The 56,592-nt window shown below is 71.6% G+C and carries 50 protein-coding genes, 1 tRNA gene and 2 pseudogenes (1 of these 53 only partly in view); 33 read left to right on the top strand and 20 right to left on the bottom strand.

What is annotated here, in order from left to right; genetic code table 11:
• From ACZ5WC_RS00965 to lgt, 8 genes are all read left to right on the top strand, one after another.
• Window positions 1-112, top strand: the final stretch of a protein-coding gene (locus ACZ5WC_RS00965) for an HGxxPAAW family protein (RefSeq protein ID WP_311119152.1). The gene continues 140 nt to the left of window position 1, outside the view; only the last 112 of its 252 coding nucleotides appear in the window; its start codon lies beyond the left edge, outside the window; it ends in the stop codon at window positions 110-112.
• A gap of 101 nt (window positions 113-213) precedes the next feature.
• On the top strand, window positions 214-807 hold the full coding sequence (locus tag ACZ5WC_RS00960) for a DUF2752 domain-containing protein (RefSeq protein ID WP_468538716.1): 594 nt from the start codon (window positions 214-216) through the stop codon (window positions 805-807).
• 115 nt (window positions 808-922) lie between these two features.
• A complete protein-coding gene (trpC, locus tag ACZ5WC_RS00955) occupies window positions 923-1,732 on the top strand; it encodes an indole-3-glycerol phosphate synthase TrpC (RefSeq protein ID WP_096632082.1) in 810 nt (269 codons plus the stop codon).
• 18 nt (window positions 1,733-1,750) lie between these two features.
• Window positions 1,751-2,020, top strand: a complete 270-nt coding sequence (trpM, locus tag ACZ5WC_RS00950) for a tryptophan biosynthesis modulator TrpM (RefSeq protein ID WP_468538715.1) — start codon at window positions 1,751-1,753, stop codon at window positions 2,018-2,020.
• A 127-nt stretch (window positions 2,021-2,147) separates the two neighbouring features.
• Window positions 2,148-3,434 carry a tryptophan synthase subunit beta gene (gene trpB, locus ACZ5WC_RS00945; RefSeq protein WP_468538713.1) on the top strand — a complete coding sequence of 429 codons (1,287 nt, stop codon included), beginning with the start codon at window positions 2,148-2,150 and terminating at the stop codon, window positions 3,432-3,434.
• Complete coding sequence (gene trpA / locus ACZ5WC_RS00940; protein WP_468538711.1) at window positions 3,431-4,243, top strand: tryptophan synthase subunit alpha; 813 nt, start codon at window positions 3,431-3,433, stop codon at window positions 4,241-4,243. Before trpB ends, trpA begins: the two co-directional genes overlap by 4 nt.
• A gap of 75 nt (window positions 4,244-4,318) precedes the next feature.
• Window positions 4,319-5,146, top strand: a complete 828-nt coding sequence (locus tag ACZ5WC_RS00935) for a DsbA family protein (RefSeq protein ID WP_468538709.1) — start codon at window positions 4,319-4,321, stop codon at window positions 5,144-5,146.
• A gap of 129 nt (window positions 5,147-5,275) precedes the next feature.
• The gene (gene lgt / locus ACZ5WC_RS00930) at window positions 5,276-6,241 is read left to right on the top strand and encodes a prolipoprotein diacylglyceryl transferase (RefSeq protein WP_468538708.1); all 966 of its coding nucleotides are present in this window, start codon (window positions 5,276-5,278) and stop codon (window positions 6,239-6,241) included.
• A 100-nt stretch (window positions 6,242-6,341) separates the two neighbouring features.
• On the opposite strand, the pseudogene ACZ5WC_RS00925 reads toward lgt, so the two are convergent.
• Window positions 6,342-6,802: pseudogene (locus ACZ5WC_RS00925) on the bottom strand (ADP-ribosylglycohydrolase family protein); the annotation flags it as partial.
• Window positions 6,803-6,904: 102 nt separating this feature from the next.
• On the opposite strand from ACZ5WC_RS00925, the gene ACZ5WC_RS00920 reads away from it, so the two are divergent.
• The 3 genes from ACZ5WC_RS00920 (at window position 6,905) to ACZ5WC_RS00910 (ending at window position 14,079) form a co-directional block, all read left to right on the top strand.
• On the top strand, window positions 6,905-7,636 hold the full coding sequence (locus ACZ5WC_RS00920; protein ID WP_468538706.1) for a VIT1/CCC1 transporter family protein: 732 nt from the start codon (window positions 6,905-6,907) through the stop codon (window positions 7,634-7,636).
• Between the two features lie 430 nt (window positions 7,637-8,066).
• On the top strand, window positions 8,067-12,626 hold the full coding sequence (gene gltB, locus ACZ5WC_RS00915) for a glutamate synthase large subunit (RefSeq protein WP_468538704.1): 4,560 nt from the start codon (window positions 8,067-8,069) through the stop codon (window positions 12,624-12,626).
• Window positions 12,619-14,079 carry a glutamate synthase subunit beta gene (locus ACZ5WC_RS00910; RefSeq protein WP_468538702.1) on the top strand — a complete coding sequence of 487 codons (1,461 nt, stop codon included), beginning with the start codon at window positions 12,619-12,621 and terminating at the stop codon, window positions 14,077-14,079. Before gltB ends, ACZ5WC_RS00910 begins: the two co-directional genes overlap by 8 nt.
• Window positions 14,080-14,234: 155 nt before the next feature.
• Here ACZ5WC_RS00910 and ACZ5WC_RS00905 read toward each other — a convergent pair whose 3' ends face one another.
• Window positions 14,235-15,146: a rhomboid family intramembrane serine protease gene (locus ACZ5WC_RS00905; RefSeq protein WP_468538700.1), complete on the bottom strand. Its 912-nt coding sequence runs from the start codon at window positions 15,144-15,146 to the stop codon at window positions 14,235-14,237.
• A gap of 143 nt (window positions 15,147-15,289) precedes the next feature.
• Here ACZ5WC_RS00905 and ACZ5WC_RS00900 point away from each other — a divergent pair, with 143 nt between their 5' ends.
• From ACZ5WC_RS00900 to ACZ5WC_RS00890, 3 genes are read left to right on the top strand one after another with little or no spacing between them, the layout of a single operon-like run.
• Window positions 15,290-16,039 carry a vWA domain-containing protein gene (locus ACZ5WC_RS00900; protein ID WP_468538699.1) on the top strand — a complete coding sequence of 250 codons (750 nt, stop codon included), beginning with the start codon at window positions 15,290-15,292 and terminating at the stop codon, window positions 16,037-16,039.
• Window positions 16,036-16,602 (top strand): HutD/Ves family protein, encoded by a 567-nt coding sequence (locus ACZ5WC_RS00895; protein WP_468538697.1) that lies wholly within the window; start codon window positions 16,036-16,038, stop codon window positions 16,600-16,602. Before ACZ5WC_RS00900 ends, ACZ5WC_RS00895 begins: the two co-directional genes overlap by 4 nt.
• Before the next feature lie 55 nt (window positions 16,603-16,657).
• On the top strand, window positions 16,658-17,149 hold the full coding sequence (locus ACZ5WC_RS00890; protein WP_468538696.1) for a pyridoxamine 5'-phosphate oxidase family protein: 492 nt from the start codon (window positions 16,658-16,660) through the stop codon (window positions 17,147-17,149).
• Here the strand turns inward: ACZ5WC_RS00890 and ACZ5WC_RS00885 are convergent.
• Window positions 17,097-18,176 (bottom strand): acyl-CoA dehydrogenase family protein, encoded by a 1,080-nt coding sequence (locus ACZ5WC_RS00885; protein ID WP_468538695.1) that lies wholly within the window; start codon window positions 18,174-18,176, stop codon window positions 17,097-17,099. The genes ACZ5WC_RS00890 and ACZ5WC_RS00885 overlap by 53 nt on opposite strands.
• The gene (locus ACZ5WC_RS00880; RefSeq protein WP_468538694.1) at window positions 18,176-19,321 is read right to left on the bottom strand and encodes an acyl-CoA dehydrogenase family protein; all 1,146 of its coding nucleotides are present in this window, start codon (window positions 19,319-19,321) and stop codon (window positions 18,176-18,178) included. The genes ACZ5WC_RS00885 and ACZ5WC_RS00880 overlap by 1 nt, the downstream gene beginning before the upstream one ends.
• 104 nt (window positions 19,322-19,425) lie before the next feature.
• Here ACZ5WC_RS00880 and ACZ5WC_RS00875 point away from each other — a divergent pair, with 104 nt between their 5' ends.
• From ACZ5WC_RS00875 to ACZ5WC_RS00855, 5 genes are all read left to right on the top strand, one after another.
• Window positions 19,426-20,208 (top strand): SDR family oxidoreductase, encoded by a 783-nt coding sequence (locus ACZ5WC_RS00875; protein WP_468538692.1) that lies wholly within the window; start codon window positions 19,426-19,428, stop codon window positions 20,206-20,208.
• Window positions 20,209-20,238: 30 nt separating this feature from the next.
• Window positions 20,239-20,850 (top strand): TetR/AcrR family transcriptional regulator, encoded by a 612-nt coding sequence (locus tag ACZ5WC_RS00870; RefSeq protein WP_468538691.1) that lies wholly within the window; start codon window positions 20,239-20,241, stop codon window positions 20,848-20,850.
• Between the two features lie 41 nt (window positions 20,851-20,891).
• Window positions 20,892-22,049, top strand: coding sequence for an acetyl-CoA C-acetyltransferase (locus ACZ5WC_RS00865; protein WP_468538690.1), 1,158 nt, complete (start codon window positions 20,892-20,894; stop codon window positions 22,047-22,049).
• A 213-nt stretch (window positions 22,050-22,262) separates the two neighbouring features.
• On the top strand, window positions 22,263-22,466 hold the full coding sequence (locus tag ACZ5WC_RS00860) for a cold-shock protein (protein ID WP_003969786.1): 204 nt from the start codon (window positions 22,263-22,265) through the stop codon (window positions 22,464-22,466).
• Between the two features lie 185 nt (window positions 22,467-22,651).
• Window positions 22,652-24,292, top strand: a complete 1,641-nt coding sequence (locus tag ACZ5WC_RS00855; protein WP_468538688.1) for a DEAD/DEAH box helicase — start codon at window positions 22,652-22,654, stop codon at window positions 24,290-24,292.
• A gap of 93 nt (window positions 24,293-24,385) precedes the next feature.
• Here ACZ5WC_RS00855 and ACZ5WC_RS00850 read toward each other — a convergent pair whose 3' ends face one another.
• From ACZ5WC_RS00850 to ACZ5WC_RS00835, 4 genes are read right to left on the bottom strand one after another with little or no spacing between them, the layout of a single operon-like run.
• Window positions 24,386-25,540: an NAD(P)H-dependent flavin oxidoreductase gene (locus ACZ5WC_RS00850; RefSeq protein WP_468538686.1), complete on the bottom strand. Its 1,155-nt coding sequence runs from the start codon at window positions 25,538-25,540 to the stop codon at window positions 24,386-24,388.
• On the bottom strand, window positions 25,540-26,295 hold the full coding sequence (locus ACZ5WC_RS00845; RefSeq protein ID WP_468538684.1) for a CoA-transferase subunit beta: 756 nt from the start codon (window positions 26,293-26,295) through the stop codon (window positions 25,540-25,542). The genes ACZ5WC_RS00850 and ACZ5WC_RS00845 overlap by 1 nt, the downstream gene beginning before the upstream one ends.
• Window positions 26,292-27,185, bottom strand: coding sequence for a CoA transferase subunit A (locus ACZ5WC_RS00840; protein WP_468538683.1), 894 nt, complete (start codon window positions 27,183-27,185; stop codon window positions 26,292-26,294). Before ACZ5WC_RS00840 ends, ACZ5WC_RS00845 begins: the two co-directional genes overlap by 4 nt.
• Window positions 27,186-27,188: 3 nt before the next feature.
• Complete coding sequence (locus ACZ5WC_RS00835) at window positions 27,189-27,932, bottom strand: enoyl-CoA hydratase family protein (protein WP_468538681.1); 744 nt, start codon at window positions 27,930-27,932, stop codon at window positions 27,189-27,191.
• Window positions 27,933-28,028: 96 nt separating this feature from the next.
• Between ACZ5WC_RS00835 and ACZ5WC_RS00830 the strand changes: the two genes are divergently transcribed.
• The 3 genes and pseudogenes from ACZ5WC_RS00830 (at window position 28,029) to ACZ5WC_RS00820 (ending at window position 30,346) form a co-directional block, all read left to right on the top strand.
• Window positions 28,029-28,955 carry an SDR family oxidoreductase gene (locus ACZ5WC_RS00830; RefSeq protein WP_468538680.1) on the top strand — a complete coding sequence of 309 codons (927 nt, stop codon included), beginning with the start codon at window positions 28,029-28,031 and terminating at the stop codon, window positions 28,953-28,955.
• A 152-nt stretch (window positions 28,956-29,107) separates the two neighbouring features.
• Window positions 29,108-29,710 (top strand): annotated as a pseudogene (locus tag ACZ5WC_RS00825) (VOC family protein); the annotation flags it as partial.
• Between the two features lie 57 nt (window positions 29,711-29,767).
• A complete protein-coding gene (locus ACZ5WC_RS00820; RefSeq protein ID WP_468539384.1) occupies window positions 29,768-30,346 on the top strand; it encodes a GNAT family N-acetyltransferase in 579 nt (192 codons plus the stop codon).
• 9 nt (window positions 30,347-30,355) lie between these two features.
• Here the strand turns inward: ACZ5WC_RS00820 and ACZ5WC_RS00815 are convergent, their stop codons facing one another.
• On the bottom strand, window positions 30,356-31,108 hold the full coding sequence (locus ACZ5WC_RS00815; protein ID WP_468538678.1) for an ankyrin repeat domain-containing protein: 753 nt from the start codon (window positions 31,106-31,108) through the stop codon (window positions 30,356-30,358).
• 38 nt (window positions 31,109-31,146) lie between these two features.
• Window positions 31,147-32,049, bottom strand: coding sequence for a hypothetical protein (locus tag ACZ5WC_RS00810; protein ID WP_468538676.1), 903 nt, complete (start codon window positions 32,047-32,049; stop codon window positions 31,147-31,149).
• A gap of 250 nt (window positions 32,050-32,299) precedes the next feature.
• On the opposite strand from ACZ5WC_RS00810, the gene ACZ5WC_RS00805 reads away from it, so the two are divergent.
• Complete coding sequence (locus ACZ5WC_RS00805) at window positions 32,300-33,079, top strand: S1 family peptidase (RefSeq protein ID WP_468538674.1); 780 nt, start codon at window positions 32,300-32,302, stop codon at window positions 33,077-33,079.
• A 13-nt stretch (window positions 33,080-33,092) separates the two neighbouring features.
• Here ACZ5WC_RS00805 and ACZ5WC_RS00800 read toward each other — a convergent pair whose 3' ends face one another.
• The gene (locus tag ACZ5WC_RS00800) at window positions 33,093-34,976 is read right to left on the bottom strand and encodes a glycoside hydrolase family 35 protein (RefSeq protein WP_468538672.1); all 1,884 of its coding nucleotides are present in this window, start codon (window positions 34,974-34,976) and stop codon (window positions 33,093-33,095) included.
• Between the two features lie 145 nt (window positions 34,977-35,121).
• Between ACZ5WC_RS00800 and ACZ5WC_RS00795 the strand changes: the two genes are divergently transcribed.
• Together ACZ5WC_RS00795 and ACZ5WC_RS00790 are read left to right on the top strand one after the other, a co-directional pair.
• Complete coding sequence (locus ACZ5WC_RS00795) at window positions 35,122-36,000, top strand: AraC family transcriptional regulator (protein ID WP_468538671.1); 879 nt, start codon at window positions 35,122-35,124, stop codon at window positions 35,998-36,000.
• Between the two features lie 25 nt (window positions 36,001-36,025).
• Window positions 36,026-36,403 (top strand): chorismate mutase, encoded by a 378-nt coding sequence (locus tag ACZ5WC_RS00790; RefSeq protein ID WP_468538669.1) that lies wholly within the window; start codon window positions 36,026-36,028, stop codon window positions 36,401-36,403.
• Window positions 36,404-36,457: 54 nt separating this feature from the next.
• Here ACZ5WC_RS00790 and ACZ5WC_RS00785 read toward each other — a convergent pair whose 3' ends face one another.
• Window positions 36,458-37,447, bottom strand: coding sequence for an aquaporin (locus tag ACZ5WC_RS00785; RefSeq protein ID WP_468538667.1), 990 nt, complete (start codon window positions 37,445-37,447; stop codon window positions 36,458-36,460).
• Window positions 37,448-37,607: 160 nt separating this feature from the next.
• Here ACZ5WC_RS00785 and pepN point away from each other — a divergent pair, with 160 nt between their 5' ends.
• The 5 genes from pepN (at window position 37,608) to ACZ5WC_RS00760 (ending at window position 45,586) form a co-directional block, all read left to right on the top strand.
• Entirely contained in the window at window positions 37,608-40,226 is a 2,619-nt protein-coding gene (gene pepN / locus ACZ5WC_RS00780) for an aminopeptidase N (protein WP_468538665.1), read from the top strand.
• Between the two features lie 515 nt (window positions 40,227-40,741).
• Complete coding sequence (locus ACZ5WC_RS00775; RefSeq protein WP_468538663.1) at window positions 40,742-42,349, top strand: pyridoxal phosphate-dependent decarboxylase family protein; 1,608 nt, start codon at window positions 40,742-40,744, stop codon at window positions 42,347-42,349.
• Complete coding sequence (locus ACZ5WC_RS00770; protein ID WP_468538662.1) at window positions 42,346-43,788, top strand: lysine N(6)-hydroxylase/L-ornithine N(5)-oxygenase family protein; 1,443 nt, start codon at window positions 42,346-42,348, stop codon at window positions 43,786-43,788. The genes ACZ5WC_RS00775 and ACZ5WC_RS00770 overlap by 4 nt, the downstream gene beginning before the upstream one ends.
• 44 nt (window positions 43,789-43,832) lie before the next feature.
• Complete coding sequence (locus ACZ5WC_RS00765; protein WP_468538660.1) at window positions 43,833-44,708, top strand: IS5 family transposase; 876 nt, start codon at window positions 43,833-43,835, stop codon at window positions 44,706-44,708.
• Window positions 44,709-44,785: 77 nt separating this feature from the next.
• On the top strand, window positions 44,786-45,586 hold the full coding sequence (locus tag ACZ5WC_RS00760; protein WP_468538658.1) for an alpha/beta fold hydrolase: 801 nt from the start codon (window positions 44,786-44,788) through the stop codon (window positions 45,584-45,586).
• Window positions 45,587-45,647: 61 nt separating this feature from the next.
• Here ACZ5WC_RS00760 and ACZ5WC_RS00755 read toward each other — a convergent pair whose 3' ends face one another.
• Window positions 45,648-45,800 carry a hypothetical protein gene (locus ACZ5WC_RS00755; protein WP_468538657.1) on the bottom strand — a complete coding sequence of 51 codons (153 nt, stop codon included), beginning with the start codon at window positions 45,798-45,800 and terminating at the stop codon, window positions 45,648-45,650.
• Window positions 45,801-45,813: 13 nt separating this feature from the next.
• On the bottom strand, window positions 45,814-47,670 hold the full coding sequence (locus tag ACZ5WC_RS00750; protein ID WP_468538655.1) for a bifunctional metallophosphatase/5'-nucleotidase: 1,857 nt from the start codon (window positions 47,668-47,670) through the stop codon (window positions 45,814-45,816).
• A 138-nt stretch (window positions 47,671-47,808) separates the two neighbouring features.
• On the opposite strand from ACZ5WC_RS00750, the gene ACZ5WC_RS00745 reads away from it, so the two are divergent.
• The gene (locus tag ACZ5WC_RS00745; RefSeq protein ID WP_468538653.1) at window positions 47,809-48,528 is read left to right on the top strand and encodes an SIMPL domain-containing protein; all 720 of its coding nucleotides are present in this window, start codon (window positions 47,809-47,811) and stop codon (window positions 48,526-48,528) included.
• A 120-nt stretch (window positions 48,529-48,648) separates the two neighbouring features.
• Window positions 48,649-50,088 carry a pyruvate kinase gene (gene pyk / locus ACZ5WC_RS00740; protein WP_468538651.1) on the top strand — a complete coding sequence of 480 codons (1,440 nt, stop codon included), beginning with the start codon at window positions 48,649-48,651 and terminating at the stop codon, window positions 50,086-50,088.
• A 6-nt stretch (window positions 50,089-50,094) separates the two neighbouring features.
• Here pyk and ACZ5WC_RS00735 read toward each other — a convergent pair whose 3' ends face one another.
• Window positions 50,095-50,871 carry a transcriptional regulator gene (locus ACZ5WC_RS00735; RefSeq protein WP_468538649.1) on the bottom strand — a complete coding sequence of 259 codons (777 nt, stop codon included), beginning with the start codon at window positions 50,869-50,871 and terminating at the stop codon, window positions 50,095-50,097.
• Between the two features lie 107 nt (window positions 50,872-50,978).
• A tRNA-Leu gene (locus tag ACZ5WC_RS00730) sits at window positions 50,979-51,053 on the bottom strand.
• A 99-nt stretch (window positions 51,054-51,152) separates the two neighbouring features.
• Between ACZ5WC_RS00730 and ACZ5WC_RS00725 the strand changes: the two genes are divergently transcribed.
• The gene (locus tag ACZ5WC_RS00725) at window positions 51,153-51,806 is read left to right on the top strand and encodes an ANTAR domain-containing response regulator (RefSeq protein ID WP_468538647.1); all 654 of its coding nucleotides are present in this window, start codon (window positions 51,153-51,155) and stop codon (window positions 51,804-51,806) included.
• 90 nt (window positions 51,807-51,896) lie between these two features.
• On the opposite strand, the gene ACZ5WC_RS00720 is transcribed toward ACZ5WC_RS00725, so the two are convergent.
• From ACZ5WC_RS00720 to ACZ5WC_RS00705, 4 genes are read right to left on the bottom strand one after another with little or no spacing between them, the layout of a single operon-like run.
• Window positions 51,897-52,613 carry an ABC transporter ATP-binding protein gene (locus ACZ5WC_RS00720; RefSeq protein ID WP_468538645.1) on the bottom strand — a complete coding sequence of 239 codons (717 nt, stop codon included), beginning with the start codon at window positions 52,611-52,613 and terminating at the stop codon, window positions 51,897-51,899.
• The gene (locus tag ACZ5WC_RS00715) at window positions 52,610-53,665 is read right to left on the bottom strand and encodes an ABC transporter ATP-binding protein (RefSeq protein WP_468538643.1); all 1,056 of its coding nucleotides are present in this window, start codon (window positions 53,663-53,665) and stop codon (window positions 52,610-52,612) included. Before ACZ5WC_RS00715 ends, ACZ5WC_RS00720 begins: the two co-directional genes overlap by 4 nt.
• A gap of 2 nt (window positions 53,666-53,667) precedes the next feature.
• Window positions 53,668-55,497 (bottom strand): branched-chain amino acid ABC transporter permease, encoded by a 1,830-nt coding sequence (locus tag ACZ5WC_RS00710; protein ID WP_468538641.1) that lies wholly within the window; start codon window positions 55,495-55,497, stop codon window positions 53,668-53,670.
• Entirely contained in the window at window positions 55,494-56,423 is a 930-nt protein-coding gene (locus ACZ5WC_RS00705) for a branched-chain amino acid ABC transporter permease (protein ID WP_468538639.1), read from the bottom strand. The genes ACZ5WC_RS00710 and ACZ5WC_RS00705 overlap by 4 nt, the downstream gene beginning before the upstream one ends.
• Between the last annotated feature and the right edge of the window lie 169 nt (window positions 56,424-56,592).

The raw sequence follows: 56,592 nt of genomic DNA, 5'->3' as shown, positions 1-56,592 counted from the left end.
CGGTGGACTCGTGGGCCTCGCGATGAGGGCCGCCGGTCTCGGCATGCCGAAGGAGTCCGCCGAGATGGCCGAGGCCCGGGCCCGCGCCGGACAGGCCCAGACCTCCCACTGAGCGGGCCGCAGGCCCGCCCCGGCGACCGGCCGGAGCGACACGCAGCGAGGCGCAGCCCCACCGGGGCTGCGCCTTTCCGCGTCAGCGGGGACAATCACCGGGTGGACGCCTCGCCAACCCCCGCCGCCGCCCAGCCGCCGGACTCCGACACCAGCCCTCCGCCTGGCCCCGGGCCCACCGGTCCGGCCCGCACGGAAGCCTCACCGCCGGGCCCCGGGCCCCGGGGCGTGCCGCCGACCGTCTGCCCGACTGCGGACAGGGCCCGGCCCGTTCCGGCGCGGACGGGCGGGGACGGGCCCGCCCCCCTGCGCCGGCTCGCCACCCCTCTCGGTATCCTCGCCGCCGTCGCAGGCGCCTTCGCGTACGTCGGGACCGTCGATCCCAACGAGCCCGGCCACTACCCCGTCTGCCCGCTGCTGAAGATCACCGGCGCGCTCTGCCCCGGCTGCGGCGGGCTGCGCAGTGCGCACGCGTTCATCCACGGCGATCTCGGCGCCGCCTTCTCCGCCAACGCCGTCGCCACCGTCGGCTACTTCCTCTTCGCCGTGGTCTGGGTGCTGTGGCTGGTACGGGCCTGGCGCGGGCAGCCCCTGCGGATCCGGCTCGCCCCCGCCTGGTGGTGGGGCATCGGAGCCCTGCTCCTGGTCTTCTCCGTGGCCCGGAATCTGCCGTTCGGATCGGCGCTGGCCCCCTGAATGCCCAGGTAGTGGGACGCGGCGCGGCCGGATGCGAGCCCCGGGGCCTCCTGCGGATACCATCGGTATGGCTGATCCTGTTCCCTATTCACCGTTCCGGAAGGGGGCCGCTCGCGTGAGTGTGCTCGACGAGATCATCGACGGCGTTCGCGCCGACCTCGCGGAGCGGCAGGCGCGCGTCAGCCTCGACGAGCTGAAGGAGCGCGCAGCCCGCGCTCCCCAGGCCAAGGACGGAGTCGCCGCCCTGCGCGGCGAGGGCGTGACCGTCATCTGCGAGGTCAAGCGCTCGTCCCCCTCCAAGGGGGCCCTTGCCGCCATCGCCGACCCCGCCGCGCTCGCCGCGGACTACGAGGCCGGCGGCGCGTCCGTCATCTCGGTCCTCACCGAGGAGCGCCGCTTCGGCGGCTCGCTCGCCGACCTGGAGGCCGTCCGCGCCAAGGTCGACATCCCGGTCCTGCGCAAGGACTTCATCGTCACCTCCTACCAGCTGTGGGAGGCCCGCGCCTACGGCGCCGACCTCGCCCTGCTGATCGTCGCCGCCCTCGACCAGGAGGCCCTCGTCTCCCTGATCGAGCGCGCCGAGTCGATCGGACTCACCCCGATCGTCGAGGCGCACGACGAGGAGGAGGCGGAGCGCGCCGTGGACGCCGGAGCGAAGATCATCGGTGTCAACGCGCGCAATCTGAAGGACCTCAAGGTCGACCGCTCCATCTTCGAGCGCGTCGCCCCCGAGATCCCCGACCACATCGTCAAGGTCGCCGAGTCCGGCGTCCGCGGCCCGCACGACCTGATCGCGTACGCCAACGCCGGCGCCGACGCCGTCCTGGTCGGCGAGTCCCTGGTCACCGGCCGCGACCCGCGCGCCGCCGTCGCCGACCTGGTCGCCGCGGGCGCCCACCCGGCGCTCCGCCACGGCCGCGGCTGACCGGGAGCGACTGCGACCATGACCGACCGCCCCGTGCCCCGCACCCGGCCGGGTAGGGCCTGTCGTCACACTGCCATGCGCCGCCCGGCAGGCGGCAGTGTGACGACAGGCCCCAGCCCCGCCGGGGCCCCGGCCCGGGACCCGCACGCCCCGCTGGGGCGCGGGTGCAGGCCGCGGGGCTGCCGAGCCCCGGCCCGGCGCGTGCACGGACGGCGGGTGCGGTACGTGATCGGTGACGAGCCCGGCCAGGTCAACGGGATGCGATGGCGCCCGGGGCCCGCGCTGTAGCGAGCCCCGGCCGACGTACCGCGGTACCTGTCGTATGTCGTACGTACGACCGCACGCTGTCCCGGTGGCGCTCGCTGCTCCGCGCATACGGTGAACCCACCTGTTGCCATGCCAAGGAGCACGTCACATGTCGTCCGACTTCTTCATTCCGGACCCGGAGGGTCTGATCCCCAGCGCCGAGGGCTATTTCGGCGCGTACGGCGGCAAGTTCATCCCGGAGGCGCTCGTCGCCGCTGTGGACGAGGTCGCCGTCGAGTACGACAAGGCGAAGGCCGACCCGGCCTTCGCCGCCGAGCTCAACGCGCTCATGGCCGACTACACGGGACGGCCCAGCGCGCTGACCGAGGTCCCGCGCTTCGCCGAACACGCGGGCGGCGCCCGGATCTTCCTCAAGCGGGAGGACCTGAACCACACCGGCTCGCACAAGATCAACAACGTGCTGGGCCAGGCGCTGCTCACCAAGCGCATGGGCAAGACCCGGGTCATCGCCGAGACGGGAGCCGGTCAGCACGGGGTCGCCACCGCGACCGCCTGCGCCCTCTTCGGCCTCGACTGCACCATCTACATGGGCGAGATCGACACCCAGCGCCAGGCGCTGAACGTGGCCCGGATGCGGATGCTCGGCGCCGAGGTCGTCGCCGTGAAGTCCGGTTCGCGGACCCTGAAGGACGCCATCAACGAGGCGTTCCGCGACTGGGTCGCCAACGTGGACCGCACGCACTACCTCTTCGGCACGGTCGCGGGCCCGCACCCCTTCCCGGCGATGGTCCGCGACTTCCACCGGGTCATCGGCGTCGAGGCGCGCCGCCAGCTCCTGGAGCGCGCGGGCCGGCTCCCGGACGCGGCGGTCGCCTGTGTCGGCGGCGGCTCCAACGCCATCGGCCTCTTCCACGCCTTCATCCCGGACGCCGGGGTCCGCCTGGTCGGCTGCGAGCCCGCCGGACACGGCGTGGAGACCGGCGAGCACGCGGCGACCCTGACCGCGGGCGAGCCGGGCATCCTGCACGGTTCGCGCTCCTACGTCCTCCAGGACGACGAGGGCCAGATCACCGAGCCGTACTCCATCTCGGCCGGTCTGGACTACCCGGGCATCGGCCCGGAGCACTCCTACCTCAAGGACATCGGGCGCGGCGAGTACCGCGCCGTCACCGACGACGCGGCCATGCAGGCCCTGCGCCTCCTCTCCCGCACCGAGGGGATCATCCCGGCCATCGAGAGCGCCCACGCGCTCGCCGGTGCCCTGGACCTCGGCAAGGAACTCGGCAAGGACGGGCTGATCCTCGTCAACCTGTCCGGGCGCGGCGACAAGGACATGGACACCGCCGCCCGCTACTTCGGTCTCTACGACCCCGACGCCGCCGTCGAGGCGGACGCCGACAGCGACCGCGCCGAGATCGAGGGGGACGCCAAGTGAGCGGCAACATCGAGCTGTTGAACACCACCCTGGCCGCCGCGAAGGCCGAGGACCGGGCGGCGCTCATCGCCTATCTGCCCGCCGGGTTCCCGACCGTCGACGGCGGCATCGAGGCGGTCAAGGCCGTCGTCGCGGGCGGCGCGGACATCGTCGAGGTCGGCCTCCCGCACAGCGACCCGGTCCTGGACGGCCCGGTCATCCAGACCGCCGACGACATCGCCCTGCGCGGCGGGGTCCGCATCGCCGACGTGATGCGCACGGTCCGCGAGGCGCACGAGGCCACCGGCGTCCCGATCCTGGTCATGACGTACTGGAACCCCATCGACCGGTACGGCGTGGAGCGCTTCACCGCCGAACTGGCCGAGGCGGGCGGTGCCGGGTGCATCCTGCCCGACCTGCCGGTCCAGGAGTCCGCGCTGTGGCGCGAGCACGCCGACAAGCACGGCCTGGCCACCGTGTTCGTCGTCGCCCCCAGCAGCCAGGACGCCCGCCTCGCCACCATCACGGCGGCCGGGAGCGGCTTCGTCTACGCCGCCTCCCTGATGGGCGTCACCGGCACCCGCGCCTCCGTCGGCGCCCAGGCCCAGGAGCTGGTGGTCCGCACCCGCGCCACCACCGAGCTGCCGGTCTGCGTCGGCCTCGGTGTCTCCAACGCCGCACAGGCCGCCGAGGTCGCCGGATTCGCCGACGGCGTGATCGTCGGCTCGGCCTTCGTCAAGGCCATGCTGGACGCCCCCGACGAGACCGCGGGTCTGGACGCCGTCCGCTCCCTGGCGGGCGACCTGGCCGTGGGCGTTCGAAAGCGCTGACGCCTTGAATCACCCGAATGGGTGGATTATGGGCCGGGGAGGCGCGGAGGTGCCTCCCCGGTTCGTTCCCCGGGTGTGAGCGACAAGATCCCTGAGGGAAACAGAAGCGCGCGCGAGCGCCTGGCCCAGCAGCGCGAGCGGGAGAAGGGGCGCGAGAAGCGGCGCCGCACGCTGATCGTCGCCTCGGCGGTGGTCGGGGTGCTGGCGCTGGCCGCCGTGGTCGGCCTGATCGCCGCCAACGCGGGCAAGGACGACGGCGGGGACACCGCGTCGGGCCCCGCCATCGCCCCCTCGGGCGCGACCGGCGAGGACTCCCTGACCCTGCCGGTCGGCGCCTCCGACGCCCCGTCCACCCTCACGATCTGGGAGGACTTCCGCTGTCCGGTCTGCGCCCAGTTCGAGAACGCCTTCCGGGACACCATCACGGACCTGGCCGACCAGGGCCAGGTCAAGGTGGAGTATCACCTCGCCACGATCATCGACGGCAACCTCGGCGGCAGCGGATCGCTGCGCGCCGCCAACGCCGCCGCATGCGCCCAGGACGTCGGCAGGTTCGCCCCGTATCACGACGTCCTCTTCCGCAACCAGCCTCCCGAGCCGGACGACGCCTTCGGCAAGAACAGCCGGCTGATCGAGCTGGCCGGTGAGGTCGAGGGGCTCGACACGCCGGGCTTCCGCGGCTGCGTGGAGGACGGCGAGCACGACAGCTGGGTGAGGAAGTCCGACACGGCGTTCCGCGAGGGCGGCTTCCAGGGAACGCCGACCGTGCTGCTCAACGGGGAGTCCGTCTTCCCGAGCAAGGGCGACGAGCAGATCTCCCCGGAGAACCTGAAGAAGTGGGTCGCCGAGGCCAACAAGGGCAAGAAGCCAGGCACCGCCACCCCGTCCGCCCCTGCTTCCTGATCCCTGGGTACGGCCCGGGACAGCCCCGGAAAGAGCCGGCGTACGGGCCCGTGACCGTGCCCCCGTTACGCAGACGTTGCCGGGTGGCTTGGCCTACCCACCGCCCGGCAAGGTAGCGTCGACTCCGTCATGAACCTTGCCTCCATTCCCAGCCCGTCGACCGGCGTGATCGAGCTCGGCCCGATCCCGCTGCGCGGCTACGCGTTCTGCATCATCATCGGTGTCTTCGTCGCCGTCTGGTTCGGCAACAAGCGCTGGGTCGCCCGTGGCGGCAAAGCCGGCACCGTCGCCGACATCGCTGTCTGGGCGGTGCCCTTCGGCCTCGTCGGCGGCCGGCTCTACCACGTGGTCACCGACTACCAGCTCTACTTCAGCGAAGGCCAGAACTGGGTCGACGCCTTCAAGATCTGGGAGGGCGGCCTCGGCATCTGGGGCGCGGTCGCCTTCGGCGCGGTCGGCGCCTGGATCGGCTGCCGCCGCCGGGGCATCCCGCTGCCCGCGTGGGCGGACGCGCTGGCCCCGGGCCTCGCCATCGCCCAGGCCATCGGCCGCTGGGGCAACTGGTTCAACCAGGAGCTGTACGGCAAGCCCACCGACCTTCCCTGGGCGCTGGAGATCAGCGAGGGCCCGAACCGCGTCGCCGGGACCTACCACCCGACCTTCCTCTACGAGTCGCTGTGGTGCATCGGCGTCGCGCTGCTGGTCATCTGGGCCGACCGCCGCTTCAGGCTCGGCCACGGACGGGCGTTCGCGCTGTACGTCGCGGCCTACTGCGCCGGTCGCGGCTGGATCGAGTACATGCGGGTCGACGAGGCCCACCACGTTCTCGGCCTGCGCCTGAACGTGTGGACCGCGATCATCGTCTTCGTCCTCGCCGTCACCTACATCGTGATCTCCGCGAAGCTGCGCCCGGGCCGCGAGGAGATCGTCGAGCCGGACCGGGACGCCGAGGCTGAGAAGCCCGCCGACGCCGACTCCGCCGACACCGCCGAGAAGCAGGACGGCGCCGAGGACGCGGACGCGCCCGAGTCCGGCAGCACGGGCGGCGACCTGCTCAAGAAGGAGCCCGCCCCCGAGGCGGCCGACAAGAGCTGACCTTCGCGCGCCCGTCACCCGGCGCACCCCGCGCACCCCCTGATCGCCGGGCGGTCCCTGGGACAGACCTCAGGACCGCCCGGCGATCGCCCGTGTGCGGCGTGCCGCGCTCGCTGAACCCGGCCCCCGGAACGGGCCCTCGTCGAGATCGGCGATCCAGTGGTGCCAGGCCCGCTCCACCTGGGCGACGCCGAGCGCGGAGCCGTGCCGGGCCAGCAGCAGCCCGGAGAAGACCGCGTACTCCGTGTCGTCCGTGCCCGCCGGGTCCTCGCTCACGAAGCCCTCGATCCGGCCCCAGCGGCGGTGGATCTCGGAGGGCCGCGGATTCGCCGCCGGGGCGCCGAGCGCGTCCCCGACCGCCAGCCCCAGCAGCGCCCCCCCTGGCCCGTTCCTTGCCGACGGCCGTGTCCATGGCGTCGCCCTTCCGCTCGTCCGGCGAGTCCGTATCCGGGCCCTGTCCGTATCTGTGCCACGCGCAGGGCCGCCGGAGGCGGGAAACGGCGGGAGAAGAGCCACTCGGATGACCCCGGCCGGATAGCTGAGGCTGGCCTTTCTTCGCAGGTCAGGGGGGTGGTAAGCCAGGCCTGCCTTGCTGGCGGCGGTCGCCCGACCGGCGTACTTTGGACTTTGTCGAGAGTTGTACTCACTGGGGAGAAGTGCATCGTGGCCATCATCGAGACCGACGCCGTCCTGCACGAGGCGCACCGGGACAACCACACCCACCGGGATGTGAACGGCGGCTGGCTGCGCCCCGCCGTCTTCGGTGCGATGGACGGGCTGGTCTCCAACCTCGCCCTGATGACCGGGGTCGCGGGCGGTGCGGTCTCCCAGCAGGCCATCGTGATCACCGGGCTCGCGGGTCTGGCCGCCGGGGCGTTCTCCATGGCGGCCGGCGAGTACACCTCCGTCGCCTCGCAGCGCGAGCTGGTCGAGGCCGAGCTCGACGTCGAACGCCGGGAGCTCCGTAAGCACCCCAAGGACGAGATGGCGGAGCTGGCCGCGCTCTACGAGTCCCGGGGGGTGGACGCCCCGCTCGCCCTTGAGGTCGCCCGTCAGCTCTCCCGCGACCCGGACCAGGCGCTGGAGATCCACGCCCGCGAGGAGCTGGGCGTCGACCCGGGCGACCTGCCCTCGCCGCTCGTGGCCGCGGTCTCCTCGTTCGGGGCCTTCGCGCTGGGTGCCCTGCTGCCCGTCCTGCCCTACCTCCTCGGCGCGAGCGCCCTGTGGCCCGCGGTGCTGCTCGCCCTGGCCGGACTGTTCGCCTGCGGCGCGGTCGTGGCCCGGGTGACGGCCCGCAGCTGGTGGTTCAGCGGACTGCGTCAGCTCGCGCTCGGCGGTGCGGCCGCGGCGATGACGTACGGACTCGGCACGCTGTTCGGTGTGGCGGTCGGGTGAACCCGGCAGCGGCCCGGCGAACGGCGTAACCGGGCCGCCCGAACGGCCCAGCGGTGCGGCAGCCCGTGTGACGTACGTCTTGGCGCCGCCCACTGGGCGCGACCGGCTCCGCGGCCGTAAAATGAGACGCTATGCAGGGCTACACATAAGTAGCCGTTACTCGGTGGTTTCGTTTCCTTTGCCGCCGGGCAAGAGCCGTAAGCACCGCAGGCAACGACGCCTGCTCTCTGTGACTCCCCGGGCGCCGATCCTTTTGGCGGCGACCCACCCCCTGGCCATCCGGTCACTTCTGGTCACCACGGTGTCCGCATGTTGGAACAAGCCTTCCGCTTCTTGAGAAGCGCCCCATCATGTAACCTGCACGAAATTTCGCAGAGGGCCAACGTCGTCCCTCGGCACTGCACATGCCACGACGACGACGGGAGAGCCGATGCGTACCGACGCCTGGTCGCCCATGGACGGTCGCCCCGCCCAGCAGGGGATGTACGACCCCCGCAACGAGCACGACGCCTGTGGCGTCGGGTTCGTGGCCACTCTGACCGGTGTGGCCAGCCATGAGCTGGTCGAGCAGGCGCTGACCGTACTGCGCAACCTCGAACACCGCGGCGCCACCGGCTCCGAGCCCGACTCCGGCGACGGCGCCGGCATTCTCTGCCAGGTCCCCGACGCCTTCCTGCGCGCCGAGACCCCTTTCGAGCTTCCCGAGGCCGGCGCCTACGCCGTGGGCATCGCCTTCCTTCCCGCCGACGCCTCCACCGAGGCCGTCCGCACGATCGAGAAGATCGCGACCCAGGAGGGCCTGAAGGTCCTCGGCTGGCGCGACGTCCCGGTCACCCCCGCACTCCTCGGCAACGGCGCCCGCGCCACCATGCCCGAGTTCCGCCAGGTCTTCGTCGCCGACGGCGAGTCCACCGGCATCGTCCTGGACCGCAAGGCGTTCGTCCTGCGCAAGCGTGCCGAGCGTGAGGCCGGGGTGTACTTCCCCTCGCTCTCCGCCCGCACCATCGTCTACAAGGGCATGCTCACCACCGGACAGCTGGAGCCGTTCTTCCCGGACCTCTCCGACCGCCGCTTCGCCTCCGCGGTCGCGCTGGTCCACTCCCGCTTCTCCACCAACACCTTCCCGAGCTGGCCGCTGGCCCACCCGTACCGCTTCGTCGCGCACAACGGCGAGATCAACACGGTCAAGGGCAACCGCAACTGGATGAAGGCCCGCGAGTCGCAGCTCGCCTCCAGCCTCTTCGGCAGCGAGCAGCTCGACCGGATCTTCCCCGTCTGCACCCCGGACGCCTCCGACTCGGCCTCCTTCGACGAGGTCCTGGAGCTGCTCCACCTCGGCGGGCGCTCGCTGCCGCACTCCGTGCTGATGATGGTCCCCGAGGCGTGGGAGAACCACGACTCCATGGACCCGGCCCGGCGGGCGTTCTACCAGTACCACGCCACGATGATGGAGCCCTGGGACGGGCCGGCCTGTGTCACCTTCACCGACGGCGTCCAGGTCGGCGCGGTCCTCGACCGCAACGGGCTGCGCCCCGGCCGCTACTGGGTCACCGACGAGGGCCTCGTCGTGCTCTCCTCCGAGGTCGGCGTCCTCGACATCGACCCGGCCAAGGTCGTCCGCAAGGGCCGCCTCCAGCCCGGCAGGATGTTCCTCGTCGACACCGCCGAGCACCGCATCATCGAGGACGACGAGATCAAGGCGTCCCTCGCCGCCGAGCAGCCCTACCAGGAGTGGCTGGCGACCGGCGAGATCGAGCTGAGCGACCTGCCCGAGCGCGAGCACATCGTGCACACCCACGCCTCGGTCACCCGCCGCCAGCAGACCTTCGGCTACACCGAGGAAGAGCTGCGCGTCATCCTCGCGCCGATGGCCCGGACCGCCGGTGAGCCGCTCGGCTCCATGGGCACCGACTCGCCGATCGCCGCGCTCTCCGAGCGCCCCCGGCTCCTCTTCGACTACTTCACCCAGCTCTTCGCCCAGGTCACCAACCCGCCGCTGGACGCCATCCGCGAGGAGCTCGTCACCTCGCTGCGCTCCTCGCTCGGCCCCCAGGGCAACATCCTGGAGCCGACCGCCGCGGCCTGCCGCAGCGTCACGCTGCCGTTCCCGGTGATCGACAACGACGAGCTCGCCAAGCTGATACACATCAACGCCGACGGCGACATGCCGGGCATGAAGGCCGCCACCCTCGCCGGTCTCTACCGGGTCGGCGGCGGCGGTGACGCGCTGGCCGCGCGGATCGAGGAGATCCGCGCCGAGGTCGACGCCGCCATCGAGGACGGCGCCCGCCTGATCGTCCTCTCCGACCGGCACTCCGACGCCGAGCACGCGCCGATCCCCTCGCTGCTGCTCACCTCCGCCGTCCACCACCACCTCATCCGCACCAAGCAGCGCACCCAGGTGGGCCTGCTGGTCGAGGCCGGGGACGTCCGCGAGGTCCACCACGTCGCCCTGCTGATCGGTTACGGCGCCGCCGCGGTCAACCCGTACCTCGCCATGGAGTCCGTCGAGGACCTGGTCCGCGCGGGCACGTTCATCGAGAACATCGAGGCCGAGCAGGCCATCCGGAACCTGATCTACGCGCTCGGCAAGGGCGTCCTGAAGGTCATGTCCAAGATGGGCATCTCCACCGTCGCCTCCTACCGCGGCGCGCAGGTCTTCGAGGCCGTCGGCCTCGACGAGGCCTTCGTCGCGAGGTACTTCAACGGCACCGCCACCAAGATCGGCGGCGCGGGCCTGGACGTCATCGCCAAGGAGGTCGCCGCCCGGCACACCAAGGCGTACCCCGCCTCCGGCATCGCGGCCTCGCACCGCGCGCTGGAGATCGGCGGCGAGTACCAGTGGCGGCGCGAGGGGGAGCCGCACCTGTTCGACCCGGAGACGGTCTTCCGCCTCCAGCACGCCACCCGCAACAGGCGCTACGACATCTTCAAGCAGTACACGGACCGGGTGAACGAGCAGTCCGAGCGGCTGATGACGCTTCGCGGCCTCTTCGGCTTCACCTCGGACCGGGCCCCGATCTCCCTGGACGAGGTCGAGCCCGCCTCCGAGATCGTCAAGCGGTTCTCCACCGGCGCCATGTCGTACGGCTCCATCTCGCGCGAGGCGCACGAGACGCTCGCCATCGCGATGAACCAGCTCGGCGGCAAGTCCAACACCGGCGAGGGCGGCGAGGACCCCGACCGCCTCTACGACCCGGCGCGCCGCTCCTCCATCAAGCAGGTCGCCTCCGGCCGCTTCGGTGTGACCAGCGAGTACCTGGTCAACGCGGACGACATCCAGATCAAGATGGCCCAGGGCGCCAAGCCCGGCGAGGGCGGCCAGCTGCCCGGCCACAAGGTCTACCCGTGGGTCGCCAAGACGCGTCACTCGACGCCCGGCGTCGGCCTCATCTCGCCCCCGCCGCACCACGACATCTACTCCATCGAAGACCTCGCGCAGCTGATCCACGACCTCAAGAACGCCAACCCCGTGGCCCGCATCCACGTGAAGCTGGTCTCCGAGGTCGGCGTGGGCACGGTCGCCGCCGGTGTCTCCAAGGCCCACGCGGACGTCGTCCTCATCTCCGGCCACGACGGCGGAACGGGCGCCTCCCCGCTCACCTCGCTCAAGCACGCGGGCGGCCCCTGGGAGCTCGGCCTCGCCGAGACCCAGCAGACGCTGCTGCTCAACGGCCTGCGCGACCGCATCGTCGTGCAGACCGACGGCCAGCTCAAGACCGGCCGCGACGTCGTCATCGCCGCGCTGCTCGGCGCCGAGGAGTTCGGTTTCGCGACCGCGCCGCTCGTCGTCTCCGGCTGCGTCATGATGCGCGTCTGCCACCTGGACACCTGCCCGGTCGGCATCGCCACCCAGAACCCGGTCCTGCGCGACCGGTTCTCCGGCAAGGCCGAGTACGTCGTCAACTTCTTCGAGTTCATCGCCGAAGAGGTCCGCGAGATCCTCGCCGAGCTGGGCTTCCGGACCATCGAGGAGGCCGTCGGCCACGCCGAACTCCTCGACACCGACCGGGCGGTCACCCACTGGAAGGCGCAGGGCCTCGACCTCGCCCCGCTCTTCCACGTGCCCGAACTGCCCGAGGGTGCGGTCCGCCACCAGATCATCGAGCAGGACCACGGACTGACCAAGGCGCTCGACAACCAGCTGATCAAGCTGGCCGCCGACGCGCTCGGCGCCGACAGCGCCGAGGCCGCCCAGCCGGTCCGCGCCCAGGTCGCGATCCGCAACATCAACCGCACCGTCGGCACCATGCTCGGCCACGAGGTGACCAAGAAGTTCGGCGGTGCGGGCCTGCCCGAGAACACCATCGACCTCACCTTCACCGGCTCGGCCGGCCAGTCCTTCGGCGCGTTCGTGCCGCGCGGGGTGACCCTGCGCCTGGAGGGCGACGCCAACGACTACGTCGGCAAGGGCCTCTCCGGCGGCCGCGTCATCGTCCGCCCGGACCGGGGCGCCGACCACCTCGCCGAGTACTCCACCATCGCCGGCAACACCATCGGCTACGGCGCGACCGGCGGCGAGATCTTCCTCCGCGGCCGCACCGGCGAACGCTTCTGCGTCCGCAACTCCGGGGCGCTCGTAGTCTCCGAGGGCGTGGGCGACCACGGCTGCGAGTACATGACCGGCGGCCAGGCCGTCGTCCTCGGCGAGACCGGCCGCAACTTCGCCGCCGGAATGTCGGGCGGCATCGCCTACGTCATCGACCTGAACCGCGACAACGTCAACGTCGGCAACCTCGGCGCCATCGAGGAGCTCGACGACACCGACAAGCAGTGGCTGCACGACGTGGTGCGCCGCCACCACGAGGAGACCGGCTCCACCGTCGCCGGGAAGCTCCTCGCCGAGTGGGACAGCGCGGTGCCCCGCTTCAGCAAGATCATCCCGACCACGTACAAGGCAGTGCTCGCCGCCAAGGACGCCGCTGAGCTCGCCGGTCTCTCCGAGCAGGAGACCACCGAGAAGATGATGGAGGCGGCGACCCATGGCTGACCCCAAGGGCTTCCTGACCACCGGACGCGAGGTCGCCCAGACCCGCCCCGTGGCCGAGCGCGTCAAGGACTGGAACGAGGTCTACGTTCCGGGCTCGCTGCTCCCGATCATCAGCAAGCAGGCCGGGCGCTGCATGGACTGCGGCATCCCGTTCTGCCACAACGGCTGCCCGCTCGGAAACCTCATCCCCGAGTGGAACGACTACGCCTACCGCGAGGACTGGACCGCGGCCTCCGAGCGGCTGCACGCCACGAACAACTTCCCGGAGTTCACCGGGCGGCTGTGCCCGGCCCCGTGTGAGTCGGCGTGTGTGCTCGGCATCAACCAGCCCGCCGTCACCATCAAGAACGTCGAAGTCTCCATCATCGACAAGGCGTGGGACAGCGGCGACGTCACCCCGCAGCCGCCCGAGCGCCTCTCCGGCAAGACCGTCGCGGTCATCGGCTCGGGCCCGGCGGGACTCGCCGCCGCCCAGCAGCTGACCCGGGCCGGTCACACCGTCGCCGTCTACGAGCGCGCGGACCGCATCGGGGGCCTCCTCCGCTACGGCATCCCCGAGTTCAAGATGGAGAAGTCGCACATCAACCGCCGCATCGAGCAGATGCGCCTGGAGGGCACCAAGTTCCGCACCGAGGTGGAGATCGGCAAGGACATCGACGCCGCGAAGCTCCGCCGCCGCTACGACGCGGTCGTCATCGCGGCCGGTGCCACCGTCTCCCGCGACCTGCCGGTCCCCGGCCGTGAGCTGGGCGGCATCCACTTCGCGATGGAGTACCTGCCGCTCGCCAACAAGGTGCAGGAGGGCGACCTCACGGTCTCCCCGATCCACGCCGGCGGCAAGCACGTCGTCGTCATCGGCGGCGGCGACACCGGCGCCGACTGCGTGGGCACCGCCCACCGCCAGGGCGCGGCCTCCGTCACCCAGCTGGAGATCATGCCGAAGCCGGGCGAGGAGCGGAACGCGAACCAGCCCTGGCCGACCTTCCCGATGCTCTACAAGGTCACCTCCGCGCACGAGGAGGGCGGCGAGCGGGTCTACTCCGTCTCCACCACCCACTTCGAGGGCGACGAGGACGGAAACGTCGCGGCCCTCCACCTGGTCGAGGTCGAGTTCAAGGACGGTAAGCTGGAGCAGAAGCCCGGCACGGAGCGGCGCATTCCGGCGCAGCTCGTCACCCTCGCCATGGGCTTCACCGGAACCGACCAGTCCAATGGCCTGGTCCAGCAGTTCGGCCTGGAGCTCGACCAGCGCGGCAACGTCGCCCGCGACGAGCACTACGCGACCAACGTCGACGGCGTCTTCGTCGCCGGTGACGCGGGACGCGGCCAGTCGCTGATCGTCTGGGCGATCGCCGAGGGCCGCTCCGCCGCCCGCGGAGTGGACCGCTTCCTGACCGGGACCAGCGCCCTGCCGGCCCCGATCCGCCCGACGGACCGGTCCCTGCTGGTCTGAGCACCACCCGGGTTCCCCCTGGGCCACGCGGCCCGGGGGAGCCCCCTCAAGACGTCCCGTACAACGGCGTGCGGAACTGAACGCGGCGCCTGCCTGTCCCCGACCGGACTCAGCGGGCGCCGTGGCGCGTCCGGGGCCGGCTGCCCCGGGAGCCCTCACCCGCCGGTCAGCGCCGAGGTCTGCGCCGCCACGGCCACGGCGAACAGCGCCACCAGCACCGCCCCGCCCGCGAGCTGCACCGGCCAGGTCCGCAGCTTCGCCGGTGCGTAGGCGAGCCCGTACGTCACCAGCGCCCCGGTCAGCAGCCCGCCCAGGTGCCCCTGCCACGAGGTGAACAGGGCCGAGAGCACCATCCAGAGCAGGAACCCGGCCATGAACCGGTTGACCGCCGCCATGTCACGGCCGAGCCGCCGGTTGATGACCCAGTACGAGGCGGCCAGCCCGAACACCGCCCCGGACGCGCCGACCGTGGACGTGTCCGGCGCCAGCAGGTACACCAGGACGGAACCGCCCACCGCCGCCAGCAGATACAGCGCCAGGTACCGGACCGGGCCGAGCTGCCCCTCCACCGCCCGCCCGATGTTCCACAGCGCGAACATGTTGAAGACCAGGTGCATCACCCCGAACGAGGTGTCCGGCGGCAGGTGCAGAAACGCCCCGGTCACCAGCCGGTACCACTCCCCGTCCGCGATCCCGGTCAGCTCGTACCCGGCGTACGTGTCCCCCCGGTAGTAGTACTGCTCGCCGTCCGGCCCGGTGAGCACGGCCCCCAGCACCCCGAACCGGTCCACGGCCTCCGGCCGGATCACCTCGCCGAGGTAGGCCAGCACGTTGAGCGCCATCAGGGCGTACGTCACCACCGGCGTGGCCACCCCGGACACCGCACCGCCGAAGACCGTGCGGGCCCGCCGCACCGAGCGCTGCCCCTCCTTCACGCACTCCACGCACTGGTGGCCGACGGCCGCCTCACGCATGCAGTCCGGGCAGATGCGGCGGTCGCAACGGGTGCAGCGGACATACGCCTCGTAGGACGGATGGCGGTAACACGCGGTGGCGGCGGCCTCCATGGCCGGCTCCTTCACTGGGGTGCGCAACGGGGCCGGTGGGGGCGGCGGCGATCAAGATAGCGAACCGGTACCGGGGACCGTGTGCCCGGGGCCCGGCGGTGGCCTACGCTCAAGGTCCGCAGAGCGTAGAACGGGGGGCCGTCATGAACGGTGTGAACACGGTGGTGGGCACCGGCCCGGCCATCAGCCTCACCAAGGTGCGGGAAACGGCTCCGGACCTGGTCAGCCTCTACAAGAGCGCCGGGATCTCGCTGGAGAAGCACGGACTGGGCGGTCGCCGCGCGGCCGTCTACCTGGTCCTCGACTACTCCGGCTCGATGAAGCCCTATTACAAGGACGGCAGCGTCCAGGCGCTGGCCGACCGGGTGCTGGGCCTGTCGGCCAACCTCGACGACGACGGCACGGTGCCCGTGGTCTTCTTCTCCACCGACGTCGACGCGGTCAGCGACATCGCACTCGACCACCACCACGGCCGGATCGACGAGATCGTGGCGGGCCTCGGGCACATGGGGAAGACCAGCTACCACCTGGCGATGGACGCGGTCATCGACCACTACCTCGACAGCGCCTCCACCGCGCCCGCCCTGGTCGTCTTCCAGACGGACGGCGGGCCGATCAACAAGCTCGCCGCCGAGCGCTATCTCTGCAAGGCCGCCCGGCTGCCGCTGTTCTGGCAGTTCGTCGGCTTCGGCAACACGCGCAGCAGCCAGTTCGACTTCCTGCGCAGGCTCGACGAGCTGCCCGTCCCCGCCAAGCGGCCCGTCGACAACGCGGGGTACTTCCACGCCGGGCCCGACCCCCGGAAGGTCCCGGACGGCGAACTGTACGACCGGCTGGTCGCCGAGTTCCCGTCCTGGCTGGCCGCCGCCGAGGCCCAGGGGATCGTCCGATGACCGCACGCGTCCTGCGCGCCGCCGACCGTGCGCCGGTGCCCTGGAAGAACGGCGGCGGGCTCACCCGGGAGGTCGCCAGCGGCCCCGGGGGCGCGGGGGCCGACGCCTTCGCCTGGCGGGTGAGCCTCGCGGACGTCACCGCCGACGGGCCGTTCTCCGTCTTCCCCGGGGTGGACCGCACCCTGACCGTGGTCGAGGGCCCGGGCATGGACCTCGTCGTCGGCGGCGAGCACCACATCGTCGACGAGCCGCTGTGGCCGCACGACTTCCCCGGCGACCTGCCCACCGACGGCTTCCTGCTGGGCGGGCCCGTCGTCAACCTCAACGTCATGTACCGCAGGGCGTCCACGCGGGCGGAGACCGCGGTCGTCTGCGGCACCGTCCGTCTGCTGCCGCCCCCGGGCGGCTCGGTGCTGGCCCTCTCGCTGGACGACGGCGCGGTGCTGGAGGGCGCGGACGGTGTCCGGCTGGACCGCTACGACGCGGTGCTGGCGGCGGGGGAGTCACCGGGGGTCCTGCGGACGATGGGCCAGGCGGTGGTCGTCACGTTCTCGGACGTGTGAGTGTCCGGAGACAGCTCGGGATACCGGACAGGAGGTGTCGGGTATCGGGTGTTCGATGACGCACATGACGTCTTCCTCACCTGACTCCTGGGGTGGCTTCGCCGCCGCCGAACCCGAGTTCGCCGACACCGTCCGCAGCCGCTTCCGGCTCTACAAGCACCATGTCCTGGCCACCCTGCGGAAGGACGGCTCGCCCCGCGTCACCGGCCTGGAGGCCGACTTCCGCTTCGACGAGCTGCTGCTCGGCATGATGCCGGACTCCCGCAAGGCCCTGGACCTGCGTCGCGACCCGCGCTTCGCGCTCCACGCCAACCCGGGCCCCGACGCCGAGATGAAGGACGGCGACGTCCGCGTCAGCGGCCGGGCCGTGGAGATCACCGACCCGGCGGTCATCTCCCGCTTCATCGAGGAGGCCACCCCGCCCGAACCGTTCCACCTCTTCCGTACCGAGCTGACCGAGGTGGTCCGTACCGGCCTCGACGGCGACTCCCTGGTCATCCAGTCCTGGCGGCCGGGGCAGCCGCTGCGCACGGTACGCCGGAAGTGACGACGCCCGGCGGCCGAGGTGTCCCCGGCTCGGGGGACACCCACCCCGCCAGCACCCGGGCCCGGCACTCCGAGGGCGTCCCCCACGCGTCGCGCAGCGGCCGGGCCCGGCGCAGCCACCACGCGAGGTCCAGCTCCTCGGTGTACCCCACCGCGCCGTGCAGTTGCAGCGCGGTGCGCGCCGCCGCGTACCCCGCCTCGCCCGCCGCCACCTTCGCCGCCGCGACCGCCGCCCCGGCCCCGGGCGCCCCCTCGGCCAGCTCCACCGCCGCCCCGTACAGCAGCGGGCGCGCGAACTCCAGGCCGAGCAGGGTGTCCGCGAGGCGGTGCTTGACGGCCTGGAAGGAGCCGACGGGCACCCCGAACTGGGTGCGCTGCTTCACATACGCCACCGTCGCCCGCAGCAGCGCCTCCCCGCAGCCCAGCGCCTGCGCCGCCGTCGCGAACGCGGCCCAGTCGCCCGCCGCCCGCGCCGCCCGGGCCACCCCCGCCCCGGCGGCCAGCACCTCGCCGCCCGCCACCGGGCGGGAGCGCCGCCGCGCCGGGTCCATGGAGGGGGTGCTCGCGCCCGGTCCCGGTGCGAGCCGCAGTGCGTCGCCGGTCACCGTGAACACCGCGTCCGCCGCGTCCCCGTCCAGCGCGTACGGCCCGTACCCCTCCAGGACCAGCGACACCACCGCCGTACCGGACACGATCCCCGGCAGCCACTCCTCGGCCGCCGGGCCGCCCACCCCGCCCAGCAGCACCCCCGCCGCCACGCTCTCCGCCACCGGGCCCGCCACCGCGTGCCGACCCAGCTCCACGCAGGCGACGGCCGTCTCCACGGGGAGCGGGCCCGCACCCCCGTACGCCTCCGGGACCGCCAGGCCGAACACCCCCGCATCCGCCAGCCGCCGCCACAGGGCGAGCCCCGGACCGTGGTCCCCGGCGGCCCACGCGCGTACGGCCGACGATGTGTCCGCCGCCGTCAGCAGCGCGTCCAGCGAACGCGCGAACTCCCGCTGCTCGTCGTCCAGGAGGAAACGCATCAGCGCCGTCCCTTCGGCAGGCCGAGCAGCCGCTCGGCGATGATGTCGCGCTGGATCTCGTTCGTCCCGGCGTAGAGGGGCCCCGCCAGCGCGAAGACGTACCCCTGCGCCCACTCTCCGTCCGCCGCCTGCGCGTCCGGGCCCAGCAGGTCGAGCGCCGTCTCGTGCAGCGCGATGTCGTACGTCGACCAGAACACCTTGTTCAGGCTGGACTCCGGGCCGAGGGCCGCCCCCGCCGCGAACCGGGACGCGGATGCGGCCGTGAACAGCCGGTAGGCCCGTGCCCCGATCACCGCGTCCGCCACCCGGTCGCGTACCGCCGTGTCCGCCGGGTCGCCCGCCTGCCGCCACAGCTCGGCCAGCCGTTCGGCGGCGGCCAGGAAGCGGCCGGGGGAGCGCAGGGTGAGGCCGCGCTCGTCGCCGGTGGCCGACATGGCGATGCGCCACCCCTGCCCCGGCTCCCCGATGACGTCCTCGTCCGGTACGAACACCTCGTCCAGGAAGATCTCGGCGAACGCGGGCTTCCCGTCGAGCCGGCCGATGGGACGCACCGTGACCCCGGGGTCCCGCAGCCCGAACATCAGGTACGTGAGCCCCTGATGCGGTCTTGCCGCCCCCGGGTCCGTACGGAAGATCCCGAACGCCCGGTCCGCGAACGCCGCCCGCGAGGACCAGGTCTTCTGCCCCGACAGCAGCCAGCCGCCCTCCGTGCGCACCGCCCGCGACCGCAGCGCCGCCAGGTCCGACCCGGCCTCCGGCTCCGACCAGGCCTGCGCCCAGACCACCTCGCCGCCCGCCATCGGGGGGAGCACCCGGGCCCGCTGCTCCGCCGTGCCGTGGGCCAGGAGCGTCGGGGCGAGGAGGCTCACGCCGTTCTGCGAGACCCGGCCGGGCGCGTCCGCCGCCCAGTACTCCTCCTCGAACGCCAGCCAGCCGAAGAGATCAGCGCCCCGGCCCCCGTACTCCTCGGGCCAGGAGACCGCCGACCACCGGCCCGTGTGCAGCAGCGCCTCCCACTCCCGGTGCGCGGCGAAGCCCTCCTCCGTCTCCAGGGACGGCAGCGGCCGGGCGGGCACGTGGTCCCGCAGCCAGGCCCGGGCCTCGGCCCGCAGCGCTTCGGTCCGTGCTGTCTGCGCCAGATCCATGACGCGCCCGCCTTCCGCGTGCCACACCGCCGACTGTTCCCTAACAAGTGTTTGGTAGGTTAACCTACGGCCCAGGCACCGTCGAGGAGTCGCGGGGAGAGGCCATGAGCGCACCGCAGTACCTGCCGGGACACGGACTGCTGACGGGCCGCACCGCCGTCGTCACCGCGGCCGCCGGAGCCGGGATCGGCGGTGCGACCGCCCGCCGCTTCCTGGAGGAGGGCGCCCGCGTGGTGATCAGCGACGCCCACGCCCGACGGCTGAAGGAGAGCGTGCACGCCCTCGCCGAGGAGTTCGGCACCGACCACGTCTCCGCCCTGACCTGCGACGTCACCGACGAGGACCAGGTCGGAGCCCTCTTCGCCCACGCCGAACGCGTCCACGGCGGCCTCGACGTCGTCGTCAACAACGCGGGACTCGGCGGCACCGCCGAGCTCACCGAGATGACCGACGACCAGTGGACGAAGATCCTCGACGTCACCCTGAACGGCACCTTCCGCTGCACCCGCGCCGCCCTCCGCTCCCTCAAGGCCGCCGGGAGAGGGGGAGCCGTCGTCAACAACGCCTCCGTCGTCGGCTGGCGCGCCCAGCGCGGCCAGGCCCACTACGCCGCCGCCAAGGCGGGCGTCATGGCCCTCACCCGCTGCGCCGCCGTCGAAGCCGCCGACTACGGGGTCCGCGTCAACGCCGTCGCCCCCAGTCTCGCCATGCACCCCCACCTGGCCAAGGTCACCTCCGCCGGACTCCTCGCCGAACTCACCGGGAAGGAGGCCTTCGGCCGGTACGCGGAACCCTGGGAGGTCGCCAACGTGATCGTCTTCCTCGCCAGCGGCTACTCCTCGTACATGACCGGCGAGGTCGTCCCCGTCAGCAGCCAGCATGCGTGAGGAAAGCCGTGGCGGGCGGACAATGGCCGGGTGCCTACCAAGAAGAAGCCCCAGGTGACCCCCACGCCCGAGCGGCGCCGCGAACTGCTCGCCACCGCCGCCGAGGTCTTCGCCGCCCAGGGATACAACGCCACCACGGTGCGCCGCATCGCGGACGAGGCGGGCATGCTCGCGGGCAGCCTCTACTACCACTTCGACTCCAAGGAGTCGATGCTCGACGAGATCCTCGCCACCTTCCTCGACGAGCTCTGGCAGGGCTACGACGCGGTCCTGGCGGCGGGGCTCGGCCCCCGCGAGACCATCGAGGCCCTGGTCACCGAGTCCTTCCGGGAGATCGACCGGCACCGCCCCGCCGTCGCGATCTACCAGAAGGAGTCCAAGCACCTCGCCACCCAGCCGCGCTTCGCCTACCTCGCCGACTCGCAGGCCAGGTTCGAGAAGGCCTGGCTCTCCACCCTGGAACGCGGTGTCGCCGAAGGCGTCTTCCGCGACGACCTCGACATCCGCCTCACCTACCGCTTCGTCCGCGACACCGTCTGGGTCGCGGCCTCCTGGTACCGGCCCGGCGGACACCACAGCCCCGAGGAGATCGCCCGCCAGTACCTCTCGATGGTGCTCGACGGGATCGCCCCGCGTACATAACCCCCGCCCGTTCACCCCGAGCGCATCGAGGAGCAGCAGCCATGGCCGAGGCCTACATCGTCGAAGCGGTACGCACCCCCGTCGGGCGGCGCGGCGGAGGCCTCGGGGCCGTCCACCCCGCCGACCTCGGCGCGCACGTGCTCAAGGAGCTGATCGCCCGCGCGGCCGTCGACCCGGCGGCCGTGGAGGACGTCGTCCTCGGCTGCCTGGACGCCGTCGGGCCGCAGGCCGGGGACATCGCCCGAACGTCATGGCTCGCCGCCGGGCTGCCCGAGGAGGTCCCCGGCGTCACCATCGACCGGCAGTGCGGCTCCTCCCAGCAGGCCGTCCACTTCGCCGCCCAGGGCGTCCTCTCCGGCACCCAGGACCTCGTCGTCGCGGGCGGCACCCAGAACATGACCCAGATCCCCATCGCGTTCGCCTCCCGCCAGGCCGCCGAACCCCTCGGCCTCAGCCAGGGGCCCTACGCGGGCAGCGAGGGCTGGCGCGCCCGCTACGGCGACGCCCCCGTCAACCAGTTCCACGGCGCCCAGCTCATCGCCGAGAAGTGGGGCATCAGCCGCCGGGACATGGAGGAGTTCGCGCTCACCTCCCACCGGCGCGCGGTCCGCGCCATCGACGAGGGCCGCTTCGCCCGCGAGACCGTCGCCCACGGGGACGTCACCGTGGACGAGGGGCCGCGCCGCGACACCACCCTGGAGAAAATGGCCGGACTGCGCCCCGTCCTGGAGGGCGGCACCATCACCGCCGCCTGCTCCTCCCAGGTCTCCGACGGCGCCGCCGCCCTGCTCATCGCCTCGGAGCGGGCCGTCGCCGAACACGGCCTCACCCCCCGAGCCCGCATCCACCACCTGTCCGTACGGGGCGAGGACCCGATCCGGATGCTCTCGGCCCCGATCCCCGCCACCGCCCACGCACTCAAGAAGACCGGCCTCACCATCGACGCCATCGACCTCGTCGAGATCAACGAGGCCTTCGCGCCGGTCGTGCTCGCCTGGCTGAAGGAGACCGGCGCGGACCCCGAGCGGGTCAACGTCAACGGCGGCGCCATCGCGCTCGGACACCCGCTGGGCGCCACCGGTGCCAGACTCATGACGACACTCCTGCACGAACTGGAACGCACCGGCGGCCGCTACGGCCTCCAGACCATGTGCGAGGGCGGCGGGCAGGCCAACGTCACCATCGTCGAACGGCTCTGAAGACCCCGCGGTGTGATCCACCGCCGCGGGGGAGGACGTGCTAAGGTGTTTCCCGTTGCAGTTTTGGTACCCATGAACTTTATGTGCGCCTGACGGGAATGCTTCCTCAGGCGCTTTATTGTTTTCCGGCTTTCTCCGGATGGGGCTCAATGCGGCGACTTGGAATCCGTAAAGTGCGGATTTCCGGCACTGCACCTCTTTTAGGAGAATGACATGGCTACTGGAACCGTGAAGTGGTTCAACTCGGAAAAGGGCTTCGGCTTCATCGAGCAGGACGGCGGCGGCGCCGACGTCTTCGCCCACTACTCCAACATCGCCACCTCGGGCTTCCGTGAGCTCCAGGAGGGCCAGAAGGTCTCCTTCGACGTCACGCAGGGCCAGAAGGGCCCGCAGGCGGAGAACATCGTCCCGGCCTAATTGCCGGACGCGTACCTCGCTGACCGGGGCCCGCACCGTGAAGGTGCGGGCCCCGGTTTGTGCTGTCCGAGCAACAAACCGTTCTGTGCGCACATCCTGGGGGCGCACCACGGACGGCCGGGCCGGCACATCGCAGTAAACCCATTCGGCAGTTGCCCAGGAATCCCCCAGGAGGGCAATTCCGTATGACCAGCTCCGAACGCCAGGACCGCACCCCCCGCTCCCGTCCGGCCCGTGGCCGAGGCCGCGGCCAGGGCGCGGCAGCCCAGTCGCCGTCGAACGGCCGGGGCGGCGCACCCCGCTCCAAGGTCCAGGGCTCCAAGGCCCCGGCCCGCCGCAAGGCCGCCGTCGCACCGCCCGCCGAGTTCGCCCTGCCCGAGACGGTGACTCCCGCACTGCCGTCCGTCGGCGCCTTCGCCGACCTGGACATGCCCGCCGCGCTGCTGAAGACCCTCGCCGCGCAGGGCGTCACCGAGCCGTTCCCGATCCAGGGCGCGACCCTGCCGAACTCGCTGGCCGGCCGGGACATCCTCGGCCGCGGCCGCACCGGCTCCGGCAAGACCCTCGCCTTCGGCCTGGCGCTGCTGGCCCGCACCGCCGGACGCCGCAGCGAGCCGCGCGCCCCGCTCGCCATGGTCCTCGTCCCCACGCGCGAGCTGGCCCAGCAGGTCACCGACGCGCTGACCCCGTACGCGACCTCCGTGAACCTGCGGCTCGCCACCGTCGTCGGCGGCATGTCGATCACCAAGCAGTCCGCCACCCTGCGGCGCGGCGCCGAAGTCCTCGTCGCCACCCCCGGCCGGCTCAAGGACCTCATCGAGCGCGGCGACTGCCGCCTGGACGAGGTCTCCATCACCGTCCTCGACGAGGCCGACCAGATGGCCGACATGGGCTTCATGCCGCAGGTCGTCGCGCTGCTCAAGCAGGTCGAGGCGGACGGACAGCGGATGCTGTTCTCCGCGACCCTCGACAAGAACATCGACCGGCTCGTCAAGATGTTCCTCACCGACCCGGTCGTGCACTCCGTCGACCCGTCGGCCGGTGCGGTCACCACGATGGAGCACCACGTGCTCCACGTCCTGGACGAGACCGACAAGAAGGCCGTCGCCACGAAGATCGCCGCCCGTGAGGGCCGGGTGATCATGTTCGTCGACACCAAGCGCGCCGCCGACCGCTTCGCCAAGCGGCTGCTCGCCAGCGGTGTCCGGGCGGCAGCCCTGCACGGCGGGCGTTCCCAGCCGCAGCGCAACCGGACCCTGGACCAGTTCAAGAACGGCCAGGTCACCGCGCTCGTCGCGACGAACGTCGCCGCCCGCGGCATCCACGTCGACGACCTGGACCTGGTCGTCAACGTGGACCCGCCGACCGACCACAAGGACTACCTCCACCGCGGCGGGCGCACGGCGCGCGCCGGGGAGTCCGGCAGCGTCGTCACGCTCGTGCTGCCCGAGGAGAAGCGCGAGATGACCCGGCTGATGCAGGACGCGGGCATCGCGCCGCGCACCACGCGGGTCACCTCCAGCGATGCCGAGCTGTCCCGGATCACGGGAGCGCGGGAGCCTTCGGGCGTCGCGATCGTGATCGAGGTCCCGCAGCCGACCCCGCCGAAGCAGCGGACCCGCTCGGGCGGTCCGGCGGGCTCCGGCGGGGGCGCGGTGCGCTCCGGGAGCCGGGGGCGGGGACGGCGCGGTTCCGGTTCCGGTGGTGCCGGTGGCGGCGCCCAGGGCGGGGGCGCGGGCCGTTCCGGCGGCGTCGCGCGTTCCGGTGGGGAGTCCCGGGGTACGGGCCGCTCCGGCGCGCCTTCGCGGGGGCGTCGGGCCGCGTAGCGCGCCGACCCAGGCCCGTCCGGCGACTGAGGACCGGGGTCCGGGGCGGAGCCCCGAAGGCCCCGGCCCGGTCGCCGGGCACGGCGGGTGTCCTCACGCGCCGACGGCCCCCCGGTCGTCGGGCGGGGGAGCGACGGGGGTGTCCTCAGCGCCGGACGGGCCGGGGGCGGCCGCCCGGTCCGGGGGATGCCGGTGCGATGCGTACGGGTCGAGCAGGGCAGCCAGGGCCTCGTCCGCCTCCGCCATGATCCGGGCCACCAGCTCCGCCACGCTCGGCAGATCCTCGATCAGGGCCGCCACCTGGCCCGACGCCATGATGCCGACGTCCGTCCGGCCCTCCACCATGGCCGACCGCAGCAGCATCGGCGTGTTCGCCGCCAGCAGCACCTGGCTCCAGCTCAGGTCCCTGCCGTGCCGCATCGCCAGCCCGTCCCGCACCATGCGAGGCAGGCTCAGCCCGGAGATCCGGCGGAAGCGTGACGCCCGGCGCACCGCCTGCGACAGCGAGCGCAGCCGGCCCGCGCCCTCCAGCGCGGCCACCATCTCCGTACGGAGCATCCGGTGCGGGAGCCCGTCCACGGCGCTCGTCAGGGTGATGTCCTTGACCGTGGCCGCCAGATAGCGGGCCTTCACCGCGTCCGGGACCGTCGAGTCAGAGGTCAGCAGGAACCGGGTCCCCATCGCCACGCCCGCCGCGCCGTACGCCAGCGCCGCGACCAGACCGCGCCCGTCGTGGAAGCCGCCCGCCGCGACCACCGGGATGTCCACCGCGTCGGCCACCTGCGGCAGCAGCACCGTGGTGGCGACCTCTCCCGTGTGGCCGCCGCCCTCCCCGCCCTGCACGATCACCGCGTCCGCGCCCCAGGCCGCCACCTTCTCCGCGTGCCGCCGGGCGCCCACCGACGGGACGACGACCACGCCCGCGTCCTTCAGCTCCGCGATGAGCTCCCGCGACGGGGCGAGCGCGAACGACGCCACCCGCACGCCCTCCTCGACGATGATCCGCACCCGCTCCCGCGCGTCCCCCGCGTCCGCCCGCAGGTTCACCCCGAACGGGGCGTCGGTCCGGGACCTCACCTCCCGTACGGCGGAACGCAGTTGCTCGGGTGACATGGTCGCGGAGGCCAGGATGCCGAGCGCCCCGGCGCGCGCGGTCGCGGTGACCAGGCGGGGGCCCGACACCCAGCCCATCCCGGTCTGGACGATCGGGTGGCGGACGCCGGTGAGGCCGGTCAGGGCGGTGCGCATCAGGCCCGGACCTCGCGGTCGCGGGTGCCCGAGGGGTCGACGACCTCGCGGATCAGGCGGAGTTCGGCGGGGGAGGGGTCCCGGGTGCGAGGGACGTTGTCGGGGACCGTCAGTGTGAAGGCCGTCGCCTCGCGGACCTGGTCCACCGTGACGCCCGGGTGGACCGAGACCAGCCGCATCGAGCGGTCGGGGGTCGCGAAGTCGAAGACCCCGAGATCGCTGACGACCCGGGGGATGCGGTGGAAACGGGTGGCCGAGGGACCCGCCGCCGCGGCCCGGTCGTAGCCGACTCCGCAGACCATGTCGACGCGTTCGACGAAGACCCGCCGGGAGTGCCGGGGGACCCAGTAGCTCACCGGGTTGTTCAGGGTGTTGACGGGGGCGCCGCGTACGCCGAGCAGCTGGCGGGAGGGCTGTTCCCAGTCGCCGATGCAGGAGATGTTCTGGTTGCCGAACCGGTCGATCTGGCTCGCGCCCATCATCACGTGCCGCCGCCCTCCGGTGACCAGGGTGAGGTGCCTGCGGTAGGGGAGCCAGCCCTCGGCCGCCCCGTCCGGGCCGACGATCGTCGCCTCGCCGTCGGTGAGCAGCAGTTCGGGGGCGAAGGTGAGGCGGGCCAGCCGTGCGCCGACGGACGGCACCGCGCCCATCGGGCTGGCCAGCACCTCGCCGTCGCCGCGCCAGGCCTCCGCGCAGGCGATCACGCAGTGCTCGGCGCGGGTGGGGTTCCCGGAGGCGGGTGCGGGGGCGTTCACTGCTGCTCCTCGTGCCAGGTGCGGACCGCTTCTCGGTAGCTCTTCTCGTCGCCGTCCGGGGGCAGGAAGCGCGCGCTGAACTCCGCCCAGGCGGCGGGGTCCGCCGCCGCGGCCGCGTACGCCCGCTGGAACGGCTCGTCGCGCGGGTGGTCGGGGGCGCACGAGGTGAAGTGCGCCCCGCCCGGCGCCTCCACGACCCCTGTGACCGAGTGCCGTCCCACCAGCAGGGTCTGCGGTGAGCGGTCGCCGTCACCCGTCAGCTCCGCTGTGCCGACGAGGCGTTCGCAGGAGACGAACGCGGTGTCGGCGGCCTCGCAGAACAGATCGTCGAAGTACGGGTCGGGGCCCAGGTACTGGGCGTTGCCGAGGCGGTCCGCCCGGTTGAGGTGGACCAGTGCCGCGTCCATCCTCAGGGCGGGCGCCGCGACGAACTCCTCGCCGTCCTCGTACGGTGACGTCACCGTCCGCAGCTCGGGGTTGACCCGCATGACGTCCGATCCGATGCCTGCCCGCACCGGCAGGAACGGCAGCCGGTTCGCCGCCGCGTGCAGTCCCCACATGAACATCGCCTCGTCGATCTCCGTCAGCGCGAAGGCCCCGCGCTGCCGGGCGGCCCGGTAGTGCGGCTCCAGCGGGATCGAGTCGAGCGTCACGAACGCCGTGACCAGCCGGCGGATCCGGCCCGCGGCGGCGAGCAGCCCGACGTCCGGGCCGCCGTAGGAGATCACCGTGAGATCGGTGACCGGGGACCGGAGCAGCGCCCGGACCAGGGCCATCGGCTTGCGGCGCGACCCCCAGCCGCCGATGCCGACCGTCATGCCGCTGCTGAGCCGGGCGACGACCTCCTCGGGCGTCATGGTCTTGTCGCGCGCCGGGGGCACCGTACTCATGGTTCAGGCCTCCTTGCCGAAGGTGTCGCGGACCCGGGCGGCGGTCCCGGCGAGGTTCGCTTCAAAGGTGAATCCCTGCTCGAAGCGGTAGCTGCGCTGTACGTCGACGGGGTCGATGCCGTTGAGGGCGGCCTTGGCCAGGCGCAGCAGATGACCGTCCTTGGCGGCGATCTCCGCTGCCAACTCCAGTGCGCAGTCCAGGAGTTCAGTGGTCGGCACCACACGCCAGACCGAGCCGTGGGCGAGGAGTTCGGCGGCCGTGACCGTGCGCGAGGTGTAGTACAGCGTGCGCATCAGGTGCTGCGGGACCAGCCGGGCCAGGTGTGTCGCGGCGCCGAGCGCGCCCCGGTCCAGCTCCGGCAGGCCGAAGGCGGCGTCCTCGCTCGCCACGATCGCGTCGGCGTTCCCGACGAGCCCGATGCCGCCGCCCAGGCAGAAGCCCTGTACCGCCGCGACGACCGGGACCTCGCACGCGTACACCGCCGCGAACGCCTCGGCGCAGCCCCGGTTGGCGCCGATCAGGGCGCTGTGCCCCGGGTCGCGCCGCAGCTCCTTGATGTCGACGCCCGCGTTGAAGCCGCGCCCGGCGGCGGCCAGGACGACGCAGCGCACCTCTGGATCGCGGCCCGCCGCCCGTACGGCGTCGGCCAGGTCGTACCAGCCCTGTACGGGAAGCGCGTTGACGGGCGGGTGGTCGACGGTGACGACGCGGACGCCGTGGGCGGGGTGCGCGGTGGAGACAGTCATCGGAGGATCAGCTACCTTTCCACCAAACATTTGTTAGGTGGACGGTAGCAGTCACGCCACCGCCCGCCAACCGGTCCCACTTCCACAGGAGATGAGATGACTGAACCCTCTGCTGCCGGACTCTGCGCGGGCCGGGTCGTCGCCGTCACGGGCGCCGGGCGCGGCCTCGGCCGGGCCCACGCGCTCGCCTTCGCCGCCGAGGGCGCCCGCGTCGTCGTCAACGACCTGGGTGTCGGCCCGGGCGGGGACGGGGGTTCCGGCGGCCCGGCCCGGGAGGTCGTCGAGGAGATCGCGGCGGCGGGCGGCGAGGCCGTCGTCCACGGCGGCGACATCGCCACCACCGAGGGCGCCGCCTCCCTGGTCACCACCGCCCTGGAAGCCTTCGGGCGGCTCGACACCCTGGTCAACAACGCGGGCTTCCTGCGCGACCGGATGCTCGTCAACCTGGACGAGGACGACTGGGACGCGGTGACGCGGGTCCACCTCAAGGGCCACTTCCTGCCCCTGAAACACGCCGCCGCCCACTGGCGGGCCGAGGCCAGGGCCGGGCGGACGCCGACGGCCCGGGTGATCAACACCAGCTCCGGCGCCGGACTCCTCGGCAGCGTCGGCCAGGGCAACTACGCGGCCGCCAAGGCGGGCATCGTGGCCCTCACCCTCGTCGCGGCGGCCGAACTGGGCCGGTACGGAGTCCACGTCAACGCCCTCGCCCCGGCCGCCCGGACCCGGATGACCGAGCAGACCTTCGCCGGGGCGATGGCGGCCCCGGGGGAGGGGCGGTTCGACGCGATGGCCCCCGGGAACGTCTCGCCCCTCGTCGTCTGGCTCGGCTCGGCTGCGAGCGACGGGGTCACCGGCCGCGTCTTCGAGGCCGAGGCGGGCCGCATCACCGTCATGGAGGGCTGGCGCCCGGGCCCCGGCGACGACCGGGGAGCCCGCAGGACCCCGGCCGAGGCGGGGGAGACGGTACGCCGGCTGCTGGCGGACGCCGAGAGGCCGCAGCCGGTGTACGGGGCGCCGTAGCCGGTCCGTGCGCTGCGCCGGAAACCCGCTTGCACCGGAAACCCGCTTGCGCGGGCGTTCCGGCACCCGGTATCCAGCAGAGGGCACGCGCACAGCGCACCCGACGACAGGAACGATGGCAGGAACGACGACAGGAACACGGCACCGACCCGATGAACGAGTTCTGCTGGATGGACCTCAAGACCCGTGACCCGGACGGCACCGCCGTCTTCTTCTCCTCGGTGCTGGGCTGGGACTTCGCCGTGGACGAGCAGGACCGGCGCCGGGCCGTGAAGATCTCCGCGGGCGGTCGCCGGATCGGCGGGCTGAGCGACCTCGCCCGGCCGGTTTACCCGCCGGGGACCCCTCCCCATGTCGCCTACTACCTCGCGGTCGACGGCGTCGACGCCCGTACGGAGGTGGCGACCGCGCACGGTGCGCACGTCCTCGTGCCGCCCTTCGACGCGGGCGACCAGGGCCGGATCGCCACCCTGACCGACCCCGTGGGCGCGGCCTTCTCCCTCTGGCAGCGGCCCGGGCCCGCGGACTGGGCGGGACCGTCCCGAGGAGGTGCGGCGGCTCCCCACCGCATGGTCCTGGTCTGCGAGCAGCCGGAGCGGGCCCGGCGCTTCTACGCCGAAACGACCGGGGCTCCGCTGGAGCGGGCCGAGTTCCGCAAGGCGTCCGCCCCCACCGCACCGCAGTGGGAGCTGGCCCTCGCCGTGGACGACCCGGACGCCGTCGCCGCCCGGGCCCGTGACCACGGCGGGGATCTCGTCAGCGGCTCCGAAGGCCTGACGCTGCTGCGGAGCCCGGAGGGGCTGGCCTTCCGTATCCAGCGCTCCCAGGCGTCCCCGGCCTTCCTGGAGACCGACCGGCTCGTGCTGCGGCCGTTCACGGCCGCCGACACCCCCGACCTGCTCGCGCTCGACAACGACCCCGAGGTCATGCGCTACATCAACGGCGGCCGCCCCACGAGCCGCGAGGACATCCAGGAACGCACCCTGCCCCGGCTCCTGCACGACCACCCGTGCACCGGGACCCGCGGATTCTGGGCCGCCGAGGAGAAGACCACCGGCGCGTTCCTCGGCTGGTTCGAACTCCGGCCGCTGGACGACCACGACCCCGCCGTCGTCGAACTCGGCTACCGGCTGAACAGGGCCGCCTGGGGCCGCGGTTACGCCACCGAGGGCGCGCGGGCCCTGGTGCGCAAGGGGTTCACCGACCTCGGGGCACAACGCGTGACCGCCAACACCATGGCCGTCAACGCGGGGTCCCGCCGGGTGATGGAGAAGGCCGGGCTGGCCTTCCTCCGCTCCTACACCGAGGACTGGCCGGATGCCATCGAGGGCTCCGAACACGGCGAGGTGGAGTACGCGCTCACCCGGGAGGCGTGGCAGCGGGAGGAGTAGGGGCTGCCGTCACCATTCCTCCAGCAGTGCCGCGATCTCCTCGTGCCCCGTGTGCTGGTCCACTCCCGCCGACGGCACCCCGTCCCGGAGCAGCTCCACCGTCACCGTCTCCTCGCCGTCCCTCTGCCCACGCCGCACCACGGCGTCGAGCCCGGTACCGTACGTCTCCTCCAGGCGCCGCAGCAGCTCCCGTTCGGGATCGAGCCCGGCCAGCCGCCGCGCCTCGGCCAGTGCGAGGGCCACCACAGGCTCCTGGCCCGGCGCCCCCGCGCCGTGCGTGAGCAGCGCCCGTACCGTCCGTACCGATCCGCACCGCGCCGCCAGGACGAGCATCGACTCCCCCTGCGGGCCGGGCAGCAGCGGGTCCGCGCCCCGGGAGAGCAGCAGCTCCACCGTCGGGGCATGGCCCAGACCGACCGCCCAGCGCAGCGCCGTGAAGCCGAACGCCTCGCGCAGGTCCGGCCGGGCCCCGGCGGACAGCAACGCCTCCACCACCTTGGTGTGACCGCCGCACGCCGCCCCGCACAGCGGCAGATCGCTCGCCCCGGGGCCGCTCGCCCGGTCGGGGTCGGCCCCGGCCGCGAGCAGCAGGCGCACCGTCCCCGGGCGGTCGTGGACCGATGCCAGATAGAGCGCGGTCGTGCCCTCCTCGTCGCTCGACTCGGCCCGCGCACCGGCGCGCAGCGCCCGTACGACCGCGTTCTCGTCCTCGTACAGCGCGTCGAACAGGCTTGGTTCGTCCCTGATCGGCTCGTTCGTCATGCTTCGACCCTACGGTGGGCCGACGGCAGCGCCCGAGGTCAGGTGTCGCACTCCAGGCGCGTACGGCACAGCCCGCAGCGTGCGCTGACCCGGCCCCGGACGGGAAGCCGGATGCGCTGGTGGCAGGTGGGGCAGGGGAAGGAGACGCGCAGCCCCTCGCCGCCGGTCTCGAAGGCGTACGGAACGTTCGGGTCCGGGCCGGCGCCGGGGTGGTCCAGGGCGTAGCGCCGGTCCTTGGCGTAGCGGCGGCGGCCCGCCCAGCCCGCGGCGGCCAGCGGGGGTCTGCGCAGGTCGTGCAGGGCCCGCTCCCGCCCCTTGGTGTACGCGGTGTACGCCTGCGGGCTGGTGAACCACGGAGAGGGGTCCTCGCCGAACGCGAACGCCCGCTTGGCCAGGACGTATCCGTACTCCTCCGGGGTCAGATAGCCGAGCTTCTGGCGGGAGGTGGCGTCCTCCCGGAAGGCGTCCAGCAGCAGCCAGCCCGCGCCGAGGTAGGCCGTCGTCGTGTCGGTCAGGATCTCGTTGGCGCGGGTGCCGGGGAACTCCAGGCGGAGCCGGTGCAGCAGTACATGGGTGACCTCGTGCGCGAGAGCCGCTCCGACGTCCCTGCGGTGGGTGCGGAAGCGGTCGTTCAGCTCGATGAAGTACTCGGGGCCCGCAGTCAGTTCGACGCTCGCCGCGTGCTCCATCGTCCGGAAGCCGACGATCATGCGGGCGTCGGGCAGACGGAGGTGCTGGACCAGGGCGCGCGCCACCCGCTGGGCGCCCAGATGCAGATCGTCCTCGTCGCCGAAGGCGGCGTCGGCGGGGGCGAGGCTGGCGGCGTAGGCGTGGACGCCGTCCCGGGAGAGCCGCCGGTAGAGGGCGGTGATGGCGGAGCGGACCGTGTCCAGGTGCGGAAAGCCATGGACGACCGGTGCGCCAGGAGGGCCGTTCGCCACGTCGAAACCCCCATCCTCCGTGACGTTCGGACGTTCAACGGACCTCCACTGTAGGCCGGGGCGCCGGAAGGGGCCGGAATCCGCGGCAGCGGAGGAGAGGAATCCGCCGTCACGGCCTGGCCGGAAAGTGCGCCTTGTGGGAGCGGTGGCGGTATCCCGATAATCGGATCGCCTTGACGGGTGCATGACCAATGCGTCGACGTGCCCTGTCGTGGTTCCCACAGCAACCCCCCACGAAAGTAGGCAGCCCGTGAAGCAGCTCCTGCGTGCGCTGAAGAGGTGTTCCGTAGCCGTCGCCACCGTCGCGATCGCGGTCGTCGGCCTCCAGCCCGTCACCGCGTCCGCCGCCCCCAACCCCGTCGTCGGCGGAACCCGCGCCGCCCAGGGCGAGTTCCCGTTCATGGTCCGGCTCTCCATGGGCTGCGGCGGCGCCCTCTACGCCCAGGACATCGTCCTCACCGCCGCCCACTGCGTGAACCGATCGGGCAACAACACCTCGATCACCGCCACCGGCGGCGTCGTCGACCTCCGGTCGCCCAACGCCGTCAAGGTCCGGTCCACCAAGGTCCTGCGGGCCCCCGGCTACAACGGCGTCGGCAAGGACTGGGCGCTCATCAAGCTCGCCCGGCCCATCAACCAGCCCACCCTGAAGATCGCCACCACCACCGCCTACAACCGGGGCACCTTCACCGTCGCGGGCTGGGGCGCCAACCGCGAGGGCGGCAGCCAGCAGCGCTACCTGCTCAAGGCCGACGTCCCGTTCGTCTCCGACGCCGCCTGCCGCGCCGCCTACGGCAACGAGCTCGTCGCGGCCGAGGAGATCTGCGCCGGATACCCCGACACCGGTGGCGTCGACACCTGCCAAGGCGACTCCGGCGGCCCCATGTTCCGCAAGGACAACGCCGGTGAGTGGATCCAGGTCGGCATCGTCAGCTGGGGTTACGGCTGCGCCCGGCCCGGCTACCCGGGGGTCTACGCCGAGGTCTCGACCTTCGCGTCCGCCATCGCCTCCGCGGCCGCCTCGCTCTGACACCCGTGAGTGATCACGGCTGAACCACCCCGGGGGTGCCCGTCCGCACGGGCGCCCCCGGACCCAGCTCAGCCCACGGCTCGCCCGCACCCTCCAGCTCCAGCACCCACACCTCGTTGACGCCGTCGCGGAGTACCGGCCCGGGAACGTACAGGGCCCGCTGCGGGCCCGCCGACCAGTACCGGCCCAGGCAGAAGCCGTTCACCCACGCGAATCCGCGCGTCCAGCCCGGCAGCTCGAACCCCGCGTGATCCACGCCCGCGACGCTCCCACTACCGCCGCCGATCACGAACGTCCCCCGGAACAGCCCCGTCCGCCCCGCGCCACCGGCCCCGGACGGGTCAGCGGCCCCGGCGCCGGCCCCGGACAGGTCAGCCGCCCCGCCGGCCGCCCCCACCGGGCGGAACGGGACCGCCGCCACCGCGTCCGCGTCCTCGAAGGCGTCCAGCCGCAGCGCCCGCGCCCGTACCCCGTGCAGATACTGCCGCTCGTGCAGTACCCCGCCCGTGACACCCTTCGCCTCGCCCAGCCTCGGCCCGTAGTTGACCCGGCCCAGCGACTCCACCCACAACTCGACCTCCGCCGGGCCCGCCACCGGCTCCGGCAGCGTGCCGCTCTCCTCGGACAGCACCCCGGCCCGGACCCCGTCCACATACACCACCGCCCGGTCCCGCAGCCCCGCCGCAGTCAGCGGATACGGAACACGCGGCCCCGGCACCGCCACCCGGTAGCGCACCAGCCCCCGGTCCACGCCCAGCTCCTCGAAGGTCGGCGGCACCCCGGCCTCCGGCCACTCCGGGTCACCCAGCGCCTCCAGTACGTCCCCGAGCGGCGCCCACCGGTCCAGCTCCGCCCGCACCGGCCCCGCGAGCCCCACCGGCTCCGGCGGCAGCGCGGGCAACGGACCCTCCGCGTAGCCCTCCAGGACCTCCCGGAACAGCCGGAACTTCTCCGTCGCCCGCCCGTACTCATCGACGGGCGCGTCGTAGTCGTACGACGTCACCGTCGGCTCGAACGCCCCGTCCTGAAGCGGGCCGGACCGGTTCGCCCCCGCCCAGCCCGCGAAGTTCGTCCCGCCGTGCGCCATGTAGATGTTCACCGACGCCCCGCACTCCAGGATCTCCCGCAGCGCGTCGGCCGCCTGCGTGGCGTCCCGTACGACGGGCTCGGCCCCCCAGTGGTCGAACCAGCCGCACCAGAACTCCATGCACATCAACGGCCCCTTCGGCTGATGACGGCGCAGAGCCGCGAAGCCCTCCCGCGCACCGGAACCGAAGTTCGCCGTCGCCAGCAGCCCGGGCACCGACCCGCCCGTCAGCATGTGGTCCTCGGGCCCGTCCGAGGTGAACAGCGGAACGGTCACCCCGCACTCCCGCAGCAGCCCCGCCAACCACTCCAGATACACCGCGTCGCAGCCGTAACTTCCGTACTCGTTCTCGGCCTGCACCAGGACCACCGGGCCGCCGCGGCCGATCTCCCGCTCCACCACCTGCGGCAGCAGCACCCGGAACCACCGCTCCACCACCGCCCGGTACTCCGCGTCCCGCGTCCGCACCCGCCGCCCGAACCGGCCCGTCACCCAGACCGGCAGCCCGCCGTTCTCCCACTCGGCACAGATGTACGGGCCCGGCCGCACGATCGCCCACAGCCCGGCCCGCCGCACCGCGTCCAGGAACCGGCCGAGCGCCCCCACATCCCGCCGGTCGCCCTCGCGCGGCTCGTGCAGATTCCACGGGACGTACGTCTCCACGCAGTTCAGCCCCATCGCCGCCAGCATCCCGAGCCGGTGCTCCCACTGCGCCTCGTGCACCCGGAAGTAGTGCAGGGCGCCCGACAGCAGCCGTACGGGCTTCCCGTCGAGCCGGAAGTGGTCGTCCCCCACGGTGAAGTCCCTCATCGCGCTCGTGCTCTCCTGCTCTCCCGTCCCCGGGAGGCCCCGGGCGAATTGGTCCGACCACCCTCACCTCTGGCGCGCACCGGGTCCATGGACAAAGATCGCTGCTGGTTGGACGCAGCGAACCGCCCGGAAGAGGAAGGCCGCGATGTACCACACCTGGATGCGCTTCTTCACGCCGAGCCCGCTCCACCACCGCCTCGGCCTCGCCTGCCTCGGCGTCGGCCTCCAGCACGGCGCGCTGCCCACCGTCGGACCGCGCACCCTGGACCACCACGTCGCCGTGATCGTCAACTCCGGCACCGGGTGGTTCAAGGGCCCCGACGGACGACGCACCCCCGTCACCGGACCCAGCCTCATCTGGCTCACCCCCGGCACCCCCCACCACTACGGCGCCGACCCCGGCACCGGCTGGGACGAGAGCTTCGTCGACTTCACCGGGCCCGCCACCGCCACCTACACCGAACTCGGCTACATCGAGCCCGACCGCCCCCCGATCCCCCTCTCCGACACCGCCGCCCCGCGCGCCGCCGTCGGCCGCATCGTGCGCGCCGCCCGCCGCGGCAACCCCCTCCTGGAAGTCGAGACCGGGGCCGCCGTCCACGAACTCCTCGTCTCCCTGCGCCGCGTCCGCGCCGACATCGGGCCCGACGGCGACCCGGTGCTCCAGGCACTGGCCCGCGACGCGTTCCAGCCGCTCACGGTCGCCGAGCACGCCGCCCGGCACGGCATGACCCCCGCCGAACTGCGTACCGCCGTACGGCGCGGATCCGGGTGCAGCCCCAAGGACTACCTGCTGGGCATCCGCCTCGGCCGGGCCAAGGAGCTCCTCGCCGCCACCGACCTCCCCGTCGCCGCCGTCGCCCGCCGCGTCGGCTACGACGACCCCGCCTACTTCTCCCGCCTCTTCGCCCGCCGCGTCGGCACCGCCCCCGTACGTTTCCGCGAACAGCAGGGCCGCAGCGTGCCGGGCGGCTGGAGCGACCGGGTGCCCGACCCGGACGACCCGCCGACGATCGGGCCGTGAACCCGGGCGTCTAAGCTCGCTCACCATGAGCACGAGCGAGATCGACGCGTCCGTACAGGCCGAGCTGAACCGGCTGCGCGAGAGCATCGACAACATCGACGCCGCCGTCGTCCACATGCTGGCCGAGCGCTTCAAGGCCACACAGCAGGTCGGCCGCCTCAAAGCGGACCACCGGCTGCCGCCCGCCGACCCCGCCCGGGAAACCCGCCAGATCGCCCGCCTCCGACAGCTGGCGCAGAGCGCGAACCTGGACCCGGCGTTCGCCGAGAAGCTGCTGAACTTCATCATCGCCGAGGTGATCCGCCACCACGAGCGCATCGCCGAAGAGGCCGAGAACGGCGGGGCCGAGAAGGGCGAGGCGGCGAAGAGCGAAGTGGCGAAGAGCGAAGTGGCGAACGGCTGAGCGCAGACGGACCCCGACCCGGACCCCCGGACTGCCACCCGGACCCCCCGGTGGCTACCGGTACCGCCGCAGTCCCGCCCACCCCGCCGACCACGCGCCGAGCACGGCCCCCAGGGCCGGCCCCAGCAGGTACACCCACAGCCGCCCGGCGTCCCCGGCCAGCAGCGCCGGGCCGAACTGCCGGGCGGGGTTGGCCGATCCGCCGCTCAACGGACCCAGCACCGCGACGACCAGGGCCACCACCAGACCCACCGCGTACGGCAGAAGTCTTCGCCCGCCCGGAGACCCGAGGAGCACGGCGAGCAGCAACGTGAACCCGGCGAGGACCCCCGCCTCGGCCGCCAGGACAGCGGCGCCGCCCCACGCCGGATCCGCCCGCACCGAGGCGTGACGGACCGGCGGCAGCACCGCCGCCGGCCCCCAGACCAGCCCGCCCAGCCACGCCCCGAGCACCGACCCGGCCAGCTGTCCCACGGCGTACGGGACGACGTCACGGCCCGGGAAGGCCCCGAGCCGCCACAGCGCGAGCGTGACGGCCGGGTTCAGATGGCCTCCCGAGCGCCGACCGGGCGGGGACGTCAGCAGCAGGACGAGCACGGTTCCGACGACGCAGCCCAGCACGGCCGGGTGGGCGACCGGGGCCGCCTGGTCCGGGCCGACCAGCCACCGCACGCTCGACACGATGAGGAACAGCAGCAGCGCGGTCAGCGCGAACTCGCAGGCGGCCCGCGGCAGAACGGGATCGTACGACGGCTGCGGCGCCGGGCGACCGCCCGCGGGCGGCGGAACAACCGGAACCAGCGGAACCGGCGGAACCGGCGGAACGATCTGGACAACCGGAATGATCTGAACGATCTGAACCGGCGGAACCGGCGGAACAACCGGAACCGGCGGGACGACCGGAACCGGCGGGACGACCGGAACCGGCGGGACGACCGGAACCGGCGGGACCGGCGGGATGATCGGAGCGTGCGCGGGTCCGGCGACACCGGGACCGCCCGCAGGTCTCGGACCGGCAGGATCGTGCGCAGGCGTGAGCGTCATGAGGAACGTCCTCGGTACTCGATGTGCCGCGCCGAGGAGATCGTACGCACAACAGCCCCCCGGGGGTATCTGCTCCGCCCACGCTCCGCCCCCGCCCCGCCCGTCCGCCGAGGGAGAACCCCGCTGCGCCCGCCGTACCCCGTACGGCAGCATAGGGCGCATGTCCGTACTGACGCGCGACGAAGCGCAGACCCGAGCCCAGATCCTCGACGTGGAGCGGTACACGATCGCCCTCGACCTCACCACCGGTGAGGAGACCTTCGACTCCCGCACCGCCATCCGGTTCACCGCCCGCGCGGCCGGAGACACCTTCGTCGAGGTCAAGCCCGCCACCCTGCGCTCGATCAGCCTCGACGGACAGCCCCTGGACCCCGCCCTCCTCGACGGCAACCGCTATCCGCTCACCGGCCTCGCCGCAGGCCCCCACGAACTGCACGTCGACGCCGCCATGAGCTACTCGCGCACCGGCGAGGGCATGCACCGCTTCACCGACCCCACCGACGGCGAGACTTACGTCTACACCCAGCTGTTCATGGAGGACGTCCAGCGGGTCTTCGCCGCGTTCGACCAGCCCGACCTCAAGTCCGTCTTCGCCATCGACGTCACCGCCCCCGAGGGCTGGACCGTCCTCGGCAACGGGGTCGCCGAGCACACGGGGGAGAGCCGCTGGTCCATCGCCCCCACCCCCCTCATCTCCACCTACCTCGTCGCCGTCGCCGCGGGCCCCTGGCACTCGGTCACCACCAAGCACGCCGGACTGCCCTTCGGCATCCACTGCCGCCGCTCCCTCGCGCCGTACCTGGACGCCGACGCCGACGAGATCCTGGACATCACCCGCGCCTGCTACGACCGCTACCACGAGAAGTTCGACGAGCCCTACCCCTTCGACTCCTACGACCAGGCCTTCGTCCCCGAGTTCAACGCGGGCGCCATGGAGAACCCCGGACTCGTCACCTTCCGCGACGAGTTCGTCTACCGCTCCGCCGTCACCGACACCGAGCGCCAGACCCGGGCCATGGTCATCGCGCACGAGATGGCCCACATGTGGTTCGGCGACCTCGTCACCCTGGCCTGGTGGGACGACATCTGGCTGAACGAGTCCTTCGCCGAGTACATGGGCTACCAGACGCTCACCGAGATCGCCCTTCCCCGAGCTCTCAACTCCGTTCGAGCAGGGGAGACCCCATTCCCCGACACCTGGGTCGACTTCGGCGTCGCCCGCAAGGGCTGGGGCTACGACGCCGACCAGCGGCCCTCCACGCACCCCGTCGCGCCCGACCCCGACGCCGTCCCCGACACCGCGTCCGCGCTCCTCAACTTCGACGGCATCAGCTACGCCAAAGGCGCCTCCGCCCTGCGCCAACTCGTCGCCTGGCTCGGGGAGAAGGACTTCCTCACGGGCATCAACACCCACTTCGCCCGGCACAAGTTCTCCAACGCCACCCTCGCGGACTTCATCGACAACCTGGCCTCCGCCACCGACCGCGACGTCCACGCCTGGGCCGAGCAGTGGCTGCGCACCACAGGCATCGACACGTTGACCGCGGAGGTGGCCGACGTCACCGCGCCCGCCGCCCCCGCCGGTTCTGCCGGTCCCGCCGGGAACGGTCAGGGCCATGGGCAGGGCAACGGCCAGGCCTGGGCCCTCACCGTCACCCGGGACGGCAGCCGCCCCCACCGCATCGCCGTCTCCACCTTCGACCACGCCCTCAACACCCAGGCGGGCCCCGGCCACCTCGCCCCGCGCGACCGCTTCGAGATCGACGTACCCGGTGACGGGACGCCCACGGTCCGCCCCGGCCGCCGTCCCGCCCTCGTCGTCCTCAACGACGGCGACCTCACCTACGCCAAGGTCCGCCTCGACGCCGCCTCCTGGGACACCGTCCTGACCGACCTCTCCGCCATCCCCGACGCCCTCACCCGGGCCGTCGTCTGGAACACCGCCCGCGACATGGTCCGCGACGGCGACCTGGCCCCCGCCACCTACCTCGCGACCGCCCGCACCCACCTCCCGTACGAGAACGATCTCGCCCTCGTCCAGGGCGTCCTGTCCTTCGCCGCCGGGCAGATCGCCGCCCGCTACGTCGCCCCCGAGAACCGCCCCTCCGCCCTCGCCACCCTCACCGACCTCTGCCGCGACCTCATCCGCCGCACCGAGGACGGGTCCCACCCCGGCCTGCGCCTCATCGCCGTACGCCACTTCATCGACGCCGCAGCCCAGCCCGACACCCTCCAGAGCTGGCTGGAGGAGGACACCGTCCACGGCGGACCCGAGCTCGACCCCGAGCTGCGCTGGCGCATCCTCACCCGCCTCGCCGTCCTCGGCGCCACCGACGAGGCCGCCATCGACGCCGCGCTCGCGGCGGACCCCAGCGCCACCGGCCGCGAAGGCGCCGCCCGCTGCCGGGCCGCACTGCCCACACCCGAGGCCAAGGCCGCGGCCTGGAACGCCCTGTTCACCGACGACACCCTGTCCAACTACCTCTTCACCGCCACCGCCCAAGGCTTCTGGCAGCCCGGACAGGAAGACCTCCTGACCGCGTACGTGGCCCGCTTCTACCCGGACGCCATCGCCCTCGCCGCCCGCCGGGGCCCGGCCATCGCCGAGGCCGCCGGACGCCACGCCTTCCCCGCGTACGCCGTCGACCCCGACAGCCTCGCCACCGGCACCCGCGCCCTGGAGGACCCCGCCCTCACCCCGGCCCTCCGCCGCAAGCTCGTCGACCAGCTCGACGACCTGCGCCGCGCCCTGGCCGTACGGACATCGACCGCCGACTGACCCGACGCACCCTCACGCACGGCCGTGGCGGCACGGACCCGTCCACGCCACCACGGCCGTAAGGATCACCGCGAAGGCCATACGCGCCCGGGCCCCAGCCGCCGCCCTCCGGTGTGCCGTTCTCCCGGCCGCCCGTCGCCCGCCCGCCCCGCAGACCGGCGAGCAGCTCCTCCCTGCGCGTCGGCACCCCGGACAGGATCGTCCGCGCCACCCGCGGTGGTTCCGCCACCCCCGGGCCGGATACGGAGTCCGCGGCCCCGAGGCGCGGCGTGAGGCACCTGGCCCGAGCCCTCGGCCGGGTCTGCATCGCGGCCCGGGGCCCGGCCCGCGCCCGTCCGACTCCGTACAGCCGTCCAACGACCGCACACCCTTACCACCCCACCCCCTCACCGGCCGGCCACACCGGCCGCCAGTACCCCTTTTGAGTTGAGATCGTTGGGCTCTTCGGCCGCGCCACCCGAAACCCGGGACAAGCTGGCATGTCCACCCCGCGCTTCCGAAGGACCACCCCACCCATGCCCACCCCGCCCCTCGCAGGAGGCACCGCAGGCCCCGCCGCACTGCGCCCCCTCGTCGACACCGTCCTGGCCGCTCTCCACGATGGCGCTGCCCGCCGCGGCGGGCCCCTGCCGGCCGGCGGACCCGACACCGTCACCTCCCGCACCCGCAGCGCCACCCACCCCCTCATCCCCGACCGGGGCACCGGCGCCGAGCACGCCCTGCGCAGCCTCGTCACCGCCCTCGCCGAAGGCGCCGCGGACCCCGCCCACCCACACTGCGCCGCCCACCTCCACACCCCGCCCCTCGCGCTCGCCGCCGCAGCCGACCTCGCCGCCAGCGCCCTCAACCCCTCCATGGACTCCTGGGACCAGGCCCCCGCCGCCTCAGCCATCGAGGCCGACCTGACCACCGCCCTGGCCGCCGAGGTCTACCCGCACGCGCCCGCACCCGACGCCGTCATCACCTCCGGCGGCACCGAGGCCAACCAGCTCGCCCTGCTCCTCGCCCGCGAACGCCACGGCCCCGTCCAGACCATCTGCGCCGCCAACGCCCACCACAGCGTCGTACGCGCCGCTTGGCTCCTCGGCCTGCCCGAACCCGTCGTCGTCCCCGCCCCCACCGGCACCATGGACCCCGCCGCACTCGACGAGGCCCTCACCGAACTCCACCGGCCACTCCTCGTCGTCGCCACCGCCGGAACCACCGACACCGGCGAGATCGACCCCCTCGACGTCATCGCCGACCTCTGCACCACCCACGGCGCCGAACTCCACATCGACGCCGCCTACGGCGGACCCCTCCTCCTCAGCCCCACCCACCGCCCCCTCCTCCAAGGCCTCGAACGGGCCCACAGCGTCACCCTCGACCTGCACAAACTCGGTTGGCAGCCCGCATCCGCCGGCATCCTCGCCGTCCCCGACCGCCACCACCTCGACCCCCTCCACCACCTCGCCCCCTACCTCAACGCCGACGACGACACCGAGGCAGGCCTCCCCGACCTCCTCGGCCGCTCCCTGCGCACCACCCGTCGCCCCGACGCGCTGAAGATCGCCGTCACCCTCCAGGCGCTCGGCCGAGACGGGCTCGCCGACCTCATCGACCGCACCGTCGCCTCCGCCCGCCACCTCGCCGACCTCGTCACCAAGACCCCGACGCTCGACCTCTACGACCGCCCCACCATCAGCACCGTCCTCTTCCGCCCCACCGGCACCGACGACCACACCGTCGCCACCGTCCGCCGCACCCTCCTCAACCGCGGCAACGCCGTCCTCGGCCGCGCCCACGCCGACGGCCGCCTCTGGCTCAAGGCGACCCTCCTCAACCCCCACACCACCCCCGGCGACCTCCAGACCCTCCTGGACCTCGTCACCGCCACCACCACCGACCTCCTCACCCACCCACCCGCACAGCCCTCCACCCCACCGCACCCCACGACCACCACCGCCCAACCCGCCTCACCGGAAACCGCCCCCGCCCCACCTGCTCCACCGGAAGCCACGATCGCCCCCACCCACCCCACCCCACCGAACCCCACAACCGTCCCCACCCACCCGGCACCGCACGAAGCCGCACCCCATCACCCCACCCCCCACCACCCCACGGAAGGCGACACCCCGCGATGACCGACCGGCCCGCCCCCGACCGGCCCGCCCCCGAACCCGACCAGCCACACGACCTCGTCGGCATCGGCATCGGCCCCTTCAACCTCTCCCTCGCCGCCCTCGCCCACAACATCCCCGCCGCCCCCGGCGACCCCCGCCCCCTCGCCGCGACCTTCTACGAACAGCGCCCCGCCTTCCACTGGCACCCCGGCATCCTCCTCGACGGCGCCAGCCTCCAAGTCCCCTTCCTCGCCGACCTCGTCACCCTCGCCGACCCCGCCAACCCCTGGAGCTTCCTCAGTTACCTCCGCACCCGCGACCGCCTCTTCCCCTTCTACTTCGCCGAGCGCTTCCACATCCAACGAGCCGAGTACGACGCCTACTGCCGCTGGGTCAGCGAACAACTCCCCGGCCTCCACTTCGGCCACCAGGTCGACGCCGTCCGCTGGAACACCGAACGCGCCCTCTTCGAAGTCGACTTCACCCAACTCGACCGCGACGGCGAAGCCGAAGCCCTCGGCCGCGCCCACGCCCGCCACATCGCCCTCGGCATCGGCACCGAACCCTTCGTCCCCGGCCCCCTCAAGCCGCTCGCCGAAGCCGAATCCGTCCCCGTACTCCACTCCGCCGACTACCTCCGCCACCGCGAACGGCTCCTGGCCGCCGAACACATCACCGTCATCGGATCAGGACAGTCCGGCGCCGAGATCTTCCTCGACCTCCTGCGCGCCCGCCCCGAAGGCGCCGAGAAGATCCACTGGCTGGCCCGCACCCAGGCCTTCGCCCCCATGGAATATTCCAAACTCGGCCTGGAACACTTCACACCCGACTACAGCCGCTACTTCCACGCCCTCCCCGAATCCGCCCGCGACGAACTCGTCCCCCGGCAATGGCAGCTCCACAAGGGCATCGACGCCGACACCATCGCCGCCATCCACGACGAGCTCTACCGCCGCACCCTCCACGGCGGCTGGCCCGACGCCACCCTCACCCCCGGCGTCAGCGTCCGCACCGCGGGCCGGGTCGCCAACACCCGCGTCGAACTCCACCTCGAACACACCCAGCAGGGCACCCGCTCCCGCCTCACCACCGACGCCGTCATCCTCGCCACCGGCTACCGCGAACGCCCCCTCGACACCATCCTCGGCGGCCTCGACCCCTACCTTCGCCGCGACGCCTCCCACCGCCCCCGCATCGACGACCAATACCGCCTCGTCCTCGACCCCGCCGTCACCGGACACGTCTACGTACAGAACGCCGAACGCCACACCCACGGCGTCGGCGCCCCCGACCTCGGACTCGCCGCCTGGCGCAGCGCCACCATCCTCAACAACCTCACCGGCGCCACCCCCTACCCCCTCCCCGAACGCACCGCCTTCACCACCTTCGGCCTCACCCCCCAACCGCCGAGAATCCCCGCACAGGCCCTTGAGCTCACCCCCCTGAGCCAGTCGATCTAGGGCCTGTTGCGAAAGTGGATCAAGGTTGTGCATGATCGCGTGTCGTGGCGCGAGGGGACCTGACGGACCGGCAGTGGGCTCGGCTGGAGCCGTTACTGCCGGTGGGGAAGAAGCCGGGGAGGCCCCGGATGTGGGCACGTCGGCAGCTGATCGACGGGATACGGTGGCGGACCCGGGCGGGTACGCCGTGGCGGGACGTACCTGAGCGGTACGGCCCATGGGACCGGATCTACGACCTGTTCCGCCGGTGGCAGCGCGACGGAACGTGGAAGCGGATACTAGAACAGCTGCAGGTCCAGGCCGACGAGCAGGACCTGATCACCTGGGAAGTGAGTGTGGATTCGACCGTCTGCCGTGCCCACCAGCACGCCGCTGGCGCGCGTAAAAAAAGGGATCTGCAGCGCGAGCCGCCCGGTGGAATCGACAGCGAGTCGGACGACCACGGGCTCGGGCGCTCCCGCGGCGGTCTGACCACGAAGATCCGCCTTGCGACCGAGCAGGGACAGAAGCCCCTGTCCCTGCTGATCACCGCCGGGCACCGGCACGACAGCCCGCAGTTCCAACCGGTCCTCGAACGCATTCGCGTGCCCCGCACCGGCCCCGGACGACCACGCACTACACCCGACAAGGTCCGTGCCGACAAAGCCTACGGCTCCCGCGCGAACCGCTCCTACCTGCGCAGACGCAGGATCAAGTGCACTATCCCGGAGAAGGCCGACCAGGTCCGCAATCGCAAAAGACTCGGCTCCCGAGGTGGCCGGCCACCGGCCTTTGACAAGGAGGACTACAGAGAGCGCCACGCGGTGGAGTGCGGGATCAACCGGCTGAAACGACACCGCTCGGTGGCCACCAGATACGACAAGCTGGCCGTGCGCTACGAGGCGACAGTGCTGGTTGCGGCCATCAACGAGTGGCTGTGACCAGCACTTCCAACAGGCCCTGTGGCATCAGCGCCAGGCGGCGAACGCGTGTTCCGGAGTAGAGGGATCATAGGGCGATGAGCGAGAATCGAACCCCGACGGCGGTGCTGTTGCACGGCTGGCCGGTTACGGCCGACCACTGGCGGTACCTCATTCCGGCACTCGATGCCGCCGGTATCACCGCAGTCCCGGTCACGCTTCCCGGGCTGGGCACCGCTCCCGACTCCAGCGTGACCGACTTCCGCAAGATGGCACTTGCCGACGGTGTCCGGGCACGGCTGGCGCAGGAGGGCGTCACGCGCTTCGCCGTCATCGGTCACGACTGGGGGGCGACGGTCGGATACCTCATCGCGGCCCAAGCGCCGGAATCGGTCAGTGGACTCGTGGTCGAGGAAGAGATCCTTCCCGGTGTCGATGTCGAGATTCCCGAGGCCGGCCGGGACTACTATCCATCCTGGCACGGCCCGTTCAACCGTACGCCCGGCCTCGCGGAGAAGCTCGTTCCCGGCCGGGAAGCGGCTTACTACGGCACGTTTCTGGAACAGAGCGCCGGACCAAGCGGCCTCGACCCAGACACCCTTCCGGCCTACATCGAGGCGTACAGCACTCCAGGTGTACTGAACGCCGGGCTGGCCTACTACCGCACCAGGTCAGAAGATGTCGATGACATTCAAGCCCTTGCCGCCCAGCCGATTCCAACGCCTGTCCTGGCGCTCGGAGGCAGACACGCGATGGGGACGGCAGTCGCGGATGGAATGGCCGCCCTTGCCACCGATGTCACCCCACTCGTCCTCGAGCAATCCGGCCACTACCCCGCAGAGCAGGAGCCGGACAGCGTGAACCTCGCGATCGTGCAGTTCCTTCAACGGCACTTCTGACCCTCGATACCGGGCTCCAAGAAGTGGACCTTGAGTCATCTATGCACTTTCGCAACAGGCCCTAGTCGATCCGGTCGATCCGGTCGATCCGGTAGAGCCAGTCGATCCGATAGACCCGGTCGACCCGGACACCGAACCAGCCCAGACAGGCCCGGTCGATCCGGACACAGAACGGCCCGGGACCCCACCCTCGGGGCCCCGGGCCAAGCACCACCGCGCAGCCGGGGCTACGGGAACACCGGCGCCCCCTCACGCGTCAGCCGCCACCCCACCGAAGCGAACGAAGCCGGGTCCACCGACCCCTTCTCCCGCACCCACCCGATGATCGTGTTCCGGATCTCGTCCGAATCCGCCCACAGCTGCCGCGCCCCCGGGACATGCGGGAAGTTGCCCCCGCCGCTCGCCCGGTAGTTGTTCACCGCGAACACGAACCGCGCCGCCGGATCGACCGCCTCCCCCTCGAAGGACAGCCCCGTGACCCGCGAACCCACCGGCTTCGCGATATCGATGTCGTACGTCACCCCCGACACCGCGTCATAGTTGTAGTCCGGAATCCCGTCCGCGTTCGTCAGCTTCGCCGGGTCCACCGGACCACCCGCCGGCGTCTGCACGTAATAGCGCGCCGAATACTCCAGGTACTCCTTCAACTGCGCACCCGTGATCAGACGTGCCTCCAACGTGTTCTCGAACGGATACAGCCCCGCCGCATCCCGGATCGTCACATCACCGGCCGGAATCCCCGCCGTACGCGAGAAACACGAGGCCTGCGACAGCACCGGCAGCGCCGCGTACTCCCCACCCGCCAGCGCCGCCGCCACCGTGTCCGTCTGCACCTGGTTGATCAGATCGATGATCGGCTCGTCCTTCCACGGCGCGTCCGCCGTCGACATCGCCACCACCGACGTACCGATGACCTGATTGACGTACGCCACCACCTTGCGGTGCTCCTCGCGCAGCAGGGACGTCACCTTCCGGTCCTCCGGCACCGTGTTGGAGTTCAGCACCTGCGAACCGGCCTTCTCCACCACCCACCGGCCCTTCTCCCACACCAGATCGAAGTCGAACAGCGTCAGCCGCTGGCCCCACTTCGCGGGTTCCGAGAGAACAACCCGCCTGCCCGTCTCCTTGTTCGTCACGAAGTGCTCGGCGATCTCCACATGCGCGTGTCCCACCAGGATCGCGTCGATCCCCGGAACCTGCTCCGCCACCAGGGCCGCGGCATTCTCCACGTACGGCAACTGGTCCCCGTACGACGACGTCCCCGAGGAACCCGAGTGCGCCGACACGATCACCACGTCAGCACCCATCGAACGCAACTTCGGCACCCACTTCGCCGCCTGCTCCTCCAGACCCGGAAACACCATCCTCCCGCCCACATGCGCCTTGTCCCAGATAGCGATACCGGGATTCGTCAGCCCCAGCACCGCCACCCGCACATCACGCCCGCACGGCGTGTGCATCCGCTTGATGACATACGGAGCGAAAGCCGGCCGCAACGTCCTCGCATCCAGCGCATTGGCCCCCAACAGCGGAAAATCGCACTGCTCCTCGAATTTCCGCAGCACCGGAATCCCGTAATTGAACTCGTGATTCCCGAGCGCCGCCGCGTCGTAGCCGATCGCGTTCATCGCCCGCGCCATCGGATGCACCGGGCCGCGCCGGGCCGTGATCGGGTCGACCTTCGCGTAGTAGTACGACAACTGCGTGCCCTGGATCGTGTCGCCCGCATCGATCAGCAGGGTGTTGCGGCCGCCCTTCTCCCGCCGAACCCGATCCACCAGCGTCGAGATCTTCGCCAGACCGACATCGTTGTGCGCGGCGTCGTCGTACTCCGCGTCCGTGAAGTAGTCCCAGTTGAAGACGTTCCCGTGCAGATCGGTCGTGCCCATCACCGTGAACGAGTACCGCTTCACAGGCTGCCCGTGCCCGTGCCCGTGCCCGTGCCCGTGCCCGTGCCCCGGGCCGTGCCCGCGCCCCGCCGCCTCCGCCGCACCGGCCGAGCCCACGACCGCACCGCCCGCCATCGCCGCACCCGCACCGGCAGCAGCCGAACGGCCCAGAAACGTCCTACGGTTCAACGGCATCTCTTCACTCCTCATTCAGTAGGGCAACGCGCGTAGATTCTGACCCGGCCCCCACCACGCACAACACCCCACGCAGGTTTCGATCCGATGACCACACGACACACCACGACACACCACCCTCCGTGCCACAGTGAACGCATGACCGAAACCCCCACCACCGCCACCCACCACCCCTACGGCACCCCCACCACCCCCCACGTCACCGTCCGAGGCGAAGCCCACCTCGAAGTCGACCCCGAGACCGCCCACATCGCCATCACCCTCACCGCCCGCGGCACCGACCGCCGCACCACCCTCGACGACCTCACCCGCCGCAACGCCACCGCCCTCGACCTCATCAGGACCTACGGCGACGCCATCGAGAAACTCGAAACCGGCACCCTCACCATCAACCCCGAACTCACCCGCCGCGGCCGCGCCGAACGCATCCGCGCCTACCACGGCAGCGTCCAACTCACCGTCACCCTCAACGACTTCACCACCCTCGGCGAACTCATCACCCGCCTCGCCGACCACGACCTCACCCGCGTCGACGGCCCCTGGTGGGCCCTGCGTCCGACATCCCCCGTCCACGCGGCCGCCCGCCGACAAGCCGTCCAGGAAGCCCTTCAACGGGCTCGCGAATACGCCGACGCCCTCGACACCCGCCTCGGCGCCCTCCTCGAACTCAGCGACACCGGCACCCACACCGGAGGCCACCTCGCCCGCGCCGCCTTCGCGGGCACGGCCATGCCCTTCCGGGGCGCCGGAACGGAAGCCGCCGCCGACGCCGCCCCCGTCGACCTCGAACCCGTACGCCAGACCGTCGACGCCCACGTCGAAGCGTCCTTCACCCTCATCCCGCCGGACCTCGGATAAACGCTCATCAGAGCACCCCGCCGCACAATTCAACACTTGTCAATAACCCTTCACTCAAAGGTTGTTGAGGTGTCACACGGAGCCAAATACCTACCCGTAGGTAAGGTTTAGGCTCGACGTATGCGCCGAGCGAAAATCGTTTGCACCCTGGGACCCGCAACCGACACGTACGACCAGATCAAAGCCCTGGTCGAAGCGGGAATGGACATCGCCCGCTTCAACCTGAGCCACGGCACCTACGCCGAACACGAAGAGCGCTACCACCATCTCCGCAAGGCGTCCGAGGAAACCGGCCGCAGCGTCGGCATCCTCGCCGACCTTCAAGGCCCGAAGATCCGCCTCGGACGCTTCCGCGAAGGCCCCGTACTCCTTGAACGCGGCGACACCTTCACCATCACCGTCGAACCCCTCGAAAACGAAGGCAACGGCGACATCTGCTCCACCACCTACAACGGCCTCGCCGCCGACGTCACCACCGGCGAACGCATCCTCGTCGACGACGGCCGCGTCACCCTCGAAGTCACCGACGTCGACGGCCCCCGCGTCCACACCACCGTCATCGAAGGCGGCATGGTCTCCGACCACAAGGGACTCAACCTCCCCGGAGTCGCCGTCTCCGTCCCCGCCCTCTCCGAAAAGGACATCGACGACCTCCGCTGGGCCCTGCGCACCGGCGCGGACATCATCGCCCTCTCCTTCGTCCGCACCGGCCACGACATCGACGACGTCCACCGCGTCATGGACGAAGAAGGCCGCCGCCTCCCCGTCATCGCCAAGGTCGAAAAACCCCAAGCCGTCGAGAACATCGACGACATCGTCGCCGCCTTCGACGGCATCATGGTCGCCCGCGGCGACCTCGGCGTCGAAATGCCCCTCGAACAAGTCCCCATCGTCCAGAAGCGCGCCATCAAACTCGCCAAGCGCAACGCCAAACCGGTCATCGTCGCCACCCAGATGCTCGACTCGATGATCGACAACTCCCGCCCCACCCGCGCCGAAGCCTCCGACGTCGCCAACGCGATCATCGACGGCACCGACGCGGTGATGCTCTCCGGCGAGACCAGCGTCGGCAAATACCCCATCGAGACCGTACGCACCATGTCCCGCATCGTCGAAGCGGCAGAGCAGGACATCCTCGCCAAGGGCCTCCCGCCCCTCACCGAACGCAACAAGCCCCGCACCCAGGGCGGCGCGGTAGCCAGGGCCGCCGCCGAAATGGGCGACTTCCTCGGCGCCAAGTTCCTCGTCGCCTTCACCCAGAGCGGCGACACGGTCAAACGCCTCTCCCGCTACCGCTCACCCATCCCCCTCCTCGCCTTCACCCCCGACGAAGCCACCCGCGCCCAGCTCAACCTCACCTGGGGCGTCGAGACCTTCCTCGGCCCGAAGGTCGACTCCACGGACGCGATGGTCGCCCAGGTCGACGAGGAACTCCTGCGCATCGGCCGCTGCGCGAAGGGCGACACCGTGGTGATCACGGCCGGCTCCCCGCCCGGTGTGGCGGGCTCCACGAACCTGGTCCGCGTCCACCGCATCGGCGAGGACGACAGCCCGAAGTAGGGCGGCTCAGTATTTAGGCCCGACGTGCGCATCCATGAGGGCGACGGATGCCCGTCGGGCTACGGAGATGTTGTAGGGCTTGCTGCCGCGCGCAAGGGTGGTCCACTCGACACCTACGGCGGTGAGGGTGTCGCTGAAGAGTCGGCGGATGTCGTCGGACTTGTTGGTGAAGAAGTACCGGGGGTACTCGTAGCGCTTGCGTTCGCCGCCCACCATGCGTGTGGCCCAGTTGGCTGTGCGGCAACCGTCCGAGTGGATGAGTCCGCGGATGAGTTCCCAGGGGTGGGCGTCCACGATCTGCTGCTGCCATGGTTCGAGGGCGATTCGGCGATGGTGTTTCTTGCCGGGACCGTGCTGTGGGAAGAGGCAGGGCCAGTGCTTGCTGAAGCAGGTGACGTACTGGCAGCCGACACTGGCCACCCGGCAGACCTTGTTGTGCGGTCGCGCGACCTGCATGGCTTCGGCGCAGGCGTCGATCAGGCCCGGCCACGCGTCAGCACACGCGATGCGCAGCGAGTACACACCGCGTTTGGCCGCGCTGACGCAGCCGTCCCCGAGGTAGAGGCCCAGTAAGTAGGCGTACGAGGAAGGGTTCTCGATTGCCGTGGGCTCTTCGGTGCACCTTGGGCATGGCCTGCCCCGGTTCGTGTCGAGCGGTTCGAGGCGCGTCTGCCAGGAGCGGATCGCGGCGCGTGATATGCCGGTCTGCTTGCTCACGGAGTTCTGGCTGAAGCCCTGGGTGAGAAGGGTGAGTGCTCGCTTGCGTGTTTCGAGGTCGTACACGCGGACAGCCTGGCCGAGTTCCGTCGGCCCGCAGTGAGAACGTGGAGTGATCACACGATCACGTGAAACCTTGCGATTCTCAGGTGACCTTGGAATCGAAGGAAGAGTGCCCCGAGTCGGACTCGAACCGACACTGTATGGGTTTTGAATCCATTGCCTGCTGCCAATTGGGCTACCGGGGCTCCCAGGATCGAAGGTTCCCTTCAACCCGCTGCGCGACCACCATACCGCAGCTAGGTAGGCTCAGGGGAAGCAGTACCTGCCCCGGAACAAGGAGCCCCGTGACCACCCCCGAGTCGCCCCAGCCCGTAGACGCCGCCGACGACGACAAGTCGCACGTCCCGCCGCTGACGACCCGCGTCGTCATCGCCGAGGACGAGGCCCTCATCCGCCTCGACCTCAAGGAGATGCTGGAGGAGGAGGGCTACTCCGTCGTCGGTGAGGCGGGCGACGGGCAGCAGGCCGTCGAGCTGGCCCGGGAGCACAAGCCGGACCTGGTGATCCTCGATGTGAAGATGCCGGTCCTCGACGGGATCTCCGCCGCCGAGAAGATCGCCGAGGAGTCCATCGCGCCCGTCCTCATGCTCACCGCCTTCTCGCAGCGCGACCTCGTCGAGCGGGCCCGGGACGCGGGCGCCATGGCGTATCTGGTGAAGCCGTTCAGCAAGAGCGACGTGGTGCCCGCCATCGAGATGGCCGTCTCCCGGTTCGCGGAGCTGAAGGCGCTGGAGAGCGAGATCGCGGACCTGTCCCAGCGGCTGGAGACCCGCAAGCTGGTGGACCGGGCGAAGAGCATCCTCCAGACGGATTACGGGCTCTCCGAGCCTGCCGCGTTCCGGTGGATCCAGAAGACGTCGATGGACCGCCGGATGTCGATGCAGCAGCTGGCGGAGGCGCTGATCGCGGACGCGGAGGAGAAGAAGGCGGCCGAGTAGCCCGCCTCGTACGCGCGTACGTACGAAGGCGAGAGGCCCGCACCCCGGAGGAAGAACCGGGGCGCGGGCCTCTCGCGTACGGGAAGGACGTCAGTCCTCGCCGAGGTACGCCTTGCGGACGGAGTCGTCGTGCAGCAGGTCCTGTCCGGTGCCGGAGAGGACGATGTTGCCGACCTCCATGACATGCGCGTTGTTGGCGAGCGAGAGTGCTGCTTGGGCGTTCTGCTCGACGAGCAGGATGGTGGTGCCCTGGTCACGGAGCTCGGTGATGGTTGCCATGATCTTCTGCATCATGATCGGGGAGAGGCCCATGGAGGGTTCGTCGAGCATGAGCAGTTTGGGCTGGGACATCAGGGCGCGTCCCATGGCGAGCATCTGCTGTTCGCCGCCGGAGAGGGTGCCCGCGGCCTGCTTCCGGCGTTCCCCGAGGATGGGGAAGAGGCCGTAGGCGCGCTGGATGTCCTTGGCGATGCCGTCGCTGTCCTTGCGGAGGAAGGCGCCGAGGCGCAGGTTGTCCTCGATGGACATGCGGGGGAAGATGTGGCGGCCTTCGGGGGAGTGGGCGAGTCCGAGGGACACGACTTGGTGGGCCGGGACCTTGCGCAGGGACTTGCCGTTGAATCTGATCTGGCCGGCGAGCGGCTTGATCAGCCCGGAGAGGGTGCGGAGTGTTGTCGTCTTGCCGGCGCCGTTGGTGCCGATGAGGGTGACGACTTCGCCGGCCTCGACCTTGAACGAGATTCCCTTGACGGCCTCGATCTTGCCGTAGGCGACGCGCAGGTCCTCGACTTCGAGAAGTGCGGTCATCGGTCGTTCTCCTTGCTGGTGCTCGCGCCGGGTGTGTCCGGGGTGGTGTCGGACGTGGCGTCTGCCTCCGGTGTGTCTGCCGCCGGGGTCGCCGGGGCCGCCGGGGCCGCTGCCGCTGGGGCGTCTGCGTCCGGAGCGGCTGTTTCCGGGGTGGTGGCCTCGGTGGTCTCCGGTGCCGTGGTGGCTGTGGCGTGGGCTTCCGCGGCTTCGACTTCGGCGACTTCCGCCGCGCCGGGGTCGCCTTCGAAGGGTTCGCCGAGGTAGGCGGCGACGACGCGTTCGTCGCCCTGGACTTCGGCGGCGGTGCCTTCGACCAGCTTCTCGCCCTGGACGAGGCAGGCCACCCGGTCGCAGAGGTTGAAGATGAAGCGCATGTCGTGCTCGATGACGAGGACGGCGATGCCCTTGTCGCGGATGGCGAAGATGAGTTCTTCGGCCGCGCGGGTTTCCTGGGGGTTCATGCCGGCGGTGGGTTCGTCGAGCAGGAGGAGGCCGGGCTCGCTGGCGAGCGCGCGGGCGATCTCCAGCTTGCGCTGTTCGCCGTAGGGGAGGTTGCGGGAGAGATGTTCGGCCTTGTGGTCGAGGCCGATGAACTCCAGCAGTTCCATGGCGCGGGCCTTGGACTCGGCTTCGGCGCGGTGGAAGCCGGGGCCGCGCAGGAGGGCGGACCAGAGGCCTTCCTTGGTGCGGGTGTGGCGTCCGACGAGGACGTTCTCCAGGACGGTCATGTTGGAGAAGAGTCGGATGTTCTGGAAGGTGCGGGCAATGCCGGTCGCCGTGATCTTGAAGGATTTGGCGGGGAGTACGGCGCCCTTGTAGAGGACTTCGCCCTCGGTGGGGGTGTAGAGGCCGGTGAGGCAGTTGAAGAAGGTGGTCTTGCCGGCGCCGTTGGGGCCGATGAGGCCGACGATCTCACCGGAGTTGACGGTGAGGTCGACGGATCGGACGGCGGTGAGGCCGCCGAATCGCATCGTGACGCCGCGGGCGTCGAGGACGGTCTCGCCGGGTGCGCTCACGGCTGCTGCCTCGGCGGTGGTGGTGTCGGTGGTCATCGTCAGGACCCTGCCTTGGTGAGAGTGGCGGGCGCTTCGTCCTTCTCGTGGAGTTCGAGCTGTCGACGGCGGTTGGCGATGAGGCCCTCGGGGCGGAAGCGCATCAGCAGGACCAGCGCGAGCCCGAAGGCGAAGAGCTGGTAGTCGCTCATGAACTGGAGCTTGTTCGGGATGAGGAAGAGGAGTGCGCCGCCGACGAGGGGTCCGCTGATGGTGCCCATGCCGCCGAGGACGACCGCTGCGAGGAGGAAGGCCGAGTTGGGCGGGACGGCGTGGGCGAACTGGTACTGCTCGGGGGTCACGGTGTAGGTGACGTGTGCTTGTACGGCTCCGGCGAGGCCGGCGAGGGTGGCGCCGAGGGCGAAGGCGACGAGCTTGGTGCGGAAGCCGTTGATGCCCATGGCTTCGGCGGCGGTCTCGTCTTCTCGGATGGCGACCCAGGCGCGGCCGATGCGGGATTCGGCGCTTCGGCGGAAGACCACGACCACGATGAGGGTGACCAGCAGCATCAGGAAGAAGTAGTTGGCGAAGCGGCCGATGGTGAACCCGGCGATGGAGTGGGTGGCGCCGAAGTCGAAGCCGAGGATGCTGAGGTTCGGGATCGAGGAGATGCCGTTGGAGCCGTTGGTGACGTCGGGTCCGGAGGTGCCGTCGAGGTTGAGGACGGCGATGCGGAAGATCTCTCCGAAGCCGAGGGTCACGATGGCGAGGTAGTCGCCGCGGAGCCGCAGGGTGGGGGCGCCGATGAGGACGCCGAAGACCATGGAGGCGGCGGCGCCGACGAGGATTGCCTGCCAGAAGGGCAGCTGGATGCCGAGCGGGGAGGTCGGTGAGCCGGAGACCAGGGCGGCGGCGTAGGCGCCGACGCCGAGGAAGGCGACGTAGCCGAGGTCGAGGAGTCCGGCGAGGCCGACGACGATGTTCAGTCCGAGGGCGACGGTGGCGAAGATGAGGATGTTGACGCCGATGGTCGCGTACTGGTCGTCGGACTGGGTGAACGGGAAGGCCGCTGCGGCGACGAAGGCGCCGATGAGGGTCACGTTGCGGTGGCGTGCCGTGAGGGTGGCGACGCGTTGGATGAGTCCGGCTTTCTGGATCGCCGCGAAGCCGAAGCCGGCGGTGATGAGGAAGCAGATGAACAGTTCGTCGTACTCGGTGCTGATGCCGTAGGTGAAGACGACCAGGCCGAGGGCGAGGACGACGGCGACGATGAGGATCTCGATGTACGAGGGGAGGGTTTTCGCGGGGCGGGCGGTGCCGGTGGTGAGGGTGCCCTTGTAGGTTTCCCAGCGGTTGCCGAGGTTGTGCTTGAACTGTCCGAAGCCGGTGTCCTCGGGGTCGGCGGGGGTGGTTTCGGGCCGCTCGTAGGGGAGGGAGCGGGCGCCGAGCCAGCCGATGAGGGTGGCGACGAGGGCGAAGTAGGCGCCGGGTTCGAGGTTGACGACGCCGCCGAGGGCGGTGGCGATGGCGCCCATGGAGAACCAGGCGGTGGCGAGGGCTGCGTAGGCGGAGAGCCGGATGGCGGCGTCGGCGCCTTGGGGGGTGAGCCAGGTCAGGCCTTTGATTCCGTAGGAGGAGAGGCCGAAGAGGGTGAGCAGGGCTCCGCTGATGAGGACGAGCCATTGGAGTCCGCCGGGGTAGCCGTAGACCGTGAGGTTGCCGGGGAAGGCGGAGGTCCAGGTCCAGGCGAGGAAGGCGGAGATGACGGTGAGTGCGCCGCCGGCGGTGGCGGTTGCCCGTGCGATGTGGGGTGGGAGGGTGCCGCGGGTGGCCGGGGTGGCCTGTGCGGGTGCGGTGACCGTGGTGGTCTGTGTGGTGGTCATCGTGGTCACGCCCTGTCCGCGACGCGCTCGCCCATGATGCCCTGGGGCCGGAAGAGGAGCACGAGGATGAGGAGTACGAACGCCCAGGCGTTGGCCCAGGACTGGCCGCCGAGTTGTTCGAGGCCGGGGATTTCGGCGACGTAGGCGGCGGCCATGGTTTCGGCGACGCCGAGGGTGAGGCCGCCGATCATGGCGCCGTAGATGTTGCCGATGCCGCCGAGGACGGCTGCGGTGAAGGCCTTGAGGCCGAGGAGGAAGCCCATGCGGAACTGGACTTCGCCGTACTTGAGGCCGTAGGCGACGGCGCCGATGGCGGCGAAGGCGGCGCCGAGGGCGAAGGCGACCACGATGATGCGGTCGGTGTTGATGCCCATGAGCTTGGCGGTGTCCGGGTCCTGCGCGGTGGCCTGCATGCCGCGGCCGGTGCGGGTCTTCATGACGAAGTAGCCGAGGACGGCCATGGACAGGGGGGCGGCTATGAGCAGGAAGACGTCACCGGTCTGGATGGTGACGGGGCCGAGCTCGAAGGGGCCGCCGGGGATCTCGGGGAAGGTGCGGGCGGATTTGGCGCCGGGGTACCAGGCCCATACGGCCTGCTGGAGGGCGAGTGACAGGCCGATGGCGGTGATGAGCGGTGCGAGGCGTGGTCCGCCGCGCAGTGGCCGGTAGGCGAATCGTTCCGCTCCGACCGCGATGGTGGTGGCGACGACGATCGCGCCGATGAGCATGAGGGGCAGTGCGAGCAGGACGCTGGTGCCGCTGGGGAGTATGAGCCAGACCGTGAGGGCCCCGAAGCCGCCGGTCATGAAGATCTCGCCGTGGGCGAAGTTGATGAGCTGGACGATGCCGTAGACCATCGTGTAGCCAATGGCGACCAGCCCGTACATCGATCCGAGTAGCAGGCCGTTGACCAGCTGTTGCGGCAGTTCGTTCACCGCGGGTCCTCCGTGTCTTTCGCCGGATATAGAGCAGCGGGGGGGGGGGGGGGGGGGGGGGGGGGGGGGGGGGGGGGGGGGGGGGGGGGGGGTGGGGGGGGGGGGGGGGGGGGTGGGGGAGATTGCAGGGGTAGGTGTTATCGGTCTCGTGGTCGTCCCAGGTGACGAC

It is taken from the genome of Streptomyces sp. NPDC033165 (assembly GCF_055577965.1).
The sequence above is the reverse complement of the archived record's forward strand: the minus strand, read 5'-3'. Positions and strand labels throughout refer to the sequence as shown.

Bases quoted from the DNA above. Each gene is read 5' to 3' on its own strand.
- ACZ5WC_RS00860 (WP_003969786.1), top strand. From the start codon at position 22,263: ATGGCTACTGGAACCGTGAAGTGGTTCAACTCGGAAAAGGGCTTCGGC.
- ACZ5WC_RS00795 (WP_468538671.1), top strand. From the start codon at position 35,122: ATGTACCACACCTGGATGCGCTTCTTCACGCCGAGCCCGCTCCACCAC.
- ACZ5WC_RS00855 (WP_468538688.1), top strand. From the start codon at position 22,652: ATGACCAGCTCCGAACGCCAGGACCGCACCCCCCGCTCCCGTCCGGCC.
- trpM (WP_468538715.1), top strand. From the start codon at position 1,751: ATGACCGACCGCCCCGTGCCCCGCACCCGGCCGGGTAGGGCCTGTCGT.
- ACZ5WC_RS00880 (WP_468538694.1), bottom strand. From the start codon at position 19,321: ATGGATCTGGCGCAGACAGCACGGACCGAAGCGCTGCGGGCCGAGGCC.
- ACZ5WC_RS00875 (WP_468538692.1), top strand. From the start codon at position 19,426: ATGAGCGCACCGCAGTACCTGCCGGGACACGGACTGCTGACGGGCCGC.
- gltB (WP_468538704.1), top strand. From the start codon at position 8,067: ATGCGTACCGACGCCTGGTCGCCCATGGACGGTCGCCCCGCCCAGCAG.
- ACZ5WC_RS00885 (WP_468538695.1), bottom strand. From the start codon at position 18,176: ATGCGTTTCCTCCTGGACGACGAGCAGCGGGAGTTCGCGCGTTCGCTG.
- ACZ5WC_RS00905 (WP_468538700.1), bottom strand. From the start codon at position 15,146: ATGGAGGCCGCCGCCACCGCGTGTTACCGCCATCCGTCCTACGAGGCG.
- ACZ5WC_RS00910 (WP_468538702.1), top strand. From the start codon at position 12,619: ATGGCTGACCCCAAGGGCTTCCTGACCACCGGACGCGAGGTCGCCCAG.
- ACZ5WC_RS00775 (WP_468538663.1), top strand. From the start codon at position 40,742: ATGCCCACCCCGCCCCTCGCAGGAGGCACCGCAGGCCCCGCCGCACTG.
- ACZ5WC_RS00815 (WP_468538678.1), bottom strand. From the start codon at position 31,108: ATGACGAACGAGCCGATCAGGGACGAACCAAGCCTGTTCGACGCGCTG.
- ACZ5WC_RS00830 (WP_468538680.1), top strand. From the start codon at position 28,029: ATGACTGAACCCTCTGCTGCCGGACTCTGCGCGGGCCGGGTCGTCGCC.
- ACZ5WC_RS00750 (WP_468538655.1), bottom strand. From the start codon at position 47,670: ATGCCGTTGAACCGTAGGACGTTTCTGGGCCGTTCGGCTGCTGCCGGT.
- ACZ5WC_RS00760 (WP_468538658.1), top strand. From the start codon at position 44,786: ATGAGCGAGAATCGAACCCCGACGGCGGTGCTGTTGCACGGCTGGCCG.
- ACZ5WC_RS00770 (WP_468538662.1), top strand. From the start codon at position 42,346: ATGACCGACCGGCCCGCCCCCGACCGGCCCGCCCCCGAACCCGACCAG.
- ACZ5WC_RS00715 (WP_468538643.1), bottom strand. From the start codon at position 53,665: ATGACCACCGACACCACCACCGCCGAGGCAGCAGCCGTGAGCGCACCC.
- ACZ5WC_RS00865 (WP_468538690.1), top strand. From the start codon at position 20,892: ATGGCCGAGGCCTACATCGTCGAAGCGGTACGCACCCCCGTCGGGCGG.
- ACZ5WC_RS00895 (WP_468538697.1), top strand. From the start codon at position 16,036: ATGACCGCACGCGTCCTGCGCGCCGCCGACCGTGCGCCGGTGCCCTGG.
- ACZ5WC_RS00835 (WP_468538681.1), bottom strand. From the start codon at position 27,932: ATGACTGTCTCCACCGCGCACCCCGCCCACGGCGTCCGCGTCGTCACC.
- ACZ5WC_RS00785 (WP_468538667.1), bottom strand. From the start codon at position 37,447: ATGACGCTCACGCCTGCGCACGATCCTGCCGGTCCGAGACCTGCGGGC.
- pyk (WP_468538651.1), top strand. From the start codon at position 48,649: ATGCGCCGAGCGAAAATCGTTTGCACCCTGGGACCCGCAACCGACACG.
- ACZ5WC_RS00745 (WP_468538653.1), top strand. From the start codon at position 47,809: ATGACCGAAACCCCCACCACCGCCACCCACCACCCCTACGGCACCCCC.
- ACZ5WC_RS00720 (WP_468538645.1), bottom strand. From the start codon at position 52,613: ATGACCGCACTTCTCGAAGTCGAGGACCTGCGCGTCGCCTACGGCAAG.
- ACZ5WC_RS00850 (WP_468538686.1), bottom strand. From the start codon at position 25,540: ATGCGCACCGCCCTGACCGGCCTCACCGGCGTCCGCCACCCGATCGTC.
- lgt (WP_468538708.1), top strand. From the start codon at position 5,276: ATGAACCTTGCCTCCATTCCCAGCCCGTCGACCGGCGTGATCGAGCTC.
- ACZ5WC_RS00890 (WP_468538696.1), top strand. From the start codon at position 16,658: ATGACGCACATGACGTCTTCCTCACCTGACTCCTGGGGTGGCTTCGCC.
- ACZ5WC_RS00800 (WP_468538672.1), bottom strand. From the start codon at position 34,976: ATGAGGGACTTCACCGTGGGGGACGACCACTTCCGGCTCGACGGGAAG.
- ACZ5WC_RS00840 (WP_468538683.1), bottom strand. From the start codon at position 27,185: ATGAGTACGGTGCCCCCGGCGCGCGACAAGACCATGACGCCCGAGGAG.
- pepN (WP_468538665.1), top strand. From the start codon at position 37,608: ATGTCCGTACTGACGCGCGACGAAGCGCAGACCCGAGCCCAGATCCTC.
- ACZ5WC_RS00900 (WP_468538699.1), top strand. From the start codon at position 15,290: ATGAACGGTGTGAACACGGTGGTGGGCACCGGCCCGGCCATCAGCCTC.
- ACZ5WC_RS00790 (WP_468538669.1), top strand. From the start codon at position 36,026: ATGAGCACGAGCGAGATCGACGCGTCCGTACAGGCCGAGCTGAACCGG.
- trpB (WP_468538713.1), top strand. From the start codon at position 2,148: ATGTCGTCCGACTTCTTCATTCCGGACCCGGAGGGTCTGATCCCCAGC.